The sequence below is a fragment of the Arthrobacter sp. TMN-50 genome (assembly GCF_054511125.1).
The window spans coordinates 56,899-114,379 of sequence record NZ_JBTNDG010000008.1 but is presented as its reverse complement, the minus strand read 5'-3'; the positions used below and the strand labels follow the sequence as shown (position 1 = coordinate 114,379).

Here is a 57,481-nt window from a genome sequence, read left to right as displayed (position 1 = left end):
ATTAGGGCGTTGTCACGTTCACACCGGATGGTCCGGATTGTTCCGGCGAACCGGGGCTGTCCTCCCATTTGGCGCATCTGTAGGTCGCAGCTGTTTACGGCGTCAGCATGTTCGTCGACGAGGTCGGCGGTCGTGAAATTCATGGCTTGTTCCTTCACACGATCAGGTTGGTGCAGCTAAAGGTCGGATGCCGTCTCTAGCGCACCGTGGCTTTTACGGCCAGGACTGAACACGTCGATTGTAGGAGGATGCGCTGGGCAGTGCTTCCCATGATCATTTTTCCAACCGGAGTCCGCTTCCTCAGTCCGATAACGATGAGATGTGCCTGGTGTTCCTCGGCAGCGGTGAGGACTTCCTCGGCAGCGTCGTGCCCGCGCAGTGGTTGCACCAGCTCGTAGGCAATCCCTGCCTGTTGAAGACGGTTGTCCAGGGTGGTGGCCTGCTCAGGTTGAACAAAATGGTTATCAACGAGAGCTTCTCCGCGGGAAGAATTGACCACCACGAGTCGATCCTGGTGGCGAAGAGTTTCTTCGATGGCGCGAGTCAATGCCGCTTCGCCTTCGGCGGTGGGGATGTACCCGACTACTATGCTCATGAGATTTCACGGTCCTTATTCCTGGGATTCTTGGCGGTTTCCGTACCTGTGTGGATCCCTGCATCGTGGGACGGGGCCGCCTTGTTGGCATCTATCTCACGCGCGGCGTCTGATTCAGAGGTCGGTTGGATAAGCGCGGGCCGCTGAGGGCTTGATCGCTTCCACAGTCTGGCTGCCAGAGGCCATGCCAAGACGAGCAAAATGATGATGTAGGTGCCGATTGCAATGGGTTCGCTCCACAGGCCGGAGATCTCGCCTGCGCTTAGTTGCAATGATTTCCGCAGCTCCTCCTCTATTCGAGGACCGAGAATCAGACCGAGAACCAGAGGCAGTACGGGGAGGCCATATCGGCGCATTGCGAATCCCAGCAGGCCCAGGACGAGGAGAATGACGAGGTCAAAGGTTTGAAGGTTCACGGCGTAGGCGCCGAGTGTCGCGAAGAACAGGATGCCCGAGTACAGGTAGGGACGTGGGATCTGCAGAAGTTTAGCCCAGAGTGGTGCCAATGGCAGGTTGATGACCAGTAGCAGTGTATTGCCGATGAAGAGGCTCGCGATGAGCGCCCAGACCAGTTCTGGTTCCCTTTCGAACAGGAGAGGGCCGGGTTGGATGCCGTATTGGACGAAAGCGGCGAGCATGACTGCGGCGGTGGCGTTGGTGGGCAATCCGAGGGCCAGCATCGGAGTGAGCGTTCCTGCCGCAGATGCGTTGTTGGCAGCTTCGGGGCCCGCAACACCTTCGATTGCGCCGTGGCCAAACTCCTCCGGGTGTTTGGATAGCTTCTTCTCTGTTACGTAGGACAGGAAGGTCGGAATTTCCGCGCCGCCAGCGGGTAACGCTCCGAATGGGAAGCCGTAGGCAGTGCCGCGAAGCCACGGTTTCCAGGACCGCTTGAAATCCTCCTTGCCCATCCAGGGGCGTCCCACGGGGATGGTTTGCATGGGGTTCCTGCGCAGGTGGGCGGCGATCCAGAGAGCTTCACCAATTGCGAAGATAGCAACGGCGACAACGACGATGTCGAGGCCGTCGGTGAGCAGGGGTTGCCCGAATATCAGGCGCTGTTGGCCGGAAACGGGGTCTATACCGACCAGACCGATTGCCAGACCGAGACCGAGCGATGCGAAACCACGCAGCCTCGAGGATCCAAGTACCGCCGTGACGGCCAGTAGGGCCAGTAGCATGATGGCCAGGTAGCTGGGCGAGCCGAGGGACACCGCGAATCTCACGACGAGCGGAGCGAAGAAGACCAGGAGCGCGGTGCCAATGGTTCCAGCAACGAATGATCCGATTGCGGCGGTGGCCAGGGCCTGAGCGGCGCGGCCAGCTTTAGCCATCTTGTGGCCTTCGATCGCCGTAATGACGGTTGATGATTCACCTGGTGTGTTGAGCAGAATCGAGGTGGTTGATCCTCCGTACATTCCGCCGTAATAGATTCCGGCGAACATGATGAAAGCACTGGTAGGTTCCAGCGCGTAGGTCACTGGGAGCAGCAGTGCGACCGCCATTGCGGGTCCGATGCCCGGCAGAACCCCCACTGCCGTCCCCAGAAGAACTCCGATAAAGGCGTAGAGAAGATTCATGGGGGTTGCTGCTGTGGCGAAACCCTCCATGAGCATGTTCAGGGAGTCCATTTTAGAGCACTCCTTCCAGGAGTCCTGCGGGTAGCCGGATGCCAAGCCCGATGTAGAAGCCATAGAAGGTCCCTAGGGCCAGCAGGAGACTGATGATGCCGTCTCTGATGTAATGGCGGCTTCCAAGGGACCAAACGCTGCCCCAGAAGAGGATGGTTCCTGAGATGACCCACCCTGTCCGGTCAATGAGCATAATGTTCAGGATGAAAAAGCCCAGCAGGGAGAGGATGGTCCGCCAGTCGCTGGGATGAGTAAGATCGACGTCTTCGCCGCCCTCGGCCTCACCTCGCCCGCCCTGTAGGACGTTCACGGTCAGGAGAGCCGCACACAAGATCAGCAAGCCCCCCACGATGTAGGGCAGTGTTCGCGGCCCGACCGGGTCGGCCTGCGAGTAGGGAATGTTGATTCCCGCAGCATCAACCAGGACGATGATGCCGACCGCTCCGAGCAGGGCAACCATGCCCAGCTCGGAGCGGCCAGCAAATCGTGTGCGTACTGAACTCACGCCAAACCGAGTTCTGTCAGGACGTCGGAGACGCGCTTGTCCTGTTCGGTGAGGAAGGTTTGGAATTCCTCACCGGTCAGGAACGCATCCGACCAGCCGTTGGATGCGAGGGCTTCCTGCCACTCAGGAGTGCCGTGCATCTCTTCGAGGGCTGCAATCAGGCGATCACGGTCAGCGTCGGAAACCTCAGGCGGAGCGACGATTCCGCGCCAGTTGGTGAAAACCAGGTCAATGTCTGATTCCTGCAGCGTCGGTGCGTCGACACCTTCGAGGCGTTCCTCCCCGCTGGTTGCAAGGACACGTACTTCACCGGACTCGATCTGATCGAGGTACTCGCCAGCACCGGAAGCCGCGAATCCGAGCTTGTCACCAAGGATTGCCGGGAGGAGATCGCCACCACCGTCGTAGGACACGAAGTTCACAGTCTTGGGGTCAATACCTACCGCCTCCGCGAGCTGCATCGGAAGGAGGTGATCCGGGCCGCCTGGTGATGACCCGCCCCCGACGCTGACTTGCGAGGGGTCTTTCTTCCAAGCCGCTACCAAATCATCGATGCTCTGGTAAGGCGAATCCTTAGAGACCATGATCGCGCCAGGCTCTTCAATCAAGCGGGCCAGGGGAGTGGTGTCGGTGAGTTTAGCTTCCGATTCATTGGTGTAGCTGGCGCCCACGACACCGAGCCCCATCAGCATGGCCAGATCGCCGTTGCCCTTCTCGTTCACTGTTCGAGCCAGACCTACGGTACCTCCGGCACCCGCAAGGTTGAACACCTCGATGCTGGAGGCGAGGTCGGTGTCCTCCATTACCTTGGCCGCTACCCGCGCGGTGGTGTCGTACCCGCCACCTGGCGTATTGGGAACCAGGATGCGCAAGTCGGTAATCGGCCCCTCGGCTGCAGCGGTCCCGGAAGCGTCAGCAGTGCTTTCACCGCCGGTCACTCCGCAGCCCGAGGCGGCCAGCACAATTCCTGCGGCCACTGCTGTGAGACGGACTGTCTTTGATCCACGCATGATATTCCTCTTCATCGAGTTGGTGTACAGGACTTCAACCTACGAGATCATGTGACCTACGTCTCTCTTGTGTTCTCAAAGAACATTGTGTTCATTGAGTTCACGCTCAGCAGGTCCGGGGAACTGATCTGCCGTAGAGTTCAGGCAGCTTGGCCTATGGCAGAAATACCAACTCAACTGGCAGTTTTTCATGAAAGGGCGCTAATGCAGTGGGCACACCAAGGGAAGCTATCCAAACCTAAAAGAATGTCCCTTGCCAGCCAGTTTCTCGCTCTTCAACTAGTGATTGTTTTCGCTGTCCTTATTGGGGTATTGGCCATCTCCTTGGCGCAATCCGCGGAAACTTTCCAACGGGTGGAGGGCAGGCGAGCCCTTGCGGCAGCTGAAACGCTTGCTGCGCTGCCAGCCGTCAGATCCCTGGTGGCGGACGCCGGGCCTCGCATTGGAGCAGCCTTGCCGGCCGCTGCCGAATCGGTGCGCTCGATCTCGGCGTCGAAATACGCGATCCTGGCCAAACCCGATGGCTTTGTGTTGACCTCTCAGGACCCCGCGCAACTGGGTGCGATCATGAACTTCGGGAAAAGCGATGTCCGCAGCGGCAGGTCCTGGACAGGGCTAGTGGAATCAGGCAATGAGGTAGCTTTGGCAGCCCATGTGCCAATCCTCGGGGATGCTGGTGACATGGTTGGTATTGCGATTGTAGGTCGACAGTACCCGTCCTTTGTGGAACGTCTTGGGCAAGCCACCCCTAATCTCATCATCTACCTGGGTGTCGCCAGTATTGTTGGCGTGACTGGCTCGCTCCTCCTCGCCCGGCGCGTAAAGCGCCAAACTTTGGGGCTGGAGCCCGACCAGATTTCAGGACTGGTCGAGCACCGCGAAGCCATTCTCTATGGCGTGAAGGAAGGAGTCATAGCACTTGATCCAAACCATCGGGTCACCTTGGCGAACGATAGCGCGAAGAGACTCCTTTATCTGCCAGACAACTGCATCGGCCAGGACCTTGACCAGCTCTCAGTCCATCCCGACCTGCACGACGTTCTTACTCGGGACCATTCCTCACCGGATCAACTGGTTCTGGTGGAAGGCCGATTGGTAGCCTGCAACAGGATGCCGATCGAATCCCATGGGCGGGTTATCGGGTCGGTCATTACGTTGCGGGATCGGACAGAACTTTCAACGCTGGAGGCCGAATTAGGTGCCACGCGGACCACCACGGATACACTCAGAGCCCAGACACACGAGTTCGCAAACCAGCTGCATACCATCTCTGGACTTATTCAGCTGGGCGAATATGACGAGGTCACTCGATTTGTGGATGGCGTTAGCCAGAGCCGCACACGTCTTTACGACGACGTCACCACGGTCATTAAGGATCCAGCTCTCGCCGCCCTTTTTATTGCCAAAGCAAGTCTCGCTTCCGAGCGCGGGGTGACCCTCAGGCTCGCCGAAGACTCTTACCTTCCGCGGATGGAAGATGAACTTTCGCGCGATGTGAATACGGTGGTTGGAAATCTTGTAGACAATGCCATGGACGCTGCCGGCGGATTCGACAACCCGACAGTCGAAGTACTTCTAGTCGACGAAACGGACTACATCGCTGTCACTGTGCAGGATTCCGGGCCCGGAGTTCCTACTGAATTCACTGACTCGATTTTCAAACAAGGTTTCACCACGAAAACGTCTGTCGCGGATACCGAAAGGGGCTTCGGACTGGCTTTGACCCGCCTGATCTGCCGTAAGCGTGGCGGAGATATCGAGGTTTACAACGACGAAGGGGCAGTCTTCACGGCAACCCTCAACAAAGTAAAACTTCACTCATGATTCGAGTGCTCATTATCGATGATGATTTCATGGTGGCTAAGGTCCATGCCGGGTTCGTTCGGCAATGCCCAGGGTTCGAAGTGATAGGTATCGCTCACACAGGGGCTAACGCCCTGTTGAAGGTCCGGCTTGAAAAGCCAGACCTGGTCCTTCTCGACATCCATCTTCCCGACATCAATGGTTTGGACCTCCTCCACCAATTGCGGTCAGTATCACCGGAATTGGATGTCATTGTCATCAGCGCGGCCCGAGAGGTGGAAACGGTCCGGCGTGCGCTGCGTGGCGGAATCGTGCACTACCTTATCAAGCCCTTCTCAAACCCAGAGCTCCGGGAACGGCTGGAACACTACCAGCAGGCCTACCAGCAACTCGCCTCGGCCAAGAGAGAGGCGGAACAAGCGGACGTCAATAAGGTGTTCGGCATCAGTCGCCCCGACCGGCCGCTTCCGAAGGGATGCAGCGTCGAAACCCTGCATCTAGTGGAGACGCTGTTGCAGGGGGCCAGCGCCGACCTTTCCGCTGCGGAAGCCGCCCATGCCCTCGGCACGTCCCGGGTTAGCGCCCGACGCTACCTCGAATATCTCAGCGAGGAGGGCCGCGTCATCGTTCAACTACGGTATGGGGGTGTCGGCCGTCCAGAACGCCGATACCGCTGGAAACCGCAGGGCTGAAAGCATTAACTTTGCTACTTCGGTTCCCTCCGAGGGCGTCGCCGCGATAACGCTCGTCCGCTGGGCCGCCGACACGTGGCTACCTAGTACTGAGTGTTTGCGGGCCGGGCTTGTGTGGATTCTTGTCGAATGAGATTTCGTGGAGCCAGATTTGGGCTTCTACGTGGCTTTCAAAGTACTCAACGGGGTACCGCGGCTTATGCACGGCACGAAAATGCTCAATTAGTACCTGCTCGACGGGCGAGGTTCCAAAGGCTGCTAGGGCGGACACCTTGAACGATGTTGCGAGCAGAGCGAAAGCAGCCCTGGAGAGGGTCACCATGCCGTTGAGATCCGTGATCAACAAAGCAGGGACTCCGGGATACAGCGCTTGCTGGTGCTCGATCAACACCAGGACATCCTCCGCCTTTAGTTCCAGAGATTTGTCCCATCGGACCCATTGCACGCCATCATCTGTGCGATCAAGCTGGAACCTGGCTTCTGTTCGGGATGGCTTCACCGCTGGTGCCTCGCTTACGTGTTCTGGGCCCATCCATGCGGCTATTGAGCGCCCGGCCGTTTGGGGGAACGGCCGGGCACCTAATTGTAATCACAGACAGACCAGTCTGTCTGCTATATGTTGGACAAACCACTAATTGAAGTTGAGGGAGGCCATGGAAACTGCGACCACAACGCCGATGAGAGATGCTCGCGAGCGTATCCTTGCGGCGTCCTACGACCTTTTCCATGAACGGGGTGTCCGAGCAGTCGGCGTAAACGAGATCATCGGAGCGGCCGGTGTCGCGAAAGCCACGTTCTACAATCACTTCCCTTCGAAGAACGACCTGGTTCTTGCGTTTTTCGAACGGCGGAAACGTCTTTTCACTTTCGGCTACCTCGCGGTCGAGGCCCAACGCCGCGGTACGACACCGCAAGAGCAGCTTTTGGCAGTCTTCGATATTTTCGATGAGTGGTTCCATGCCCCCGACTTTGCCGGCTGTCCCTATATTCGCGCTCTGGTTGAAGCCGGCGCAGGACACCCGATTGGCGCGGCCAGCCTCGCCTATCTCAACGAAGCGCAGTTCGAAGTGGAAAAGGCGGCGATCGAGATGGGCTTGGACGAGCCTCACGACTTCGCTCAGTGTTGGATGATCCTGCTACAGGGCTCCGTGGTCGCAAGCTTGGGTACTGATCGGAATGCAGCTCAACGCCTCAAGAAACTCGGGAAACTTCTCTTTACTCTTCACACGACAAAGTGACCGCCCAGAGTTCAACGACGTCCGCGAACCAAAGGACGGAGGCGTTGGTGCCGTCTGGGACGAAGAAGGTTGCGGGGGTCGTCAGTCCACCTGGGCCGTCAAGCTGGCTGCCTCGATGGCTGTCGACGCTGCAGCCTCGTCGTTGTCTGAGCTGTCACCACTGATGCCGACGGCACCGAGGATGGTGCCGTCGTCGTCGCGGATCAGGACACCACCGGGCACAGGGATGAGTCGGCCGCCCAGAGTGGCAGTCGCTGCGGCGATAAAGTAAGCCTGTTGCTCCGCGCGCTCCATGATGGCTCGCGAACCCATTCCGAGGGCTAGAGCCCCGTAAGCCTTTCCTTGCGCTATCTCAAAGCGATTATTCGAGGCGCCATCCTGGCGCGCACCGGCGATGACGTGGCCGCCCGCGTCGAGCACTACCACGGTTAGCGGCTTGAAGCTCTGCTGCTCACCTGCCGCGAGGGCATCGGTGATGATGGATTGGGCGATTGCCAAAGTCAGGCTCATGATGGGTTCCTCGTCAGATTGTCAGTATGTGTTTGCTTGTGCCTGGCACGGTGCCGGTGCAGGACAGGCTCGGTGTACCCGGAAGGTTGCGCGGAGCCCGCCAAAACGAGTTCACGGGCTGCGAGGAACGCCTCCGTGTCGAACGCCGGGGACATAGGCGTGTAATCGGGGTCCGAGGCGTTTTGCTCGTCAACGACCGCAGCCATTCGCCGCAGCGACGCTTCCACCTCTTCCTTGGTCACGACGCCGTGCAGGAGCCAATTCGAGACGTGCTGCGAACTAATGCGGCAGGTGGCGCGGTCTTCCATCAGTGCTGTGCCGTGGATGTCGGGGACCTTGGAGCACCCAACGCCGTCGTTCACCCAGCGTACGACGTACCCGAGGGTGCTCTGAATGTTGTTGTCCAGCTCGTTGCGCCGGTCATCAGCGGACCAATCGATGGGGTTACCGATAGGAATGGTAAGCAGTTGGCGCAGGGTTGAGCGGCGCTTTCCGGCCAGTTCCACCTGCCGGGCATCCACATCGATCTGGTGGTAGTGCATCACGTGGAGGGTCGCGGCGGTTGGAGAGGGGACCCAGGCGCAGTCAGCACCGGCAAGCGGGTGCGCAACCTTTTGCGTAATCATGTCGCTCATATTGTCCGGGGCCGCCCACATGCCCTTACCGATCTGAGCCCGACCGCTGAACCCGCACTCCAAACCGATATCAACATTTGCGTCCTCGTAGGCCGCGATCCAGCTGGAATTACGCATGTCGGCTTTGCGGACCATCGGGCCAGCAATCATCGACGTATGGATTTCGTCGCCGGTGCGATCAAGAAAACCGGTGTTGATGAACGCCACGCGGTCCCGCGCTTCCCAGATGCACGCCTTCAAATTGGTCGACGTGCGGCGCTCTTCGTCCATGATGCCGATCTTCAAGGTGAGCGGGTCAAGGCCCAGCACGGGCTCTACAGCCGCCAACAGTGCGCAGGCCACTGCGACCTCACCCGGACCGTGCATCTTCGGCTTAACGATGTACACCGATCCGGCCCGCGAGTTGCGACCGGAGTGTGGGCCCCGCAGATCGTGTACGGAGCCAAGTCCAGTGAATAGGGCGTCGAGGATCTCCTCGGGCACCGGCGCTCCGGAAGGGTCGAGGACAGCATCACTGGTCATCAGGTGGCCTACCTGGCGGATGAGAAGCAGCGAGCGCCCGGGCAGAGTCAACTCCGAGCCGTCGGGTGCTGTGTAGGCGCGGTCAGAGTTGAGCCGCCGGGTATGAGTACCTCCCTTTTGCACGATCTCGGCAGTCAGGGTGCCCTGCATCAGTTGCAGCCAATTGCGGTAGCCCAGGACCTTGTCTCCAGCGTCGACCGCTGCTACGGAGTCTTCGAGGTCCATGATGGTTGTGATCGCTGACTCCAGCACAACGTCCTTCACGCCGGCCGGGTCGCCTGAACCGATGGCGTGGGTGCGGTCGATCAGGATTTCGACGTGAAGCCCGTGGTGTACGAACAATACTGATTCGGGGGCGTCCACGCTCCCCTGGTAGCCCGCGAGCTGCGCCGGATCGGCCAGCCCCCGCGAACCGTCCGAAGTCTCGGCGACGAGGGCACCGTCTTCAATCCGGTAGGCGATGACATCTGAGTGAGATCCTCCAGCCAGGCTGAGGTAGTCGTCCAGAAATTGCCGTCCGCGTGCGACCACGGCGGCGCCACGGGCTGGATTGTAACCACCGGTATGTTCGCGCCCTTCGGCGCTGTCAACGGCGTCCGTGCCGTACAGCGCGTCGTAAAGCGAACCCCATCGAGCGTTTGCGGCGTTGGCGGCGAACCGCGCATTCAGGAGCGGGACTACCAACTGAGGTCCGGAGACGGTTGCGATCTCTGGGTCTACGTGGTCGGTTGTGATGGCGAAGTCTTCGGGCTCGTCTACCAGGTAGCCGATCGACCGGAGGAAAGCTTCGTAGGCTTCCCCGTCGATGGGATCCGCATTTCGTGAGCGGTGGTACTCGTCGATTTTCTGCTGCATCCGGTCCCGGGTGCTCAGGAGCTCCCGTACCTGGGGCGAGAACTCTGTGATGAGCGCGGCGGTGCCAGCCCAAAAAGCTCCCTCTTCTATCCCTGTTCCAGGCAGAGCTTCGTCCCGAACAAAGTCATAAAGCTCTTCGGCGACGTTGAGTCCGTTGGTCTCCAAATAATTCGGCATCGTGCCCGCCCTCTAGAATTCTCGTAAGGTGGAAAAAATTTACCAATATCACAACCTAACCAGCGCTGCTGCGCATGTCAATGTGAAATGTCCCGCAGGCCGACAGCACCGCTTGGGATGGCGTGGAGACGCTGCTACTGGTTGAACCTGGGAAGCGCGGACTCTACAACCCGGCTCTGAACGCTAGGAGGCCTGCTGGGGCGCTATAACGGTCGGCTCCCCTTATTTCCGGGGGTTCCGCCTAGCGCTGCGAATGGAGGCCAGACCTGTGTATCCGTGTGCTGTCATAGCGGGCAGCCATTTGCATAGAGCCCAGTAGGCAACGCCCACCGGGAGGGAGCCAAGCACCGCAACAAGGGGGCCGTGGGGGAGCAGAAGTGGGTAAATGAGCCAGTGTGTGAGGTAAATGTACAGCGAGGCGGCGGCCAACCACCCGGTCACCCGGCTTAGGAAAGCAGGTACGGGTAGCGCTGGAACCCAGATGAGCAGAAGAATGCCCACGGCGACGGTGGCGTCACGAACGGGATTATCGAAGTAGCCCGGCACGCTAATGAGCGTGATTATGGTGATGGTCCATCGCTGTGGGCAGGTCCGGGCAATGGCCAGCGCCCAGCCTAGGGCGAAGAGCCAGAACACGGGTCCCGGTTTCGGTAGGCCAGGGTCTAAAACGTCGTAGCGGCTTACCAGCCCCAAGAGTACGAGACCGAATGCAAAGCCAAAAGGGGCTAGACGCTCGAGCCGGTCAGCCCAGGGGACAACCATCAGGACGGTTACGGCTGACAGAACGTAAACAAGCATCTCCACAAACCAGAAGTGCCATTGAGTGGTGACCTCCTGCGGTCCGACGATGGCGTTCAGTAGAAATATATTGGCAATGCTGTAGTCGTCGGTAAGTTGGTGTGCCACGGCAATAAAAGCCACTGACGGCACCACGATTCGCGCTACGCTCCGGAGATGGCGGCGCATCCTTGGTACCCGTTCTCCGGCGAGCTGGAAGCGTGCGAAATTGTAGCCAGCCACGGCGAAGAGCAGGTGGGCTGTCTGAAGGTCAAAGAGACCGACATGCCAGGCAACGATGCATACGATAGCGGCGGCGCGCAGCACGATCGACGTCTCAAGGAAGGCCACCAGCCCCCATCGTCTGGGTTTTCTGAATTGTTCAAGTTGACGAACGGGGATGAGATGCCAATTGGAAGGAACGGTTCCGAGAATGCGCTCCAACTGCACGGAAAGTGCTACGTAGGACAGCGAGTCCCCGTCGAGGGAGACAAAAGTGTCGTCATCGCCGACGTCGTTCCGCTCCAAAGCATCGGCGAAGATGCGACGGATATCATCCGGTTCCGCGGTGCTGGAGACGGTTGGAGCGGATACGAACGGTGGAGACGCAGTAATCCGGCCGACGGCCGGGTAATCGATCTTCCCGGAAGCGAGCCGTGGCAGGTCCTCGACTGCATGCACGTCAACCGCAGCGCGGGGAAGGCCCGTCCTGCCGGCGAGTACCTTGCTCAGCACTCCGGCGTCATGCTCACCCTGGGCGGCTACCACAAGGCCACTGTCGGTCCCTGCGGCCGCCGCCGTGACCCCGAGATCAGCGAGGATCCGCTCGACATGCCCTAGATCCACCCGCAAACCGACAATTTTCACGAACCTGCTACGCCGCCCGACGACCTCGTATAGCCCGTTCGAATGCTGGCAGGCGAGATCGCCGGTACGCAACTCGTGGATTTCGCGTCCTAACGACAGATCGGCGGGTTGTTCTGCATAGCCGAGCATGACATTGGGGCCGGTGTAGACAAGTTCTCCATTCGCTTGGCCGTCCACCGGCTCGATACGAAATGCGCCGCCTGGGATCGCAACCCCGATAGTCCCCGGATTCGCTTCGGCCAGATCCGGGGGAAGGTACGCCATGCGGGCCGTAGCCTCCGTTGCGCCGTACATAACGAAGAGCTTCCAGTTGCGGCCCTGGGCGGTGGACGCCCAGTAGTTCACCTTTTCTGGCGCCAGTCGGCCACCAGCCTGGGTGACATAGCGTAGGCACGGCAGGTCCACGTCCGCGAAGCCCACACGCTCCAACAGGTCGAAGGTATAGGGGACAGCAGCGAAGGATGTTGCCTGGCTCTCCCTGAAAAGTGTCCAAAAACAGGGGTCGACCACCGACAGATCCGTAAGTACCAGACCTGCTCCGCGCATCAGGTGGCTGTTCACGACCGACAGGCCGTAACTGTAATGCAACGGCAATGTGGTTGCTGCGCGGTCATCGGGCCCGATGCCTAGATACTCGGCGATAGCCGACGCGTTAGCAGCTAAATTCGCATACGAGAGCCGAACCAGCTTTGGGGACCCGGTGGATCCCGAGGTGCTCAGCAGCAGCGCCAGTTCGGGATGTAGCTCGTGTCGGGATCCGGGACGGCGTTCCTCGATATTCGGAGTTCCGTCACCCGGGTGCAGCACTACATCGGGATCGTAGGTAGCCGTCAAGGATTCAAGGGCCGCGGGCTTGTCCGCCGCCGTCAGTAGGAGGGAATGGCCAGCCGATAGTGCGGCCAGGTAGCCGACGAGGGAGTCCAGTGTATTGCGGGCTTCCAGCAATACCAGCCGACGATCCTCGCCCAGTTGCGCGGCGATTGCGTCTACGCGCCCGGCTAGCTCGCGGTAGGTGAGGACGCCGTCGATAGTTATGACGGCGGGACGATCACCGTGGCGGGCCAGATCAATGAAGGTAGGTTGGGGATCGGATTGTCTGGTCTCCGAAGCTACCGTCGCAGAATTGATCAACAAAAGAGTCAACCTAACTTAACTTGTGGGGATCGGTGAAGTTCGCTTTAAGGAGCCGCCCGGCGGTGGGGAGGTAATCGCGCGGTCGCCTAAGAGCAACGTCGGCATAGTACCCGCCGCGACAGAGACTGCTACCGCGGTTCCTACGGGGTGACGCACGGTGTGTGGTTGCCATGAGCGCACAGATCGCCCGGATGCCAGCCGGACATGGTGAAGCACGAACGCGCCGTGATAGTCCACCGCGGAAACCCAGGCAGTAGCATTCGGGTCTGGTCGCAAAGACACCTCGTGAGGTCGGAGTACGACGTCGACGTCCACGTCGCTGTCTGCCCATCCGGGAACGGTAGAGACAATCCCGATCTCACACGTCAACAGTGCCCGGTGAACGCGCGCCGGAAGGAAGTCAGCATCGCCCATGAAGGAAGCAACGAAACGTGTGGCGGGCTGCTCGAACACCTTTTCCGGCACGTCGGCTTGCTCGATGACGCCGTTCCGCATGACGATCACCCGGCTGCCGACCGACAGGGCTTCAGTCTGGTCATGAGTGACGAGGACCCCGGTGGTGCCAGCTTCCTTGAGGGTGGCCACGGTATCCCGGCGCACCTGCGCGCGCAGTGACTCATCCAGGCTGGAGAACGGCTCGTCGAGAAGTACGACGGCGGGCCGCGGCGCCAAAGCACGAGCCAGAGCCACGCGTTGTTGCTCGCCTCCGGAAAGCTCGTGGGGATAGCGGTCGGCAAGGTGAGACAACTGTACGAGGTCCAGCACGTCACGGGCCCTCACCCGCCGTTCGTTCCGGGATAACCGGTCGAGGCCAAACTCCACGTTGCGGGCAACCGTCAGATGGGGGAACAACGCGTGGTCCTGGAACACGAGCCCGACACGTCGCCGCTCGGGGTCCACGAAACGGCTGCCATCCGCCACAACCTCCCCGGCGACGCGGATGACGCCTGTGTCCGGCCGGTCTAGGCCCGCGGCCAGCCGCAACGTAGTTGACTTTCCGCAGCCCGAGGGGCCGATGAGAGTCACCAGTTCGCCAGCCGCGACGGTCAGGTCCAAGGCAATCACGCCCGGGGATCGTCCGTAGTGTTTGGAGACCCTTTCCAGCTGTAGAGCGGCGATGTCCCTCCCGGCGTCGGGGTGAGGCTGGAGACCCGCTGTCCGCGTGGTCATGAGTTCACCCGCCCGCCAGCCTCAGTTCGACGAGCGTGTCGGATGAGGACAAATACGGGGAGTGCTGCCGCCGCAACGATCACCAGTGCGGGCAAGGAGGCTTTTTCCCAGAAGTTTTCACGGGCGAGCTCGTAGACCCACACTGACGCCGTCGTAAACCCGAAGGGTCGCAGTAGTAGGACGATAGGGAGTTCCTTGACGGCGTCAATGGCCACCAGCATCAGGGCCACAGCCACCCCCGGGCGCGCAAGCGGCGCGTGCACGCGGACGAGGATCCGTCGCGGAGCCGCGCCCAAGCTCTGCGCCGCGAACGTGACGGTCGGGGGGATCTTCGCGAAGCTCGCATCAACGGCTTGATAAGCCGGGGCCAGGAAACGGATCACATAGGCGTAGAGGATGCCGAGCACCGATCCGGTGACCAACAGACCTGTGCCACCGGCAACACCAGCGCTCTCAACGGCGGTGTCTACCGCGGCAAAGGAGATGAGCACCCCGATGCCAACCACCGCCCCTGGAACCGCGTAACCGAAGGTTGTCAGCTGTACTGCAGCTGCGACGATCCGTCCTCCGCTCATGCGCGCCCCATGTCCCACCACTAGGGATAGCGCCGCGCAGGCCAAAGCGGTAACAGTCGCCACCAGAAGGGTGTTGACGAGGTATTCCCCGAAACGCGGATCCGCGAGAAATCCCGGATTTCGCAGAATTTCCTGGACAGCCCATGCCGAGAGTTGCAGAACAGGAATGAGGAAGCCCGCCGCGAGAGCCGCGACGCACAGCATGGTTGCCGCCCATCCCCGCGCACCGCGAAGCTGCTCCGGCTGTACGCTTTGTCCTCGCCCGCCCCGCTGATAGTAGCGGGCACGTCCACGCAGTGCCCGCTCGCTCGCCAGTACAGCAACAGCAAACAACAGCACTAGAACGGCAAGCTGCGTAGCCGCATGGAAGTTGAAAGTTCCCTTCCAAATGAGATAAATGCCGACGGAGAGAGTCTGGACGTTGAAATACTGGACGGTGGCGAAGTCTGTCAGCGTCTCCATCATTACCAGGGACAGACCCGCGGCCAGTGAAGGCCGGGCGAGGGGAAGCAATACCCGCCGCAGCGTGCGGCTTCGCCCTGCACCTAGGGTGCGAGCCGCGTCGTAGGTGTCGGCCGATTGCTCGGTGAGAGCCGCGCGCACTAGCAGGTAAACGTATGGGTACAGGGATAGGGACATTACCAGCACGGCTGTCGGTAGGGAGCGCACCTCGGGCACCCATACCCCCGACCCCAGCATCCCACGCAGGGCCGATTGTACCGGTCCAGCAACGTCGAAAACTGAAAGGAAGACGAAGCCAAGAATGTAGGCCGGGACGGCCAGGGGCATCACGAGCAGCCATACCAAGACGTTGCGAAACGGGAACCGGTAGACGGTCACGAGCCACGCCAATCCGCCGCCCAACAGAAGGGTGCCTACAGCCACCCCGATCATCAGAGCCAGAGTGTTCATCGCCATCCCACCGAGACCTCGTGGAATTGATGTGTCACTCAAGCTGCTAAGGCCATCCCACACCACAGCCAACACAGGCGTAGCGACTACTAGGGCCACCAGGATGACGACGGCGGACCAGATTGGACGGATACCACCGACCTTCCGGCGTGGTCCGCGCTTTGGGGACCTGGCTCCCGCAAGAACCGCCGCGCCGGTCACTTATATCCGGCCTCGGCGAGCAGATCGACTGCCTCGGCATTCAGGTCACCGTAGGCCCCCGCGTTTAGCGGCATCCGCTTGAATTCACCGAACGCCGCGATACCGGGCTCTGGTGACACATCGGGATTGACCGGATACTCATGGTTGCCATCCACGAAGGGGTTTTGTCCGTCAGTGGCGAGCCACTCGATAAGCCGCTGCGCGTCCCCAGGGTTGTCGGAGCCGTCAACCACGCCGGCTCCGGAAATGTTTATGTGTGTTCCTGCGCCGTCTGGGCTGGCCCAGAATAGGTCAACCTGAAGGTCAGGATTTTCCGCTAGCGTCCGGGCCAGGTAATAGTGATTGTTGATTCCCACATCACAGGTTCCGGCGTCGATTGCTTCCAGCAGCAGGATGTCGTTACTCATGATTTCGACGTTATTGGCGACCCAGCCCTCAACAATCTGCAAGGTTTTTTCCCGGCCGTGCAGGTCAATCAGGCTTGCCACGAGGGACTGTGTATAGGCGGAGGTGGCATCGCGCATGCACAGCCGTCCCTCCCACTTGGGGTCAGCCAATCCTGCGTATGTCCCGGTGCTGTCGAAGTCGGAGGGATCCACAGTATTGGGGTTGTAGGTGATTGTTCGGGCGCGCATGGCTAATCCGTACCACTGGCCCTGGGGGTCGCGGAGGTCCTCCGGCACCGCACCGTCCAGAACTTTTGATTGTAGGGGTGCCAGCTCGCCCAGCCGGGCCGCGTTCCAGAGGTTACCCGCATCCACAGTCATGAAGACATCCGCCGCTGTGTCCTCACCCTCGGCTTTGAGGCGTTCCAGGAGTTCCGCGTCATCGCCGCTAATGAACTCCACAGTGATGCCCGTCTCGTCGGTGAACTGCCCGAACGCGCCCTCAAGATCATAATGACGGGCGGAATAGATTTGGAGATCGGCGGGCGGGCCGCCGATGACGCCGCAACCGGTCAGCCCGGTCATCAGGAATGCAAGGCCTGCACCAGCGACAATAAGAGGACGGGGGAGCATTTGAGGACTCTTCTCAGCACGGGACCGTTCGGGCCACCAGAAAGTAATTTGGTAAGTAAAGCCTAACCTAATTCGACCGAGGGTCGAGCAATGGGTCTAGCGAAGGGATGAGGTTGCTCACTGACCATGCGGAATCGTGACTGAACCGCGAAGGGCCGTCGGATTCCGCGACCGTTTTCAGTCCGTCCGGGACAAGGGCGGGGGAGGAACCAGGGCGAAGTTGCCGACGTGGGCCTTGTTCAGGAATTCCCGTTGGGCAGCCGCGATCTGGTCGAGCGGGAAAACCTTCGCTAGGAGAGGGCGGATCTCTCCGCGCTCGATGTAGGAGATTACGTTAGGGAATACCTCCTCATCCCACGCGGTGCACCCGATCAGGGTAAGGTCCTTCAGATAGAACGTGCGCATATCCAGTTCGACGACCGGCCCGCCAATGGCACCCGACGATACGTACGTACCTCCCCTCCTGAGCAGGCCGAGCATCGCAGGGAAGCCGGTACCGGCGACATTGTCGATTACTAGGTCTACGCTCTCCGCGCCCAGCACGTCCAGCGGACGGTCCCGCCCGATGACCTGGTCGGCGCCGAGTGCCCGGACGAGTTCCTGCTTGGCCTCGCTGGCCATTCCGATAACGTGGGCGCCGCGCCGCTTGGCGAGCTGCACCACGGCCGACCCGACACCACCGGAGGCGCCGGTTACCAGTATGCGCGCGCCCGGGGTGATACCGGCACGGCGGACCATGTTCTCCGCAGTTCCGTAGGCGCATGGGACGGTTGCGAGTTCAGCGTCGCTCCAGTCGCAGTCAACGGTGAAAACCTCGTGCGCTGGGACCGCAACGAACTGCGCAAATGCTCCGTCGCGGTCCGATCCCAACCAGGTAGTTTCCCTCGCGGCGAAACCGTGCGTGCGCATGCACGCTCGGATCAATACCCGAGCCCCGATCACAGACTCATCGCCGCCGCGACCGACGGCGACAATACGCCCGCAGCAGTCAGCGCCCTGAATCAAGGGGAACGGGGTGACCGTATTCCAGCCCCCGTCCGGCCGCGTTGATACCTGACCCGCAACCTCCCCGGACGCATCAGAGGTCCCTTTGGTAACGGACGACGAGTACCAGCCAAGCCTGGTGTTGATATCAGTGTTGTTCATACCGGCGGCCAGAACCCGAACCAGCACCTCACCTTCAATTGGCGCAGGAACCGGAACCCGCGAAACCACGAGCCGGTCGTCGCCGCCGACACCGGTGGTAACAACCGCGGTCATCGTCTCCGTGGCGGCAGCTGTTGTAGAGGGGAGAGAAGCGACTGACATTTCCCCATTTTGCGTCACGCTTAGCGCTATTGCCAGCGGGCGTCCCGGAAGTTGGACCTGAAGCCCCACCCCCAGGCGGGACGGGCCAGCTGCCCCACAGTTGCCCCGCCGAGGGGCCAGAGGAACGAGAGCGGAACCACCGCAATCCGTCGACAACGTCATCGGGTTCCTTTCGGATCCGACGTATCTGTCGGTCACCAGGAAGGAAAGAGGGACCGCCCGTGAGGACTTACTTCGCAACGTGAACGTTCGTTGCTCCGTCGCGGGTCGTAATATTTAACCAGATACGGACTTCAGTTTCCAGAATTCGCTGTAAAGGACTATAGAACTTGTCACTCGACTCATTGCCCGTCCTGGACTTCTCCCGGTTAGCCGCAGGTCCGGAGGTCGCGTCTCAATTCCGGGAGGATCTCCGCGATGTCATGCACGACGTCGGATTCCTCTACTTGGCTGGTCATGGAATCCCGCAGGACCTCATCGATGCGATGGTTGACATTTCCCGTCGATTCTTCGAACTGCCGGAGCAACAAAAACTAGAGCTGGAAAACGTTCATAGCCCGCAGTTCCGCGGCTATACCCGGATGGGCGCCGAACTAACGGATCGGGCGGTCGACTGGCGTGAGCAGATCGATATCGGCGTCGAGCGTGAGGCTGTGGAGCGCGGGGCAGGCGTTGCTGACTACTGGCGACTGGAAGGGCCCAACCTGTGGCCGGCGGAACTGCCCGAGATGCAGCGGGTTGTTGGCGAATGGACGCAGCACCTGAGTGCGATCTCCCTTGAGCTCTTACGGGCGCTTGCCGTGTCTCTTGGCGCGCCGCAGGATAGCTTCGATGAGGTCTTTGGCTCCAGGGCTTTCCCAATGCTAAAAATAGTGCGCTACCCCGGGGGAACCGGCGACGAGCCTACACAAGGCGTCGGGTCTCATCGCGACGGTGGGGTGCTAACGCTGTTGCTCGTGGAACCGGGAAAGGGCGGACTGCAAGTCGAATACCAGGGGAAGTGGATCGACGTACCTGATGTGCCTGGGACGTTTGTCGTCAACATCGGCGAGATGCTCGAACTAGCTACTAACGGGTACCTCAAGGCAACACTGCACCGCGTTATCTCACCGACCGCCGGTACCGACAGGATCTCTCTGCCGTTCTTCTACAACCCGGCGCTGGATGCCACCATGCCTGCATTGCGTATGAGCCCGCAGTTTCACGCCGAGGCCCGTGGACTGTCGGTCGACCCAACCAACAGCCCGATCCTTGAGACCTACGGGGACAACGCCCTGCGCTACCGGCTGCGAGCACACCCAAACGTTGCTGAACATCACCACAGCGACCTGATAACGCGCCAACGGCAGCAATAGGGGACACTTCCTCTTCCGCGTGGACCCTCCTTCAAAACTGTCGGTCTGGAGTTTTCTCGCGCGCTATCAACCACTTTTGTACTATCCGTCCCCGCCCTGAAACCGGACGCTGATGATGGCACATCCACGGGCGGATGCTCCTGATAGCTGGTTTCGGAGGTGCTGCTGGGTCGGACATTTTTTGCATTGGCTAGCGCCTATCGACGGGACCAATGGCACTACTACCGAGACTGGCATAGAGCGATGATGGGAACTGGGGAACGATCAGGTTTTCCCAGCCGGACCGCTGTTGAGGGGAATGTCAATGATGTACTGGAACGGGGACATGGGGGAGTGGGGATACGCCCTGATGGGAATGAGTTTCCTGCTGTTCTGGGGCGCTGTGATCACCGGCATTGTTTTGTTGTGGCGTTTCACTGGTAATCCTGGACCGCGTGGCGGTCAGTCCAGTTCTTTGCGGATGGCAGAAGATCTACTGGCCAAGCGGTTCGCTCGAGGTGAGATCGACGAAAGCGAATATCGCAGTCGGGTCGCCGTGCTTGCGGGACGTACTGGATCTACGCCGCCCTCCTCACCTTCCGCTATTGGCTAAGGGCCGGCCTTAGGTTCCTTCGACCCGCACCAGGCTTGGGCAGCTGTAGCACCAGCCAGATACTGGCGTCCCATTTTCGAGTTAAGTCTGGAGTTTTTCAGGCTCGACTTATACCCCTCCGGGGTATAATCTATCGGTACCGACGTGGGAAGTCCGAGTCCATGAATGGGCCGCTTACTCCCTGAAGGTCCCTTGATGCGACGGCAGGCAGTGTGATGCCCCGCTGAATCTCGAATAGCCATTATCCTCGTTTTGGAAATCATCATGTGCGGCACTAAAGCTAAATTTGTTCCGGTGGCTGGCGGCGGCAGGGCTAGTTTCACTGTCTCTGGCTTGACCGGCGGTTCGTGCGTGTCCCGGGTTGGCTCTGCTATTGGAGTAATTGATGAGGTCACCGACGTTCAGATTGACCTCGTTGCGGGCGGGACCTCGAAGGTTACCGTTCTGAGCAACCAGGCCGTGTCCGCTGCTGGAGTTCGCTCCGCGGGTCCGGGACACGATCCAGTTTGACTGTAGGAGAAACTTCATGAAACACCAGACCCGCCCGAACAACGGTACCCACGCGCAGATCATGCCCACGGGGGAACTGACCTCCGCGTTGAACGCCGACCGGCACGAAGAGTACGCTCGCCCATCCCGGCCGCAGGGCGCTGATCATGAGGTGCACTCGCACGGGGAGCACGCGGGGCACTCCACCGCAATGTTCAAGAACAAGTTCTGGTTGAGCCTGATCCTGGCCGTCCCAGTTGTGCTATTCAGCCATATGTTCGCCGGGATCGTCGGCTACACGCCACTGGATTTCCCGGGTGCCATGTTGATCTCACCAATCCTGGGCACCATCATCTTCCTCTACGGTGGCGTCCCGTTCCTCAAAGGTGGGGTGACTGAACTAAAGACCCGGCAACCCGGGATGATGTTGCTGATTGCCATGGCCATCAGCGTCGCATTTATTGCGTCCTGGGTCACCACCCTCGGGATCGGAGATTTCAGTTTGGACTTCTGGTGGGAACTGGCTCTGCTGGTTGTCATTATGCTGCTGGGGCACTGGATGTAGATGCGGGCCCTCGGATCTGCCGCGGGTGCCCTTGATGCGCTAGCCGCCCTGCTGCCGGATGAGGCCGACAAAGTCACCGATGCCGGAGTCGAAACCGTCCATGTGAGTTCCCTGACCATCGGCGACGTCGTCCTGGTCCGATCGGGTTCCCGAGTGCCAGCGGATGGTGAGATCGTTGACGGGATAGCCGAGTTCGACGAGGCCATGATCACCGGCGAATCCCGCACCGTTTCGCGTACTGTCGGAGATACAGTGGTCGCAGGAACGGTGGCAACCGATAACGCGGTGCGCGTGCGAGTGACGGCCGTTGGAGCGGACACTACCTTGGCCGGAATACAGCGCCTGGTCGCTGAGGCACAGGCCTCGTCGTCGAAGGCCCAGGCCCTGGCCGACCGGGCGGCGGCACTGCTGTTCTACTTCGCCCTGTTTGCAGGCATCATCACTTTTGTCGCATGGACCTTGCTGGGCAACCCCGATAGTGCGGTGGTCCGCACCGTCACGGTCCTGGTCATTGCTTGCCCCCACGCCCTAGGGCTCGCAATCCCGCTCGTGATCGCAATCTCGACCGAACGCGCGGCAAAGTCGGGGGTGCTGATCAAGAACAGGATGGCGCTGGAGCGCATGCGCACCATCGACATCGTGTTGTTCGATAAGACCGGAACCCTGACCGAAGGGCGACACGCCGTCACGGCCACCGTTACCTCTGGTGAAGTCAAAGATGATGAGATGCTGGCCCTGGCGGCGGCGGCCGAGTCTGACAGCGAGCACCCGGTGGCTCGGGCCATCGTTCGGGCGGCCCAGCACAACCAGGAATCGGTGGCATTCGGTTACCGTGGCAGCGGGTTTTCCTCGACGACTGGTCTTGGTGTGCGGGCGACGGTCAACGGGTCCGAGATCGCCGTTGGGGGGCCAAACATGCTCAGGCAAGTTGGCCTAGAGTCCCCTCCGGACATGATCGTTACCGTTCAGGAATGGGTCGGCCGCGGAGCTTCTGTGCTGCATGTGGTTCGCAACGGCGCGGTCATTGGGGCAGTGCGGCTTGAGGATCGGGTGAGGGATGAGTCTCGGCCCGCCGTGAAGGCGTTGCAGGACCGGGGTGTTAAGGTCGCGATGATAACCGGTGACGCCCGCCAGGTCGCGGACGCCGTCGGGCTGGAGCTTGGCATCGATGAGGTCTTCGCGGACGTCTTACCTCAAGATAAGGATTCCAAAGTCGCCGAATTACAGTCCCGCGGTCTGAAAGTGGCGATGGTCGGCGACGGCGTGAACGATGCTCCCGCCCTGGCCCGCGCCGAGGTGGGGATTGCCATCGGTGCCGGTACCGATGTCGCCGTGGAGTCCGCCGGCGTAGTTTTGGCGGGCAATGATCCACGATCGGTTTTGGCGATGATCGACCTGTCCAGGGCGAGTTATCGGAAGATGATTCAGAATCTGGTTTGGGCAACGGGATACAACCTGTTTGCTGTGCCGCTGGCCGCCGGGGTGCTAGCTTTCGCTGGCTTTGTGCTGTCGCCTGCGGCAGGGGCGATATTGATGAGTGTCTCGACCATTGTGGTCGCGTTGAACGCGCAATTGCTGCGCAGGATCGACCTGAGACCGGAACGCCTCACCAGCACCTAGCAGTGTGAGAGGACGACCGGGTACCGTCCGCGATTGGATGAAGAGGCAGGCCGTTCACTAGGCTGGAGAAAATAGGGGAATGAAAGGGAGCGGCGGTGTCAGGCACCATCGGGCTGAAAGTAGTGTTCGACCTGTCGCGAACAGTTCTGACCTTTCTGGGATTTGTTGCAATCATCGTCGGAATCCTCGCGGTGCATGTGTGGATGGGAGGTCACGGCCCGTCAACGCACGGTGTTACAGCCCGGGACGCCCCAGCTCATGGCGTCGCGCTCTCGGCCAGCCCCGCGACATCGACCTCCGGATCCGCGACAGCTATGAGCGGTTCGCACCAAGTCCAGGCCCTTGCGGGCCACGCCGCGGCCGCAGAAAGGAACACGGGCAACGGTGAATCGGCACCACTTTGCCTGGGGTCTTGCGGGAATGATGGAGCCGCACTAGGGATGTGCCTCCTGGCGGTAATCATGGTCGTCGTGCTGGTGTCCCTGGTACGTTCCGGACGGCTCGTACCCGGGTCGGTGCTGCTGCGCGGTCCACCACTTATCCGACTGCAACCCCTCTCGATCCCTGTTCCTTCGCTGACTCAACTCTGTATCAGCCGGACCTAAAACACCGGCACTCGACCTTGTGGTGTGCTGAGCGATAAGGCTCCCACCCAACGGCATCGTTATGCCCATCGAGGGCATTTCTACAGACTTTCATCAGATGAATTCCAAAGGATCAGATCACTATGAAGCGTTACCTTTCCCTTTCTGTACTGAGCGTTGCTACTATCGTCACCCTCGCTGGCTGCGGCAGCGACACCAATCCCGCGACTTCGGTGGACGAACCATCGGCTTCCACCCCGGAAACAACCTCAGCCGAATCCACTGCCGAGGTATCGCCCGAGCACAACGACGCCGACGCGATGTTCGCTCAGTCGATGATTCCCCACCACCAACAGGCGGTCGAAATGAGCGACGTGATGCTAGCCAAGGACAATGTCAGTCCCGACGTCGTCAATCTGGCCACCCGGATCAAAGAGGCACAGGACCCCGAGATTGAAACCATGACCAGCTGGTTGGAAGCGTGGGACCGGCCGGTCATGCCCGAAGGTGGGATGGCGGGCCACGGCATGGGATCCACCGGTGGTGTGGACGGAATGATGGGCCAAGACCAGATGGCCGACCTTGAAGCCGCGGAAGGTGACGATGCGGCCGAGATGTTCCTCGAATCGATGACTGAACATCACATCGGCGCGGTGGACATGGCCCATGAAGAAATCGACAACGGAGAGAACCCCGAAGCAATTGCGCTCGCCGAGACGATAGCGGAAACCCAGCAAGCGGAAATTCAGGAAATGGAAGAACTGCTCGCCGGATTCTAGCCCTGCGGGTGTTCCACCGGATGAGGAGGGCAAAAATTGGCCCTCCTCATCCTTAGCCAGCCATCAAAATCGGCCCAACCATTGATCTGATGGGTTTTACCGCGGCGGGAAACGGAGACTTCTACGCATCCGGGCATCCGGGGCCTGGATCAGAACTTCCCGACCCGGTCGGGCTCATTCGATCGACCGACCAGGGGCAAAGCTGGCAGCCGCTATCCCAGCAGGGCGAGTCCGACTTCCATGCCCTCGCCGCCACCGACTCCGGGATAGTGGGATTCGACGGTCAGCTCCGGATCAGCGACGACGGAACCTCCTGGGACTTCGTCGATGGACAGATTCCTGCGTTCAACCTCGCTGCAACACCCCGTGACGGTACTGTTCTCGCGACAACCGAGGGAGGCCTGCAACGTTCCACGGACAACGGCGAGACGTGGGCTGCCGTACCTGGAGCGCCCCTCCTCATGTTGACCGCCCTTTCTGAAGGTATTGCTGCGGGAATTACACCTGAGGGCCAGATCCATACCAGCCGGGACGCAGGTTTGACCTGGACGAAACAAGGTATAGTTTCCGGTCAGGCAGCGGCGATCACAACCCACATGCTTGACGACGGCTTAATGCGGATCTGGGTCGCGACCGAAGACAGAGTCCAGGTTTCCAACGACAACGGGCGGACCTTCACGAACATTCGATCCAACCACCAGTAACCGCCCGGACCGGAGGGACGACGGTTCAGAGAATCGGTATCGTTACTTCGTTCGAAGGACGTGGAACCTGATCGCCCCCTGGGCAATCCCTGGGAACCGTTACCCTAATGTGACTTAAATACCAGGGTGGGGTATTCTTTTTCGAGTGATCCTGGCACCCCGCCGAGATCACACTCCCGAGCAGAATGCCGAGCCCTGCCGCTGCTCCGGGAACCGTTCGCACAATCCAGATGGCAGGGACGGGGGAACCACGTTTCCACCGGGCCACCGCACACGGTGACCCTCGGGGTTAAGTCGATCCGACTATCCAGTGCATGACCTACGTCGTTCGCGATGGCAGGAATAGTGCACCGGTGGCGGCCGGCCGGGTGACTCCCATCCGAACCCGACAGCTCACCCCGCAGGCATGGGAGAGGCAAACCACCATGTCACGTACGTCCATCCCGGCACGTCACCGCGCCGCCACCAACCACTCCATCGCCCTCGAGGGCCTGGCCCAGTCAGCGAAGTCCAACGCCGTCGCACTGGGCAAACCAGCAATCATCGCAGCCGCGACCGGCAGCCTTGTCTTCTCGGTCGGAGCTACCGCCCACGCCGGAACATACACCCAGGACGCCGGAAACACAGCTCAAGCAACAACCATCTCAGCGCCCGCTGCTGCCGCGGGAGCTCACACGGTCGTCGCCGGCGATACGCTTGGGGCGATTGCCTCACGGAACGGCATCAGCCTTGACAATCTGCTGACGCAGAATGGCCTGTCCTACGCCTCCATCATCTACCCGGGGCAGCAGATCCAGCTCGCAGGCGGCGCGGCCCCTGCCGCCGATCCCGCTACCGTTCCGGCACCATCCGCACCTGCACCGTCCGCGCTTCAAGCGTTCGCCCCAGTGGCTCCCGCCGCGGCACCGACGGCTGCGGCACCGGCGGCTGCGCCGGCAATGATGGCTCTGGCTTCCGGTTCCATCACCCCGATTGCATCAGACAGTCCTTCCACTCCAGCGAGTGGCGTTGGCGCTGCACTGGTCGCTTCGGCTTACGGCCAGCTTGGGTCCATTCAGGATTGCACCATCCTCGTCGAGCAGGCACTACGCTCCATCGGCCTGAACGTTGGCGACCTTGGACCGCTGCAGTTTGACCAGTATGGAACCCGGGTATCAAGCCCCGCGCCCGGTGACCTCGTCGTCCGCCCCGGCCACATTGCGATCTATGTGGGGAACGGGAACGTCATCAGCAGCGGCATGAACGGGGCCAACCTCACCATTGAGCACCCGCTGTCCGACCTCGCCGGATCTTACTTCGTCCGAGTCAACGGCTAACACCGAGGCCGTACGGATATCCTCCGTAAGCCGAACAAGAGTGGCAGGTGCCCTGAACGGAGGGCATCTGCCACTTTTGTGTTTTACTAACTCATGCCTGACCTGATCTGAATAGTCGTTGGGTATCAGCGTTCGAGAAGCTCAGCGGGAGTCGATGAGGATTTCGGCCGCTCGGCGGGCTTGCCCTGCGGGTTCGATGGTGCCGCTAATCGCGGCGGTGGTTTGTGCGCCTTCCGCCAGGATGGCCAGCTGAGCGGCAAGTTCCTCGGTTCCACCGGCGTCGGCGACCAAGCGGGATAGGTACTCCTGAAAGGAGCGTTTATGTAATCGGGCTATCTCGGCAACTGCAGGCGAAACGGCGCCAAGCTCCCCGAAGGCATTAATAAACCCGCAGCCCCGAAATGAGTCGGTGGCAAACCAGTCGGCGAGATAATCGTAGACGGCCAGCAGGCGTTCCCGTGGGGACGTGGCGCGGTCTACAGCAGACGTGACGCCATCGGTCCACAGCTGGTGCCGGTACCGGAGCACCGCAAGCACAATCGCCTCTTTAGATGAAAACAGCAGATATAGCCGCTTCAGGGATACGCCAGAGGCCTCTCGCAAATCATCCATTCCTACAGCCTGGATGCCGCGCCCGTAGTACAGCGAGTCAGCGGCCTCGATCACCCTGTCGCGCACCTTTCCTTCGTCCATTGTCCCAGTGTACTTGCGGCGGAACCGCCGTTCCCGTAGTGTCGGTAGTATCCTGAGAACGCTCGTTCTCATCCTATTGGAAGGATTCGCTTGATGCCGTACATCACCGCCGGATACGAAAACTCGGCCCCAGTTCAGCTGTACTTCGAGGATCACGGAGACGGCCAGCCGATCGTTCTGATTCACGGGTATCCCCTTGACGGGTCGTCATGGGAGAAGCAAAGCTCGGCCCTTCTTGATGCTGGCTACCGGGTCATCACCTACGACCGAAGAGGTTTTGGTAAGTCCTCCAAACCCACCACTGGCCATGACTATGACACCTACGCCGCTGACCTGCAGGCAGTCCTGGAATCGCTCGATCTGCGTGATGCTGTCCTGGTCGGATTCTCCATGGGAACCGGCGAAGTGGGACGGTACCTTGGCACCTACGGTTCAGACCGCGTTACGAAGGCAGTATTCCTCGGTTCGCTTCAGCCCTTCCTACTGAAGACCGAAGATAATCCTGCTGGGGTTTCTCAGGAGGTGTTCGATGGGTTGCTTGCGGCAGTCAAGTCGGATCGGTACGCATTCTTTACCAACTTTTTTGATGACTTCTTTAACACCAAAGACAACCTCGGCGCCCGGCTTAGCGAGGAAGCACTCGCAGCAAACAAGAACCTTGCCTACGCGGCTTCTTCTCACGCCTCTGTATGGGCACAACCCACCTGGCTCACCGACTTCCGTGCAGACGTCGCCAAGATCACTGTGCCCTCGCTGATCGTGCACGGTACAGCTGACAATATTTTGCCGATCGACTCGACAGGACGGGAGTTCCACAAAGCCTTGCCTGAGGCGGACTATGTGGAGATCGAGGGAGCCCCTCATGGCATGCTTTGGACCCATGCCTCAGAGGTGAATGATGTGCTCCTTCGCTTCCTTGACAAGGAACTGACAGGAAACGGGGGCGAAAAATGACCGAACAGTACATCCTCGAGCGCGCCCAGCAATTGCAGTCGTTGCACACCGCACCGGAGATCCTGCGGGTTGTCAACGTTTGGGACGCCATCAGCGCCACGACTGTCGCAGCACTGCCTGGGACCAAAGCGATCGCCACGGCTGGTCACTCAATTGCCGCCTCCTACGGTTATGCCGATGGCGCCATGCCTTTGGACACGGCACTGGCCGGGGTGAAAACGATCGTAGACGCCGTTGCCCTTCCCGTTACAGCCGATCTTGATGACGGATACGAAAACCCGGCCGAGACGATACGCCGAGCGATCGGGCTCGGCGTCGTTGGCGCCAACGTCGAAGACCGACTGCGACCCTTCGATGAATCCGTCGCCCGCGTGCAAGCCATCATCGCCGCAGCCAACGACGAGGGCATCGCGTTTCAGTTGAACGCGCGCACGGACGCGATTGCACGTGCCGGTGACCGCCCAATGAAAGACAGCATCGACGACGCAATCCGCCGAGGTCGAGCTTTCCTGGACGTCGGGGCAGCCCTGGTATTCGTTCCCGGAGCGCTGACCCGTGACGTCATCGAGCCCCTCGTCGACGGATTTGGAAAGGGACGGCTATCAGTGATCGGAGCCCCCGGCGCCCTGACAGCAACCGAGCTGCAGGAACTCGGTGTCGCCCGCGTCTCCTACGGACCCTTCACTCAACGGGTTGCATTGCGAGCACTTCGGGACCTCGCCACCGATTTGTACGGGGCCGGCGTAATTCCGGTCGACACCCCGGCCCTGAACTAAGCGCCGAACAGTGGCGGCTGAAGGTTTGAGCGCTTGTTTAGAGCTTCAGCCGCCACTCTGCCACCTTCTGACGTCCACCTTCTTGTGTCAGAGGCAAAAAGATCTCACCTGGCTTCCCCGTTGGGACCCTCGCTTACGGACCGGGTCCGGCGAGGTCTCAAGATTTTCCAAAGGTTTCCGTATCATCCTGTCTTCAGAGCAACGTGGGGCGGACGCAATGTGGTGGTTCGCGACACCTAGTTAGAGGGGACCAGCAATGTCTGAAATTTCGCTGGTGGCGGCCACTGACATCCACCAGACCGAGAAGTTTCCGAAGCTCCTGGTCCTCGTTGCGAAATACCGGGATCTAGGGGTCGACTCCGCAGCCCAGCTCCATCACGTTGCCTCGCAGATAGCCCCGCACCTGCGCCTCAACAGTGATGCGGTTTCCGGTTCAGTAGTTCTTTCAACTTGCAACCGCTTCGAAATCTACTGTGAGGCCGCACCGAACGCGGACGTGGAAACGGCATACTCTGACACCCTCACCGCTGTCAGCTATTGTTCCGGTCTACCGCTAGTTAGGTTGATCCCACTATTTGAGTGCCTCTGGGGTTCGTCGGTGGCGGAGCACCTATTCAGCGTCGGAACCGGGCTGCAGTCGATTGTTGCGGGCGAGCGTGAAATTGCTGGGCAGGTTCGCCGAGCGCTTTGCAACGCGCAGCAGGCGGGTACTGTGAGCGGGCTCCTAGTGCGCCTCTTCGAGACAGCATCCAAAACAGCAAAGGAGGTCGGCGCACGCACCACGCTAAGTCGCTCCAGCAGGTCCATTGCCGCCGTAGCACTTGATCTGGCTGCCAAAGGCCCTTTGCTTCCGCCCCTGACCGGCGCGTCCGTTGTCCTGTTCGGCACGGGTGCCTACGCCAGTTGCGTCCTGAATATACTTCGGAGCAGAGGTTGTTCGGACATCTCAGTGTTCTCCCGATCGGGCAGGGCAGAGGCGTTCGTTGCAGCGAGGGGAGCAACGGCGCTCACCGCGGGGGACCTGGCTTCAGCCGTCGCCACATCGGACCTCCTCATTGGATGCAGCGGCATTGGAACTCGCTTCGACTCATCCGAACTAGAATGTGGCGAGCGTCCAGTGAGCCATCCTCTGACCGTTGTCGATCTTGTCCCCAGCCATGACTTTGAGCTGTCGGTGGCGGAATTGCCGTGCGTTGAACTCATAAACCTGGAGTCAGTCCGCCGGGACGCCCCGAAGGCGGATGCGGAGGTGTTGTCAAGCGCACGGCATCTTGTTCAACAGGCAGCACAGCATTTCGAGGAGCGGGAGCGAAGCAGGGTTGCGGACCTTGCCATCGTCGCCCTCCGCCAGCACGTCCACAAGATTCTGGACACGGAAATGCAACGCGTGATGCAGCAATATAGTTCTGCCGCGACGGCGGAGGAAGTAAACGCCGCGCTGCGGCGGATTGCCCGGCAGTTCCTGCACGTGCCGACTGTTCGCGCGGCACAACTGGCCGTGGTTGGCCGGCAGGACGAATATAGGAAAGCGCTGGAAGTTCTCTTCGGAATCAGCGTCACGCATTCAAACCCCGAAAAAGATGACGGCGACAATCGACCTGAGTTAGCCCCACTCGTCCCGGGGGAATGCGGGTTAGAGGGCGGCCCCTGCCCGAAGGCCGACCGTAGCCCGTTCAACGTGTGCCCGCGGCTTTGCATGATTGGAACGCGAGAGCGGGCAAATGAGCCACCGTATTGACTCTCCCGCAGCCCCACGTCCTATCGCAGCCCACATCATCGCCAACATTCGTCGGGTGAAATCTCGAGCGTGCTCGCTGTGCCAAAGATTCCGGCGCTGGTGACGAAGTTGTGCCGCTATTTCCAACGAGGAACCTGCTTCACCAAGTGCAGATCGGATCGGTCAGTCGAGCAGCCACCGAACAGCGGTGGCGGAAGGTTCGAGGTACTCAGTGGGGTAGTGCGGTTCGTGTACCTCAGTGAAGAAGGTAGTGATAGCGCGGTCTACCGCGGTGGAGCCGACGATAGCCAATGCTGAAACGTCAAGTTCGGTTGCGAAGGCGTGCAGCGCTGGTCTGCTGAGGGAAATCATGTTGTTGAGGCGGACGAGCATCGGCCGGCACACCGACGAAGATAACCGTGCGAGGTGTTCAATGAGATTTCGGGCATCCTGTTCCGTCACGGTATGTCCCTCATCCCACTCGACGTGTATGTAGCCGTCGTCGCGCAGGAGCATCGAAAACGGTCGCACGCCCGCATGCTCACCCGTCATCACAGGTCCTGTCTACTTGTAGCCACCTTGGCAATAGTGAAATGTTATGTTCAATCCGTTCCAGAATGGCACCGGCGACGGCGGTGATTGCCGCAACCAGTTCTTCTGGTGCATTCTTTTGCAGCGCAGAATCGGCCGATCAGCGAGCCTGGAGCACCCGAGCCATCATCCTCGACGGCTCCGGACACCGTCAGTCACCGCGCGACCGTGGGCGACCTGGGTGCCGGTCCCTTCGTCGTACACGCCGTAGTTTCGCGAAGCTTCGATCGCCGCGTCCTGGGTAACGTGGCTCCTGCCCAATGTCCAGTAGGAATGTTCGCTCGGCTAAACGTGGACGAGGACCCGGTCAATTCGGTCTGTCGACGAGGAGAAAGGAAACTGTGGTCCCCGCCACGGCACGCCAACTTAAAATGTCGGCGGAGAATGGCATAATTTCGGATAATGCGGCGGTACCCTCCGCCGACGTTAACCATGGGGGAAACATGGACAACAGTCTCGCTTCAACGACGCCCGGGGACTCCGACGAGCGGGTGTCACATCAGGACCCAACGTCAGCGGTCACAAAGGATAAGGATGACCAAATTCCGGACATGCCGCCGTATGCTTTGAACTTCCACCCGGACCTCTGGCCCTGAGCCGATTGGCCCGCGCGCAGCCGCTCTACCGACCCGCGGAACTTTGGGTGATTTCGATCAACGATTCAAGTGTTCTCATGCGGGAACGGCTTGCGGGAAGCTCGGCGCAGGACTCCAAGACATTCAGGACCGTGGCCCACGGCGGTCGACGCCGGACAGGGGTTCGTTTGGTTCAGGAGCGGTAAGGGGCTTGTCTGCCGGGTTGTCGGATTTCTGATAGACGTCGGGGATTCCGTCGCCGTCGTCGTCGACCTTTTCCTCCGCCTCGATAGTGCGGTAGTGCTTGTTGCGGGCCAAGAGGATCAGCGACGCGATCAGGGCGGCGAGAACGGAAGCCGACAGAATTCCCACCTTGGCATGGTCATTGGTTGACCCATCGGGTGTGAAGCTCAGGTCCGCAATCAACAGCGAGACGGTGAAACCGATCCCGGCCAGCAACGCGACGCCGATCAGGTCCACCCATCGCAGGGCGGGGTCGAGGTTCACCTTGGTGAGTTTGGTGAGGAGCCAGGTGGTTCCGACAATGCCGATCGGCTTACCCAGCACCAGACCTACGATGATTCCGAGCGCCACCGGGTCCGTCACTGCCGAGACGAACCCGCTCCAGCCGCCGACCGTGACGCCGGCAGAGAAGAAAGCAAAGACCGGGACCGCGAACCCGGCGGAGAGGGGACGGATCCGGTGTTCGAAAAGCTCGGCCAAACCCGGGCCGGCGTCCGGTCCAGCGATGGACTTCCGGTGCAGGACTGGTACTGCAAATCCGAGGAGAACTCCGGCGACTGTAGCGTGAATGCCTCCGGCATGGACGAGAGCCCACACGACAAAGCCAATGGGCAGCAGGATGACCCAGGCGGCGGCAGGCTTCAAGTGGAAGAATTCGCGATACTTCTGCGCCAGCACCGTGTACAGCGCGAGCGGGATGAGGGCCAGCAGCAGAGGGGTGACCTGGATGTCATCAGAGTAGAAAAGGGCAATGATAGAGATAGCGATCAAATCATCGACGACGGCGAGCGTCAGCAGGAAGATTCTGAGCGCGCTCGGCAGGTGCGAGCCAACGATCGCGAGGACGGCGACGGCGAACGCGATATCGGTGGCGGTGGGAATGGCCCAGCCACGCAGCGTGTCAGGGCTGAGAAGGTTGATGCCTACGTAGACCAGGGCAGGAACGACAACACCGCCGACCGCCGCTGCGACCGGGACTATCGCTTTGGCTGGGCTGCGCAGATCACCGGCAACGAATTCACGTTTCAGTTCGAGCCCGACGAGGAAGAAAAACACGGCGAGCAGGCCGTCAGCCGCCCAGGCGCCCAGGCTCAGTTCAAGATGCCACGGTTCGTACCCGAAGGTGAAGTCCCGGAGTGCGAAGTAGCTATCAGATGCGGGGGAGTTGGCCCAGATAATCGCTGCGGTGGCGGTGATCACCAGCAGAATACCGCCTACTGTTTCCTTGCGGAGAATCTCACCGACTCTCAGCGACTCGGCATAGGTGCCGCGGCCGAGTAGCCCTCGAGCGGGTTCGTGTCCGGATGTTGGGTCTGCCATGACTGCGGCTCCTGAATTGGGTTCGACAATAGAAACTGCCGACCAGACTTCCCGGCTCACCTTCAAGCCAGTCTACCGGGTCAGACCAGTAAAACTGCCCCAGGCGGTGGGAAAGGTCCGGTGGCGCGTGCCTATTTGCGCCGCAGGATGTTCTTCCGCGCGGCAATCCGGCGGGCCAGATCCGAGGCAGCCAGGACGGCTACGGCGACCGAGATGGCGACCATCGCGAGCATGATGTAAAGACCCATGAGGGTGGCCATGGGGGATTGTGCTTCGCGCAGCATCGCCAATCCACCCAGCAGACCAACCGACCAGAACGCGGCTACACCGGCCAGGACCAGGACGGCCGGCAGCCAGTCCCGATTGGCACGGAGCCACCGCAACGTGCATGTGACGATCCGGTTGATTTTGTCCATGCCTCATACTGCGCTCTGAGTTGGCGGGAGGGCAGGTGGGACACGTGTCGGCTCGGTCACGTTTCGGTGTACTGGTCGAGACGGAACGGCGAATACTCATCGCGCATGAGCGCGCCGTAGGCGAGGACACGGTAGGACCAGCGGTTCAACCCCAGAATAAACGCGAAGAGTGGACGCGGATATGTGCCAGTAAAGAGGAGGGCCACCACGGCGGCCGGCACCAGCAGCCCCAAAAGGGAAAGGCCGCCAGTGGTGTCATACTCTTCGCTTCAAACCTGCCACTCCCAAGTGGCAGAACCGGTTATCACCGAAACGATAAGCAGGTGCGGGATGAGGAGCAGCCAGGACCTAACGAGCACCAGGCCTCGGGACAGGTGGGCCGGGTACTCTACGGTGACGTCGGCCGGGTAGTTGGTCCGAGCCAAGGTGAAGGGCAGGAATTGATCGGTGCCAGCCGCCGCATACGCGTAGAACGCCACCCGCCAGTTCCAGCGCATGACTCCGACGGCGAAATTGAAGAGCGGCCGAGGGTAACGGCCGGTGATGAGGATGGCGAACCACGCGACAATGCTGATGACCGCGAAAGCAACCCAGAGGAAGAAGAGCAGGAAGAAGTGGAGGATCGCGAGAAACCACTTCACCAGCCACATCCGCCGGGACACCCCGGGATCAAACCGGCCCACGAGCTGCACCGGGTAGGGAGCTGGGGCGGAGCCAACCGTTTCCATGTTCGGGGGTCCGGCCGGTTGGTCCGGCGGAGAAACGATGGGGGGCTGATCCCGAAGCTCCCTGGTCCTGCCCAACCCGATGGCACCGGCAATGAGGAGGGGCAGACCGGTGACGAGGATGACCAGACCGATGATGAGGATCGCCGCTCCTGGGGGACGGATCAGCTCAGATCGAAAGCCCGCCTGCAAATCGGCGGAAAAGCCGGGCGTGGCATCGGCATTCATCCCCACAACAGTCCAGTTGCCCGCGGCGACGTTCCAGGTTAGCTCCTGCTCCCCGGACTCCGAGACCGAGGCGGCCCAGAACTGCTGCGAACCGAGTGTTTCGGGAGTCGCTGACGCGGAGACATCGCGGTAGACCGGCCGGAACGGGTCGAAGCCAACGTCCTTCAACACGGTGTGGTTAACTCCGGCGAGATACTCGCCCACGTCATCCTGAGGGGCGATGCCGATGAAGATTTCCTCGCGACTGTCCATGAAGTAGGACACGAACGATGGACTGGATCTGGTTTCCCGTGATAGCTGTAGTTGCAGCAGGATTTGGCTTTGGCGGTGGGTGGGCAGCGCTGTCTGTTGACCGCAGGCGCCGTAAGCCCGGGGTTGCCCCAACCCTGTCATGCGGAAGTTATTGAGCCTCCCCGGGCGCGGGAAGCCGACTGGTCCGTGTACTGGCAGAAGGACAACATCTGGGTGCTGACCAACACCGGGTCCGCCAAGGCGACAACAGTTGACGTCCAGTTTGAACAGTTCGCGGTGGAGACGTCGAACCTGCGGAGCACCATGGCGACGTCGGGCGAGGCCTCCTTCAGCGGATACCTGAGGGGCAAGAAACCGGTGGTGCTCATTTCCTGGACCACCGAAGACAACGAACAACGCGGCCCGGCCCGGCGCGCAATCCCACTGCAGGGCAACCGCCGCTGGCAGGACTGGTGAGTTAGTCCAGCACCCTCCGGGTCAGTCGAATTTGTTGATCCTTTTCCGAAAATCCGTCTCAGCTGCACGTTGAATCGACCGCTCGGACTCATATAGGACACCGTAGGCGAAGGTATTGTCGCCTGCGCGGTGGGCGGCTCGGGACGCCTTGAGAAGGTACTGCTGGAAGAGCACGCTGTCACGATGGGTCCCCAGGATCTCCTGGATCTTTTCGGATGACTTCAGCGACTTACCCACCCGTGCGCCAAAACTGAACCCTGAGGCACCATCGACTGACCTGATTGCGTAACGCAGTCGCTTGGATTTCTTCCGTACATCATGGAACTGCTCTAGCTGCGCATCTAGATCAGTCTCCCGGTTCGCTCTCCGAGCGGCTTCCAACACGCGGGCCAGCTGGCGGATGACTGCTTGTTCAAGCTGCGACGCAGCCTTGGCGCCCTTCTTCTTTCCGACCCGCACTGGGAGATGCGACGTGAACTCATCGAGCGCGTCGAGGGTGGCGAAGTAGTCGGCGGAGTTCAGTGCCCGGCGGACGCGGGCCAGCGCTTTCTGATGCTGTGCGGCCGACATCTTCTCCAACCGTCTGATGACATGCCGAGGAATCGAGCCCTCTGGCTGGCGCGCGATGCCCTTCCTGATCAGATCCTGGATTACCTCGGCGTCCCGGGCCGCACCAAGGGTTCTACCCATCAGTTTGAGGCGTTCTTCCAGGTGATCGGCCTGCTCCGTGTCCAGGAGAGGGCGGTAGGTCCTAAGCATGCTGCGGAGGGTCCGGGATCTGACTCGCAGCTGGTGCAGGGAACCCTCTTCGCTGCGGCGTACCCGCGGGTCCCAGCCCAGCAGGTCCGCGGCGGCCTGGCGGAACGAGGTGGTGAGGACATTCCTGACGGAACCAGGTTTGCCCTCGGCGGGAGAGTTTTCGGGGATGCCGCCCATAGCAATGGCGAGTTTCGGCTCTCCGAGACCGGGGGAGGCCCCGGCGTTCAGCAGGCAGTGCTCGACGGCGTCCACCACTCGGGCCTGCTCGTCGCCCGGGTAGTCATCGGCGCCGACCACCTCGGCCTCCCACTCCCGCCAGGACCGTTCGACGCCGGAGGTAAGGTCCTGGGAGTCAACCAGATCATCACAGATCTCGATCAGCGGGCTACCGGCAGTCCCGACCAGGGTCGTGATGGTTCGCGTGGTCGTGAGGCGCGCCACCGGTCTGAGAGACCGGCCCCTGACATGGACCTGCACCAGGTCGAGCACCTCGGCTGGCACTGCCTCCTCGGTACCCGACGGTTGAACCTGGATCTCAAGCCGGTTCGGGGCCTCGGGAAACTTGACCTGCCACCCTCCGTCCTTGCCACCGCGTCGGCGCCGCAGGGTGATTCCGTGGCGCAACAGGGCGCGGCTCTCCAGATCGTAGTAAACCGCTTCGAGTACCACGGTGCCGCCGTCGTCCACCCGGGTCACGCCGGCAATGCCGGTGAGGTCGGGGATCAACTCCTCGGGCCCGACGTCATACTTGCGTTCGATCTCCAACGCTTCGGTGCGTGTCATACCCCCATTATTGCGCCCGCTTTGGCGCGCGTCACGACATGGCGGCATGGGTACTGCCGGAGTGGTGCCGGGACGTGGACAGCAGGTCGTTGAAACGGTGCGGGGAGAGGTGGGGGTAGCTGGTGCCGGTTGGAACTTATTCGAACCGGGAGGGGTCACCCATGCCGTACCGCACCACCTCGGCGGAGCCGCTGGAGTAGTCGATGACGGTGGTGGGTTCTGCCCCGCACTCCCCGGATTCGATGACCGCGTCCACCTGATGGTCGAGCTCTTCCTTGATTTCCCAGCCCTGCGTCAGGGGTGCCTCCTGATCGGGGAGCAGGAGCGTGCTGGATAGCAGGGGTTCGCCAAGTTCGTCGAGGAGGGCCTGGACCATCCGGTGGTCCGGGATGCGCACACCTACGGTCTTTTTCTTCGGGTGCAGGAGCCGGCGCGGCACCTCCCTGGTGGCAGGCAGGATGAATGTGTAGCTGCCCGGCGTCACTGCCTTGATGCTGCGGAACACGTCATTGTCGATGTGCACAAACTGTCCCAGCTGTGAGAAGTCCTTGCACACCAAGGTGAAATGGTGCTTGCTGTCGAGCTTTCTGATGGACCGGATCCGGTCGAGGGCGTCCTTGTTGCCCAGCTGAGCGCCCAGCGCGTAGCAGGAATCAGTGGGGTAGGCGATCAGCCCGCCGGACCTTAAGACGTCGACAATCTGCGCTATCGCACGCGGTTGCGGATCCTCCGGGTGCACATCAAAAAATTTGGCCATGCGAAGAGCATACGTCGGCGCGGACCGGTCAGGTGATCCCCAATTGGAACCAGCCAGCCCAGCCGGTCGACGCGTTCCACCAGGTGCTGTAGACGACGCTGTCGGATCCGACGACGAACACGTCCAGGTGCTCGGTCACCCGGGACACGGCTGCCACCTGGCTGCCGGGCCTGGCGATGCCACCCGAAATGTTGAACCAGCCGGCCCACCCTGAGGTGTCGTGCCACCAGGTGCTGTAGATCCGGTTGTCAGTGCCGACAGTGAACAGGTCGAGGTGGTTGGAGTAACGGGCGACGGCGGTCACCGGCGACCCAGCGGACGCGACACCACCGGACACCTGGAACCAGCCGCCCCAACCGGTGCGGGCGCTCCACCAGGTGGAAACGATTTTGCCGTCCGGTGCGGTGGTAAACAGGTCCAGGTGATCGGGGTGGCGGGCCACCACGTTCACTGTGGCATCGGGCCGGGCCAGCTGCCCGCCTACCTGGAACCAGCGGGACCAGCCGCTGCGCTCATCCCACCAGCAGCTCCAGACCCGGTTGTCGGTGCCCACGGTAAACAGGTCGAGATGGAACGGGTACCTGGCAATGGCCGTGACGGTGGCCCCGTTGGCCGCCACCCCGCCGGAAACCTGGAACCAGGTGGACCAGCCGGTCCGCACGTCCCACCAGATCGACATGATCCTGCCATCCGAGGCGGTGGTGAACACGTCAAGGTGATCGGCGTACCGGGCGAGGACGTTTACCGTCGACCCGGCACGGGCCACCAGATTGCCCAACTGGAACCAGTTGGACCAGCCGCCGGAGGAACTCCACCATGCGCTGTACACGCGGTTGTCGGTGCCCACGGTAAACAGGTCAAGATGGCCTGCGTAGCGTGCGACAGCTGTCACTGGCGACCCAACGCCGCCCGGCGACGCGAACCCGCCCATCAGATGGAACCATCCGGCCCACCCGCTGCTCTGGTCCCACCAGTTGGACATGGTGCGTCCGTCGGAGCCCACAGCGAACACGTCAAGGTGTTCCGGGTACCGGTCGATCACGGTGATCGGGGTTTTCGCCCGCGCCGTCAACGCTCCCAGCGGCCCAATCCGGTTCCAGATCACCTGCCGGCAGATGCGGCAGAACGGTACTCCGAGGTCCCGCATCTTGCAGGCAAACTCCGGTCTGAAAGCGCCGCAGTGGTAGTAGTGCGCGCCCTCGAAGGTGCCGACGGTCCCTGCGCCCACCGGGCTGGGCCGTGCATCGACGGTGCTGCAGTCAGGGTTGGTCATGGTGGGGATTGCTGTGGCGGCGTTAACGGCCCACCGCCATTTTAGGGTTGCCCGGTTCCGGTTGATCGTGACGTTGGGTTCGCCGGGCTCCGGGCCGGGATGATGGTCGTGGCCCGTCTCGTTACCGCCGGCATAGTAGGGATACTCGTCGGCCAGGCCGAACGCTGTGTGACCCATCTCGTGGATACCGATTTCGGTGGCGCTGCTGGCGAGGGAGTAGGTGCCGATGGAACCGCCGCTTCCCCCGTAGACGGTCGAATTGACGATTACCAGCACCGTGGTGAACTCCGGCACTTGTGCCGCTGCGACGCTCAGCGCCGTTCCAGCGTTGCAGAGCAGCAGTCGCCTGATGCCGTTGCCGCCGAAGGTCGCGTCGAAGTAGGTCCGCGCGGTGGCGCCGGTGCCGCCCGGTCCCACCGGATCGTCGGCTCCGGAGTCGGTGGAGGACACGTTGACCCGGAAGATGTTGATGGCCGGAGCCAGTTCGTTGAACGGTGGAGTGCCGAGGAACGCGTTGGCGAGGGCGGTGCAGGCTGCGTCGAAGGCGGCCTGTTCGGCGGCCCGGAACCCGTCGCCCAGGAGCACCACGTTGAAGGCACGGTTGCGGGGTGCTGAGCCTCGGATTTGGGTGGTCCCGATGATTGCTCCGTCGGCGGTGGTCATTCGGTTTCACCCCGTCCTTCAATGGCGAAGCTGGTGAGTTCCGTGACGCGGGAGGCTCCGAGCCGTGGCCCGTCGCCGCCGTCGCCGGGTGGTTCGGCACCCCGCGAGCCGGTGTCCTCCGGGTCCGGCTCCGCAATGTCGATCAGCGCGATGCTGCGCGCAGCATCCGGGGCCGGGACGACGACGGTGAACGCGCCAGAGGGGCGGTCGACCTGCACCCGGGTGATCGGTTCCCCGTGGGTCTCGGGAAACACCTCGGCGCTGTGAAGATCACCCGTGCGGATGGGCACGCGGGTCAGGGGCGCGTCCTGAGCGTCCCGCACCTCGGCGTATCGGCCAGCGCGGATGTCGGGGTGCGCATCGAAACCGGTGACGGCCACGTCGACTGGCTGCTGCAGGATCAGCCGGACGTCGTCGCCGTCGTACTCGAATATCAACCGGATGGCACCGGGGGCGGATTCTGGGGTGTCAGTCATGGGAGGTCTTCTTTCGGCGGGAGGTCGTCTCCCTATCGTCCCGCCGCCGACGTTACTGGGGTGTTACCGCCGTCACGGTGTCCCGAACCCTGGTGGCTGTAACACCCCAGTAACGCGGGCGGCGGTACGTTGTGCCTTTATCCCCGAGAGACCCAGAGGTAGAGTGCCACCATGATTGATTCTGAGCCCTCAGGCAGCCGGTCCCGCGGGCAGGAGCCGGAGACCACTGGCCGTTACATAGTTGTCTTCGCCGACGCAGAGCAGGATGCGTCGGGTCTGCTGCGGTCGACCGGCGGTATGGCCAATATTGCCGACTCCCGTGATTTCGGTACCCGGGCGGCCACGCCGGCCGAGACGGAAGGGGCCGACGGCACGGTCTATTCCCGGCTGGGGGTTGCCGTGGTTTCCGCTGATCCGCAGCAGACCCGGTCGTTGCGGACATCTTCCGACGAGGGCGCCATTATTTCGGTGTCACCCGAACTGATTCACCACGTATTGAGCGAGGATCCGGGGGGAGCCCCGGCGTCATTCCAGGACACTCCTCAGCTCACCTGGGGCTTGCAGGCGGTGAGTGCCGACACGTCACCCTACAGTGGTGAGGGCATCCGGGTGGCGGTCCTGGACACCGGGTTCGACGCCAGCCACCCGGACTTTTCCGGCCGGCAGATCACCGTTGAGTCGTTTGTCCAGGGCGAAACCGCCCAGGACGGCCACGGTCACGGAACTCACTGCATCGGGACCTCGTGCGGGCCTAGGTCGCCGTCGGACGGACCGGCGTACGGCGTCGCCCATGAGGCGGAGATCTACGCAGGGAAGGTTCTGGGCGACTCGGGGTCGGGCAGCGACGGCGGCATCATCGCCGGGATCGACTGGGCGATGGCTAACGGGTGTGCGGTGATTTCGATGTCGCTGGGTGCCGATATCGCACAGGTGCATCCGCCCTACACAGCTGTGGGCCGCCGGGCACTCGATCAGGGTCACCTGATCGTTGCGGCCGCGGGGAATAATGCTGACCGGCGGCAGGGCGACCTCGGTTTTGTGGGTGCGCCAGCCAACAGCCCGTTCATCATGGCCGTGGGCGCGCTGGATCAGCAACTGGAGATGGCGTTCTTCTCCGCCCGGACCCTCCCGGTCCGGGGCGGGCAGGTGGATGTCGCCGGCCCGGGGTTCCAGGTGTATTCCTCCTGGCTGATGCCCGATCGCTACAACACCATCAGTGGAACGTCGATGGCAACTCCGCACGCGGCAGGGATAGCCGCGCTGTGGGCGCAGGCCTCCGGATTCCGGGGGCGGGAGCTCTGGTCGCTGATGGTTCAGGAAAGTCAGCGGCTACTGCAGGCGTCGGTGGACGTCGGTTCCGGCCTGGTGATGGCGCCGCAGGAATAGGGAGACATGAAATTCACCGTTACGGTCGATGAGGTGCACCGTCCCGCGATCCAGGAGGTAGCGGAACGCCTAAGGTCCTGCGGTCTGGAGGTAGACCGGGTGCTCGACAACGTGGGGATAATCTCCGGATCAGCGTCCGAGGACTGCCGGCCGGACCTGGAGGCCGTGGAGGGAGTGTCGTCCGTGGACGGGGAGGCGCGCTACCTGCTGCCGCCGCCCGACAGCGACGTCCAGTAGCCAGCACCTCGCCTGACCCCTTCTGGTCGTCGAGTCCGCCCGCTTGCTGTGCCCTCCTGTTCGTTGCGCCCTACTGACCGTTGGTTTCAGGCGTGCTGGTGGCCTTGCCTCCGACGTCGTCGAGCACGTTTTGTGCCTGGCGATCCACCAGCCCGGTGAACAGTTGCTGCGCCGCGCCGAAGGTGATCGCCCAGGCCACGATCTGCGCCGGGTTATCGAGGTCGCTCAACCCGGGAACAAAACCTCCCCGCATGAGCTGCAGTCCCAGCACAGCGGTCAGGGCGCCGGCAGGCAGTTTGAGGATCGCCAGGGCGAGGGGGAGCCCGTACGGGGTGGAGGTGCCGCGGACGTGCCGGAGAGACGCCGCACCGGAGACCGCCGCAGCGATCAGCCCAAACGATTCGATGAAGAGAACGTCCCAGGGCCGGGGCCGACTGCCGGTGGGGCAGGCGGTGCCCTCCGAGGGTTCGAAGCACAGGCGCAGCTCCTCCGGCCGAATCCACCCGGCCACCGCGAGCGCTGTCGCCAGTACGGTCAATACCAGCGCGCCCATGATCAGCACATTGCGGAAGCTTCGCACCCGGGAGAACTCCTCGCGGGACTCAAGGCAGGACGCCCTGAAGGCGGCCACCAGGGTCATCCGGCCCGACTCCTCCAGCGGGGCAGCGGACGCGGCGGCAATCACCGCCTCCACCGCGGTCCGGTGCGGGTCGCCCCGGGACAGGTGGTGCCGCGCATGCGCCTGGATGCCTGGCAGTTGCGAGTGCACGTAACCCAGCGGAGCTCTCAACAGCAATGCCACCTGTGCGGCATCCAGTTGACTGAGAACCCGCTCCACCACAGCGCCGTTGAACGAGGTCTGGATGGCCGGTGACTTCCTTTCAGCCACAATAATGGCCTCGTCGAGGTGCCGAATGATGGCGTCGTCCAGCGCAGCCTTGGCACTTCCCTGGCCTGCCTGGGCGTCCGACGGGGGATCGGAGAGGCGGATCCATTCTGCGAGGGTGCGCAGCTGGGCAGCAAGGGTGATGGCCTGTTCCCGCCAGGTGCGGTTGGTCGGTGGGGGGAGCGTTGAGGGGAGCGGTAGCTGGGGCGAGGCGGCGGGCACTGACATGGCTTAACCTATTCGAACGACGGTCGCAGGCCGACGCCGAAACCCGGGCTGGCCTCCAACAGGAGGGGCTCCTGGGTTTGCAGCAGGGGGCGGATGAGTTCCGTGATCCGCGTGGACGGCCTGGCGTCGCACTCGCGCTTCAACGTGGCGAGGTAGGTGCGATAGCTCCTGATGGCCAGGCCGTGGTTTCCGGACGCCACATGGATGCGCAGCAGGGTCCGTTGCACGCTCTCGAGCAACGGGTCAAGCGCGATGGCAGCGGTTGCAGCGTCAAGGGCAGCCGCGAGCTGCCCTTCCGCAAGATACGTATCGGCGAGGGTTTCGAGGGTGGAGAGCCGTTGCCGGAAGAGCCAGTCCTGGTCGACCCTGAGCCAGTCTTCGTCCCAGCCGGGCAACAGCTCGGCGGCGCGCAGTTCGGTGGCCAGCCCGGGCGGGACCGCGACTCCGCTGTTGGCAAGGTCCACGCGACCGAGGAGCTGGTCGACATCGATGTTGATGCCCGGGCCGAGGGCCAACGGGTCGCTGACGGGGTGGAGGAGGCCGGGCAGCTGGTGTGCGATGTTCCACAGGCAGGCGCGCAGGCTGCCGGAGGCTTGCGCGTCGGTGCGGTCCGGCCAGAGCAGCCCAGCGATGTAGCTTCGTCGTCGGCCGCCGCGGAGCGCGAGCGCCGCAATCAGCCGTTGCTGACGGAACGCAACAGTGACTGGCTGGTGATCCCGTTCAAGACACCAGTACCCCAACATCTTCAAGTTCCACTGGACCGGAATGCTCGACGACATGCCCTGCCCCCACTTCCTGCTTGAAAGGGGAGAGGCGCCCCCTATCCGCTGAAACGGTTGACCGCTGTCAAGTGTTAGGATCCTCAGACTTCAGGGAGTTGTCAATGCTGCCGGCAACAGCTCACGTGTCGACGATTAGCCCGGCCGCCTGTGGTGAGGTGTGCCGCCCCGGGGGGGGGGGGGTGTGTTGGCGTGCTGGCAGGTGGGGTGGCCGCGAACGGCTTCTAGCGGATGTCGCGGATGATGTTGGTGATCCGGGCAGTGGAGAGGCGCCGGCCGTCGTCGTCGGTCATCACCACTTCGTGGGTGGTCAGGGTACGTCCCAGGTGGATGGCCGTGGCGGTGCCGGTGACCAGGCCCGACGACGCCGACCGGTGGTGGGTAGCGCTGATCTCGATCCCCATCGCCTGCCGGTTTCGGCCGGCGTGCAGGCCGGCAGCGAAAGACCCCAGCGTCTCGGCGAGGACAAGGTGCGCGCCGCCGTGCAGAATTCCCGCTACCTGCTCGTTTCCTTCGACCGGCATCGTGGCCACGAGACGGTCAGCGGTCATCTCGGTGAAAACGATGCCCATCTTTGAGGCGAGACGTCCGATGCCGTGGCCGCTGAGCCAGTCGTGCATCTCTTCAGGCACGCCGGCTGCTGTCAGCTCGTCGGCGAAGGGGTTGGCGATCGGTTCCGGTCCGGACGACTCCGGAGTGTAATTATGGGTCATGGGAACTAGGCTGGCACTTGTGAGTCAAACAACCAAACCCGACGTTCCAGTAGCCGCCACGACTCTGACGGACGCCCCGCCGGCGGCCAAGGCACCGGCCGACGGTCCCCGTAAACGCCTCCTGGTCATTGACGGCCACTCGATGGCCTACCGGGCGTTTTATGCGTTGCCTGCCGAAAATTTCTCGACCGATACCGGGCAGCACACCAACGCCGTCTACGGGTTCACGGCCATGCTGATCAACCTGATCAGGGATCAGCAGCCTACCCACGTGGCGGTGGCACTGGATTTGAACACGCCAACCTTCAGGACCGAGGAATACACCGAGTACAAGGCGGGGCGCGCCAAGACTCCGACGGAATTTCACGGTCAGGTGGACCTGATCATCAAGGTGATGCAGGCCATGCACATTCCCACCCTATCGATGGAGGGGTACGAGGCGGACGACATCATCGCCACCCTCTCGGTCCGCGCCGCCGCCGAAGGCTGGGATGTTCAGGTGGTCAGCGGTGACCGCGACGCTTTCCAACTGGTCAACGACCGGGTGACAGTGCTGTACCCCAAGCAGGGGGTCACCAACATTCCCCAGCTGGACGCGCAGGCTGTGGAGGAAAAATACCTGGTCCCGCCGGACAGGTACTCCGACCTGGCGGCGCTGGTCGGGGAGACCGCCGACAACCTGCCGGGAGTCCCCGGGGTGGGCCCCAAAACGGCCGCCAAATGGATCAAACAGTATGGCGGGCTGGATGGCATCCTTGAGAACCTCGACGCCATCAAAGGGAAGGTGGGGGACTCGCTCCGGGAGAACATCGAGCTGGTCAAGCGGAACCGCCGCCTCAACCACCTGCTTCTCGACCTTGAGCTGCCGGTCGAACTGGACACGATGGTGTCCCGGACCCCCGACCGTCCAGCCGTTGAGGAGCTGTTCGACTCCCTTCAGTTCAACGTCCTCCGCAAACGCCTCTTCGACCTGTTCGGAGAGGAAGACGCCGCCGGGGCACACGATGAGATGACCCCGCCGGATCACGTCACGCTGGGCGATTCCGCGGGCCTCACCACGTGGCTCAACGCCACAAACCAGGCCATCGCGGCCGTCCAGTTAATGACCCAGGCGACAACGGGGAACGACGACGTCGTCGGACTGGCGATCGTGACCTCGACCGACGCCGCGTACCTGGATCTGGAGACCCTGGATGCCCAGGCCGAGCAGGTGCTCGCCGGCTGGCTCGCCGATCTCAGCGCGCCCAAGGTGGTTCACGACTTCAAAGCCGCGTACAAGCTGCTCGCCGCGCGCGGGTTGAAGCTCGCCGGAGTGGTGGACGATACCGCGATTTCTGGCTACCTGATCCAGCCCGACCGTCGGGCGTACGACCTCGGTGACCTAAGCCAGTCCCACCTGAGAATGTCCATCGCGCCCCCGGCCGAATCGACCGGGGGGCAGCTCGCGCTCCAGCTGGAGGAGGAAGACGTCGCATCGCCCGCTGTCGCCCGTGCCTTCGCAGCGCTGCAGCTCAGCGAATACTTCGCCAGCCAGCTGGTGGAGCGCGGTGCGAACCAGCTGCTTGGCGGTCTTGAACTACCCCTGGCCGAGGTGTTAGCCGAGATGGAGCTCACCGGAGTGTCCGTAGCGATGGACCGCCTCGACCAGCTGTTCGACGACTTCTCGGCGACCATGAGCACCACCAGCGCCGAGGCGTTCAGGATCATTGGCAAAGAAATTAATCTGGGCTCGCCCAAACAGCTTCAGGCGGTCCTGTTCGACGAACTGGAACTGCCGAAGACCAAGAAGATCAAGACCGGGTACTCGACCGATGCCGATGCGCTGACCGACCTGATCGTGAAGACCGGGCACCCGTTCCTCGAGCAACTCCTGGCGCACCGGGACGCCTCCAAGCTTCGGCAGACGGTCGAGGGGCTGCGGAAGTCGGTGGCCGACGACGGCCGGATCCACACCACGTACGTGCAGACCATCGCAGCCACAGGACGGTTGTCCTCCACCAACCCGAACCTGCAGAACATCCCGGTTCGCTCGGATGAGGGCCGGCGGATCCGTGAGGTGTTCGTCGTCGGCCACGGGTTCGAATGCCTGATGACCGCCGACTACTCACAGATCGAAATGCGCATCATGGCTCACCTGTCCGGCGATGAGGGTCTGATCCAGGCGTTCCGCGACGGGGAAGACCTGCACCGGTTTGTCGGCGCGCACATCTTCAACGTCGAACCCGCCGACGTCACCAGCGCGATGCGGTCCAAGGTCAAGGCCATGTCCTACGGCCTGGTCTACGGACTGAGCTCGTTCGGACTGTCCAAGCAGCTGGCCATCTCGGTCGACGAGGCCCGTACCCTGATGGGCGACTACTTTGACCGGTTCGGGGCTGTCCGCGACTATCTGCGCGGTGTCGTGGAACAGGCCCGGGTCGACGGCTTCACGTCCACCATTGAGGGCCGCCGCCGGTACCTCCCCGACCTCTCCAGCGACAACCGGCAGCTCCGGGAAATGGCGGAGAGGGCGGCGTTGAACGCCCCCATCCAGGGGTCCGCGGCGGACATTATCAAAAAGGCGATGCTCGGCGTCGACGCCGAACTACGCCGGCAGGGCCTCTCCTCACGCATGCTGCTCCAGGTGCACGATGAGTTGGTCCTCGAAATCGCACCCGGTGAGCGGGACACGGTGGAACTGCTGGTGCGCGAACAAATGGGATCAGCGGCTGACCTGACGGTGCCGCTGGACGTGTCGGTCGGGGTAGGTGCCAGCTGGCACGAGGCTGCCCATTAACGGTGCTGGTGCCGGACGGTCCGCCGCACTAGGCTGGTGGACCGTGACTGAAACCCAAGACACCGCCGTCCCGGCCCCACTGCGCATTGACACGTTCACGGTGACCGCTGACACGGATTCCTCGGCCGAGAGCACCTTGGCCCACTGGTTCGAAGCGGTCCGTTTCGGGTTCCATGAGACGCGGACCGAGCCGGAAGACCTGGCCACCTACGCCGAGGCGTTTAGCTCCGACGGGCGGACCCTGTGGGGTGCCTACGACGACGCAGCCAGCGCACACGCCTGGAACGCCAGCATTCCCGTGGCCACCTATGCCACCATGGTCAACTCCCTCAACGTCGGCAACGGGCAATTGGTTGACACGCACCAGATCACCGCTGTCACCGTGCGCCCCACCCACCGCCGTCGTGGGCTGCTGCGCACCATGATGACCACCGATCTCCAGGCAGCCGCGGCCAAGGGCCTCGCGATCGCGGCGTTGACCGCATCGGAAGCGACCATTTACGGCAGGTTCGGCTTCGGCGCTGCAACGTTTACCCGCTCCATCGAGGTCGACGTCAAGGAACGGTTCGCGCTGCGCACGCCAGCCTATGGAGTTACCGAGGTGGTGGCACCAGCCTCCGCGGCAGCCCTTTCCGAACAGGTCTTCGCCCGGTTCCATCACGCCACCACCGGGTCAGTGGGCCGCCAGTTCGCCTACCCCCAGCGGGCCTCCGGACGGTGGGGCGAGGAACGGCCCACCGAGGACAAGGCCGTCCGCGCCGCAGTGCACTACGACAACGACGGCCGGCCCGACGGGTTCGTCTCCTACAAGTTCGCTGGCTGGGGAACCACTCCCTACACCATGAAGATTGTCGACCTGGTGGCTGCCTCCGATGCCGCCTACCTTGAGCTGTGGCGCTACCTCGGCTCAATCGACCTGGTGCAGCGGATCACCTTTGATCTCGCGCCCGTCGATGACCCCCTGCCCTGGGCACTGCAGGATCGCCGGTGCTACAAGCTCGTCGGCGATGAGGACGTCCTCTGGCTGCGAATCCTCGACCCCATCGCCGCGCTCGAAGCCCGGGGCTACCAGGGTTCCGGGACGGTCACTTTTGAAATTGTTGACCCGCTGGGGTACGCAGCAGGGCGGTTCAGGCTTGCGGCCGAAAACGGGGCGGGGACGGTCACCCGCCTCGACGACGACGTCGACACCCAGTTGCGCGTTGACGTCACGGCACTCGGCTCGATGTACCTGGGCGGCGTGCCGGCCCGGACACTGGCCGCTGCCGGGCACGTCACGGCAGGGGGCGCCGGGGACCCGGGCGGTCTCGCCGTCGTCGACCGCGTCTTCCAGACCCCAACAAGTCCGTACTGCATCACCCACTTCTAGCTCCCGCTCTTGACGTCCATACCTCCGCTTTGACCTGTGTTGGCGCAGACGGCTAGACTGGACGGGCGTGTAATGCGCACTGCGAAACGGGTTATCCAGCAGCATCAGGTGCCCCGTTCTCTCTCCAAAAGTCCACTTCCGGACGGGTGCCACTTGGGTCAGCAGAGTTTCCTGTTGTCTTGGCGTCGCCCGCCGGATCAACTAATCATCCACAACGGAGTCCCAACTACATGACCATCACCACCACCGAGAAGCCAGGTGCACCGCAGGTCGCGATCAACGACATCGGCACCGCGGAGGACTTCCTCGCAGCCATTGACGCTACCATCAAGTACTTCAACGACGGAGACCTCGTTGAAGGAACGGTAGTAAAGGTTGACCGCGACGAGGTTCTGCTCGACATCGGTTACAAGACCGAGGGTGTTATCCCTTCCCGTGAGCTGTCCATCAAGCACGACGTTGATCCCGGAGACGTTGTCTCCGTTGGCGATCTCGTCGAAGCCCTGGTGCTCACCAAAGAGGACAAAGAAGGCCGACTGATCCTGTCCAAGAAGCGCGCTCAGTACGAGCGGGCCTGGGGCGATATCGAGAAGGTCAAGGAAGAAGACGGCGTCGTCACCGGTACGGTTATCGAAGTTGTCAAGGGTGGACTCATCCTCGACATCGGCCTCCGCGGCTTCCTGCCTGCGTCCTTGGTTGAGATGCGTCGTGTACGCGATCTTGCTCCCTACATCGGTCAGAAGATCGAAGCGAAAATCATCGAGCTGGACAAGAACCGCAACAACGTGGTCCTGTCCCGCCGTGCCTGGCTTGAGCAGACCCAGTCCGAGGTGCGTTCCACGTTCCTCAACAAGCTGGAAAAGGGCCAGGTTCGTCCCGGCGTTGTCTCCTCGATCGTCAACTTCGGTGCTTTCGTGGACCTGGGCGGCGTCGACGGACTCGTCCACGTCTCCGAGCTGTCCTGGAAGCACATCGACCACCCATCCGAGGTTGTCGAAGTCGGCCAGGAAGTCACCGTTGAGGTTCTCGAGGTTGACCTGGACCGCGAGCGGGTTTCACTGTCGCTCAAGGCCACCCAGGAAGACCCTTGGCAGACCTTCGCCCGCACCCACGCCCTCGGGCAGGTTGTACCGGGTAAGGTCACCAAGCTGGTTCCGTTCGGTGCGTTCGTTCGCGTCGAAGACGGCATCGAAGGCCTGGTTCACATCTCCGAGCTGGCAGTGCGCCACGTGGAGCTGGCAGAGCAGGTTGTCTCCGTTGGAGACGAACTGTTCGTCAAGGTTATCGATATCGACCTCGAACGCCGCCGGATCTCCCTCTCCCTCAAGCAGGCTAACGAGGGTGTCGATGCGGACAGCACCGAGTTCGATCCAGCCCTGTACGGTATGGCTGCCGAGTACGACGAAGAAGGCAACTACAAGTACCCCGAGGGCTTCGATCCTGAGTCCAACGAATGGCTTGAGGGTTACGACTCTCAGCGCGCTACCTGGGAAGCTCAGTACGCTGAAGCCCAGTCGCGGTGGGAAGCTCACAAGAAGCAGGTTGTGCAGCACGCATCCGACGATGCAGCTGCAGCAAATGAGCCTGTCGAGTCCAGCTCGACGAGCTACTCCTCTGAGCCAGCTGCTGCTGAAAGCACCAACAGCGGCAGCAGCAACAGCAACGTCGGCACGGGCACGCTCGCGTCGGACGAGGCACTTGCTGCACTGCGCGAAAAGCTGACCGGCAACTAGGTCACGCCCAGCACCTGAAAAGGCCCCCACCGGCAAGGTGGGGGCCTTTTTGTGCCCGAACATGGTGCGGGGCACCCGGCCCAGCCGTGTGTCCCACCAATCGCTGGCTATCGCTGGGAATGTCCAGACAGTCCCAGCGATCGCTCGTAGCCAGTGGGAAGGTGTGGGTCAGAAGTGGACGCTCAGCGCAACCGGGGGACACCCGGAGTAGCCCTGGCCTCTGCGTAGGACGGCTCCCGGAGCGCGCGAGTCCAGTTATAGGTTTTTGATCCGGGCAGGGGGCGCCGGACCGGGTCGAAGCGCAGATCCGCCGGGCCGTCGGTCTGACCCACATCGGCGGGGTCAAGCCGGTCCAAGTTCAACACCAGGGTGCCGAATCGGGTCCACGACCCCAAAGGCCTGCTGAAGCACAGGGCAAGCTCGAGAGGACGCTTCGCCAAGCCGATCCGAAGAGCTGCCGGTGTGGCGCTCAGATCGCCGCTCGGGTCGAGAGGAAATGCGGCCAGCAAGACAGCCGACTTCTCACCCCGGTAAGGCATCATGGACGTGAACCTGGCAGCCATCACATTCCGCTGGGGGAGCAGCATGAACCGGCCGGGCACTGCGGTTCCGGTCGACGCCAGCAATACGTCGAAATGGTCGGACCCGTCAGGCACCCGAAGGGCCAACCCCAAAACGTCTGGGCTCCACCGCGGGAGCCCGATCGAGCGGGAGAGCCGCGCCCGGATTTCTACCTGCCCCGTGCCATCGAGCCAGGAAACGCCGCTGGGTACAGGCGGCCCGGTCCGGGTGAGTGTCCCGGTGAGCCAGACCCCGTCAGGATGGATGGGGCGCCGTGGCCTGATTATTTTCGCTACAGCAAACAGGCCGGCGAATCCCTTACCGAGTGTTGCGATGGCGCGCATGGGTTAGCTCTTTCCTGTTCGGTTTTTCGCGGCTGTGCGAGGTGAAGTGCTGGATCGGTTGGAAGGCGAGGGCCGACATGAATAGGGATTGCGCCCCGCTCGGTGGACCTTCCCAAAAGTATATTCCGTAAAGTAAGTTGACTGACCGGTTTCTGAACCCCGGGCGAGGAGGCTCAGCGTCCGGTGGATACCGTGACCGTGAATTTCGGGTTCCGGGCGACCTGCCGGGTCGGTCCAACCATGGTGGTCAGCGGGGTCCGGTACTGCAGGTGGCTATTCCAGACGGTCCAGAGCTCACCGCCGGGGGCGAGCACCCGCCCGGCGTCGGCGAACAGTTTCAGGGCGATCCCCGAATGAACCGTGCCCTCCAGATGGAAGGGCGGGTTAAGGACAATCAGATCGGCCGACGACGACGCCATGGACGACAGGGCGTCGTCGCGCACTACCGAGACGCGACCGCCGACACCATTGGCATCGGCAGTGGCCCGGGAGGATGCGAAAGCCGATGCTGACTGGTCCGTCGCAATTACCTCGAGGGATGGACGGGCAAGCGCGAGATAGGCGGCGATAGTTCCGTTGCCGGACCCGAGATCAATTGCCCGACTCGCCTCCCGGGCGGCTGAGAGGGCTGGCAACAGATACCGGGTCCCGGCGTCGAGCTTGGCTCCGCCGAACGTGCCACCGAAGGCCTTGAGGATCAGCGGTGCGGATAGGCCGACGTCGTGCGCCTCCTCGACCGGGAAACCGCTGTGGGGTGTCGCTAAGGGGATGGCCGCCGTCAGAATGCGTGACTTTTGCCGGGCCAGCCCGGCGGCGACGGTGCCGAAGTGCCGGGCCAGGACTCCATTCATTGCCGTGGTCATGTGCTTGACCCTGCCCCCGGCGAACACGGTGACATCCGGGCTGGCGTGGCGGGCGATGGTCCACGCGATCTCGTCGAGCGCAGCCAGCGACCGGGGCAACTGCAGCAGGACGATGCGCGCACCGGCCAACAAATCCCCGCTCAGCGGGTGGTGAGTGAAGCTGTGGGCAAGACCGGCGGCTGCAGCGTTGGCGGTGAGGGCCAGCTCGCCAGAAAGCGGGTCCTGATGGGTGCGGATCGTCCGCGCACCGTGCAGCGCAGCAGCCCCAAGGGTAAGCGCCCCGTAATGGTCGCCGAGGACGACGACGCCCTCCGGGTCCGCGCCGATCGCACCAGCCGCAGTGTCCAGGAGGAGCCGGTCGGTGGCGTCGAATGCGAAAAGGTTCGCGGCCTCGACGTCGGGAGCCCGCCGAAGGTTGTCGAAACAAAAGTCAGTCACAATCCACCCATTTCAGGTCGAGTAGTTGAGCGCCGGATTTCCCGGCGGTAAGTGCGGCGAGCCGCCCGTTGAAGCCCTCGACCGACGTGGTCCCGGCGGCGACCGCCACCCGAATGAGAACCCGGTCTGCCAGATAGTCGGTCCCCAGGATTTCAGTGCCAGCGTTCCGAAGGTCATTTTCGACCCGTCCGGCTTCGGCGTGGCCCACCGGGACGGCCATGCGTTGCACCAGACGCCGTTGAAGAGTCGGCGCCGAGTCCAGCAGCTGGGACACAGCATCCGAGTAGGCACGCACCAGCCCTCCTGCGCCGAGGAGCACCCCGCCGAAGTAGCGGACCACTACCACTGCCACGTCGCTCAGGTCAGTCTTCCCGCGCGCGGTCTCCCGTTTGAGGATGGCGTCAAGCATCGGGGCGCCGGCGGTGCCGGCCGGCTCGCCGTCGTCATTGGCCCGCTGGATCAGCCGGTCCGGGCCGAGCACCACTGCGCCGCAGTGGTGCCGGGCGTCGTGAAACTCACGGCGGAGCTCGGTGAGGAGAGTCCGGGCTTCATCTTCGCTGCTAATCCGCCGTGCGACAGCGACAAAACGGGACCGGCGAACCTCGGTTTCGTGGCGGTGCTCACCCCTGACAGTCGTGTACCCGGTTACGGTTACTCCACTGTCGCTCACCGAGCCAAGTGTAGTGGGCGGGGCTCTCGCCGGTCGAAGATCGGCGGGTTAGGCTGGGGGGCATGCTCAAAATTGGCCTGACCGGCGGGATTGCCGCCGGGAAATCGCTTGTCGCCTCCCGGTTCAGTGAACTTGGAGCTGTGCTGGTCGACGCCGATGTTCTGGCCCGCGAGGTGGTCGGGCCGGGATCCGCCGGGCTGGCTGCCGTGGCCGCCGAGTTCGGCGAGAAGGTGCTCCTTGCGGACGGTAGTCTGAACCGTCCCGCGCTGGCCGCGGCGATTTTTGGGAACCCGTCCCGTCGGATGACCCTGAATTCGCTGATCCATCCGTTGGTCAGGGAACGAGCCCGTCGGCTGACCGCGGAGGCGCCGCCTGCCGCCGTCGTCGTGCAGGACATTCCCCTACTCGTGGAGACGGGCCAGCAGCACCAGTTCCATCTCGTGGTGGTGGTCGATGCGCCGGACCAGGTTCGAATCGAGCGGCTGACATCCCTCCGGGGGATGAGCGAAGGCGATGCCCGGGCCCGGATCGCTGCGCAGGCGACGCGGGCGGAGCGGGTGGCCGCCGCCGACGTCGTCCTCGCCAATGAGGGCACGCCCGGTGACCTGCTCGCTGAGGTGGACCGGCTGTGGAATGGGCGGCTGGTCCCCTTCAATGACAACCTGTTGAGCGGTACGCGGGCCGAGCGCTTCGGTGGCCCGCGCCTGCTGCCGGCGCAGGCCGACTGGCCGGTGCAGGCCGAGCGGATCATCGGCAGACTGCGGCTGGCTGATCGGCTGGTGCTGGCGGTAGACCATGTCGGGTCGACGGCGGTGCCGGGTCTGCCGGCCAAGGACGTCATCGATCTGCAGGTGACAGTCGCGGACATTGACGCCGCCGACGCAATCGCGGGCGCGCTACGTGCCGCCGGCTTCCCCCTGGTCGAGGGCATTGTGCGGGACGAGCCAAAACCGGATGTCCCTGATCCGGCTCGGTGGGCGAAGCGGCTGCATGCCAACGCGGATCCGAAGCGAGCGGTAAACATTCATGTGAGAGTTGAAGGTTCGCCGGGGTGGCGGTTCTCGCTGTCCTTCAGGGACTGGCTGCGAGCCGAACCCCCTGCCGGCGCGCTTTATCTCGCCGAGAAGGAGCGGTGCGCGGCACTGCATGCGAACGATCGGACATCCGCGGGGTACGCCGCCTGCAAAGAGGACTGGTTCACGGGGGTAGCAGACCCACTGCTCAAACGATGGGTTGCTGACACCGGGTGGGCGCCGCGGCCATCTTCCGCCGTCGGCTGAGTCGCCCAATTCAGGACGCCAATTGTCCGGGAGAGGGTCTAACGTACTTGTATGAGCCTTGCGCAGCAAATTAACCGGGTCGTCGCGCCCTTTGAAGTGATCAGCGAGTTCAACCCGGCCGGCGACCAGCCAGCGGCCATTGCGGAACTCAGCGAGCGCATCAAAGGTGGCGAGAAGGACGTGGTCCTGCTGGGTGCCACCGGTACCGGCAAGAGCGCGACGACGGCATGGCTGATCGAACAGGTGCAACGCCCCACCCTGGTGATGGTGCAGAACAAGACCCTCGCCGCTCAGCTCGCCAACGAATTCCGGGAGCTGATGCCCAACAACGCCGTTGAGTACTTTGTCTCCTATTACGACTATTACCAGCCGGAAGCCTACGTTCCACAGACCGATACCTTCATCGAGAAGGACTCATCCGTCAACGAGGAGGTCGAACGGCTCCGGCACTCGGCCACCAACGCGCTACTCACCCGCCGCGACGTGATCGTGGTGGCCACCGTGTCCTGCATTTACGGTCTGGGCACCCCCGAAGAGTATGTTGCCGGGATGGTCACCCTGGAAACCGGTCAGCAGATGAACCGGGATGACCTGCTCCGGAAGTTCGTGTCCATGCAGTACACACGCAACGACATCGATTTTCACCGGGGCACCTTCAGGGTGCGCGGCGACACGGTGGAGATCATCCCGATGTATGAGGAACTGGCACTCCGGATCGAGTTCTTCGGCGACGAGGTCGAGAAGATCTACACCCTCCATCCCCTGACCGGAGAGATTGTCCGCGAAGAGACTGAAATGTACGTGTTCCCGGCGTCGCACTATGTCGCCGGTCCTGAACGGATGGACCGCGCGGTCAAGCAGATTGAAGACGAACTGCAGGTGCGCCTGGCTGAGCTGGAGTCGCAGAACAAGCTCGTCGAAGCTCAGCGGCTGCGGATGAGGACCACCTACGACCTGGAAATGATGCAGCAGATGGGGTTCTGCAACGGCATCGAGAACTATTCACGGCACATCGACGGTCGGGGGCCGGGGTCGGCGTCGCACTGCCTACTCGACTACTTCCCCGACGATTTCCTTCTGGTGGTTGACGAGTCGCACGTGACGATCCCGCAGATCGGTGCCATGTATGAAGGCGACATGTCACGGAAACGGACCCTGGTGGATCACGGCTTCCGGTTGCCATCCGCCATGGACAACCGCCCCCTGAAGTGGGATGAGTTCCTGGAGCGCATTGGCCAGACCGTGTACCTGTCGGCCACGCCCGGCAAGTACGAGCTCGGCAAATCGGACGGCTTTGTCCAGCAAATCATCCGTCCCACCGGTCTGATCGACCCGGAGGTGGTCATCAAGCCGAGCAAAGGTCAGATCGACGATCTACTCGGGGAAATCCGCGCCCGGGTGGAACGCAACGAACGCGTCCTGGTCACTACGCTGACCAAGCGGATGGCCGAGGATCTCACCGGGTATCTCCTCGAACACGGGGTCAAGGTCGAGTACCTGCACTCCGACGTGGATACCCTGCGCCGCGTGGAGCTGCTCCGCGAACTGCGGCTCGGTACCTTCGACGTCCTGGTCGGAATCAACCTGCTCCGGGAGGGCCTTGACCTGCCGGAGGTCTCCCTGGTCAGCATTCTCGACGCCGACAAGGAAGGGTTCCTGCGGAGCGCTACCTCCCTGATCCAGACCATCGGCCGGGCGGCCCGCAACGTGTCCGGTGAGGTGCACATGTACGCGGACCGGATCACCGACTCGATGGCCAAGGCCATCGACGAAACCAACCGGCGTCGCGAAATCCAGGTGGCCTACAACCTCAAGCACGGGGTTGATCCCCAGCCGTTGCGCAAGCGCATCGCCGACATTACCGATTCGATCGCCCAGGAGGATGCCGATACTAGGGCGTTGCTTGAAGAGTCGGGCAAGAAGCGCAAGGGCAAGGGAAGCGCCTTGATCCGCCATGATGGTCTCGCGGCGGTACCCGCGGAGGACCTGACGGATTTGATTACCCAGTTGACCGATCAGATGCACTCGGCGGCCGCTGACCTGCACTTCGAACTCGCGGCACGGCTACGCGACGAGGTCGGTGACCTCAAGAAGGAGTTGCGGCAGATGCAGACCGCTGGGCATGCCTAGCCCGACGTGCGCCATGGAGGTAGTCGGGCGCCAGTGGGCTCCGGCCACGCCGGGTAGGGGTCATTTCCTGATTCGGCGGATCCGCCGGTAAGATAGGCCGGACGTAGGGGAGTATCCCGAAGCGCTACGTACGTCAACACGCAGAACACAGTTGTTCTGCCGGGCGTAGCGACCGGTCGGCCAGTGGCCCCGGTGGAGAGACTTGCGGACTCCGCTGCACCCTCCGAAAGGTCCCTCATGCCTGAACCCACCCTCGAATTGCCATTGGCATTCGAGGTCGGCACATTTATTGTGCTCGGCCTCATCCTGCTCTTCGATCTGCTGCTGGTAGTCAAGCGCCCACATGAGCCCTCCATGAAGGAAGCCGGGTTGTGGGTTTCCTTCTACGTCTCGCTCGCGCTGATCTTCGCCGTCCTGATGTTCGTCTTCACCGGGGCCGACTACGGCGGACAGTTCGTTGCTGGCTGGGTCACCGAATACAGCCTGAGCATTGACAACCTCTTCGTGTTCATCATTATCATGGCCCGGTTCTCGGTACCGCGGAAATATCAGCAGGAAGTCCTGATGGTGGGCATCATCATCGCGCTGATCCTGCGCGGAATCTTCATCCTGCTGGGCGCCGCACTAATCAGCAACTTCAGCTGGATCTTCTACATCTTCGGCGTCTTCCTCCTCTACACGGCCTACCAGCAGGCCAAGGACAGCGGCGAAGACGAGGAACATGGCAGCGAAAACAAGCTCATCGCCAGGCTTCGCACGGTCCTCCCCATGACCGACAAGTACGACGGCGGCAAGATCCGCACCATGGTCGACGGCAAGCGGGTCTTCACCCCGATGCTGATCGTGTTCGTGACGATCGGTCTCACCGACCTGCTCTTCGCCGTTGACTCAATCCCCGCGATCTTCGGCTTGACCGAGAGCGCGTTCATCGTCTTCACTGCCAACATTTTCGCCCTGATGGGCCTGCGCCAGCTGTACTTCCTGCTCGGTGGCTTGATGACCCGCCTGATTTACCTGAAGCACGCTCTATCGGTCATCCTGGCGTTCATCGGCATCAAGCTCATCCTCCACGCGATGCACGAGAACGAACTGCCGTTCATCAACGGTGGCCAGCACATCGAGTGGGCGCCGGTGATTCCCACCTTCGTCTCCCTCGGGGTGATCGTGGCCACCATCATCATTGCCGTCATCGCCAGCCTTCTCAGCCCCAAAGCCAAGCAGGCAGCCATCGACGCACAGCTGGAAGAGGACTCCCGGAAGGCCCGTGCGGCCGACATCGAGAACTGAGGTC

The 57,481-nt window shown here is 62.2% G+C and carries 52 protein-coding genes, 1 pseudogene and 1 riboswitch (2 of these 54 running past the window's edge); of the genes and pseudogenes, 23 read left to right on the top strand and 30 right to left on the bottom strand.

Annotated features, from left to right (window positions below; genetic code table 11):
- The 5 genes in view from rraA to ACX80A_RS11035 are tightly spaced (at most 53 nt apart) and all read right to left on the bottom strand, a layout consistent with a single transcriptional unit that may run on beyond the window.
- Positions 1–143, bottom strand: the start of a protein-coding gene (rraA, locus tag ACX80A_RS11055) for a ribonuclease E activity regulator RraA (protein WP_459259752.1). It extends 340 nt beyond the left edge of the window; 143 of the gene's 483 nt are visible here — the first part of the coding sequence; its start codon is at positions 141–143; its stop codon lies beyond the left edge, outside the window.
- 53 nt (positions 144–196) lie between these two features.
- Entirely contained in the window at positions 197–595 is a 399-nt protein-coding gene (locus tag ACX80A_RS11050) for a universal stress protein (RefSeq protein WP_459259751.1), read from the bottom strand.
- Positions 592–2,226 carry a tripartite tricarboxylate transporter permease gene (locus tag ACX80A_RS11045; RefSeq protein ID WP_459259750.1) on the bottom strand — a complete coding sequence of 545 codons (1,635 nt, stop codon included), beginning with the start codon at positions 2,224–2,226 and terminating at the stop codon, positions 592–594. Before ACX80A_RS11045 ends, ACX80A_RS11050 begins: the two co-directional genes overlap by 4 nt.
- Before the next feature lies 1 nt (position 2,227).
- On the bottom strand, positions 2,228–2,731 hold the full coding sequence (locus tag ACX80A_RS11040; protein WP_459259749.1) for a tripartite tricarboxylate transporter TctB family protein: 504 nt from the start codon (positions 2,729–2,731) through the stop codon (positions 2,228–2,230).
- Entirely contained in the window at positions 2,728–3,741 is a 1,014-nt protein-coding gene (locus ACX80A_RS11035) for a Bug family tripartite tricarboxylate transporter substrate binding protein (protein WP_459259748.1), read from the bottom strand. Before ACX80A_RS11035 ends, ACX80A_RS11040 begins: the two co-directional genes overlap by 4 nt.
- Positions 3,742–3,987: 246 nt before the next feature.
- Here ACX80A_RS11035 and ACX80A_RS11030 point away from each other — a divergent pair, with 246 nt between their 5' ends.
- Both ACX80A_RS11030 and ACX80A_RS11025 read left to right on the top strand, forming a co-directional pair.
- Positions 3,988–5,565 (top strand): sensor histidine kinase, encoded by a 1,578-nt coding sequence (locus ACX80A_RS11030; protein ID WP_459259747.1) that lies wholly within the window; start codon positions 3,988–3,990, stop codon positions 5,563–5,565.
- Complete coding sequence (locus tag ACX80A_RS11025; RefSeq protein ID WP_459259746.1) at positions 5,562–6,236, top strand: response regulator; 675 nt, start codon at positions 5,562–5,564, stop codon at positions 6,234–6,236. Before ACX80A_RS11030 ends, ACX80A_RS11025 begins: the two co-directional genes overlap by 4 nt.
- 79 nt (positions 6,237–6,315) lie before the next feature.
- On the opposite strand, the gene ACX80A_RS11020 is transcribed toward ACX80A_RS11025, so the two are convergent.
- On the bottom strand, positions 6,316–6,735 hold the full coding sequence (locus ACX80A_RS11020) for a DUF7793 family protein (RefSeq protein WP_459259745.1): 420 nt from the start codon (positions 6,733–6,735) through the stop codon (positions 6,316–6,318).
- A 154-nt stretch (positions 6,736–6,889) separates the two neighbouring features.
- On the opposite strand from ACX80A_RS11020, the gene ACX80A_RS11015 reads away from it, so the two are divergent.
- Positions 6,890–7,474 carry a TetR/AcrR family transcriptional regulator gene (locus ACX80A_RS11015; protein ID WP_459259744.1) on the top strand — a complete coding sequence of 195 codons (585 nt, stop codon included), beginning with the start codon at positions 6,890–6,892 and terminating at the stop codon, positions 7,472–7,474.
- A gap of 81 nt (positions 7,475–7,555) precedes the next feature.
- Here ACX80A_RS11015 and ACX80A_RS11010 read toward each other — a convergent pair whose 3' ends face one another.
- From ACX80A_RS11010 to ACX80A_RS10980, 7 genes are all read right to left on the bottom strand, one after another.
- Positions 7,556–7,984: a GlcG/HbpS family heme-binding protein gene (locus ACX80A_RS11010; RefSeq protein ID WP_459259743.1), complete on the bottom strand. Its 429-nt coding sequence runs from the start codon at positions 7,982–7,984 to the stop codon at positions 7,556–7,558.
- Positions 7,981–10,173, bottom strand: coding sequence for a malate synthase G (locus ACX80A_RS11005; protein ID WP_459259742.1), 2,193 nt, complete (start codon positions 10,171–10,173; stop codon positions 7,981–7,983). The genes ACX80A_RS11010 and ACX80A_RS11005 overlap by 4 nt, the downstream gene beginning before the upstream one ends.
- Positions 10,174–10,395: 222 nt before the next feature.
- Positions 10,396–12,948: an AMP-binding protein gene (locus ACX80A_RS11000; protein ID WP_459259741.1), complete on the bottom strand. Its 2,553-nt coding sequence runs from the start codon at positions 12,946–12,948 to the stop codon at positions 10,396–10,398.
- Positions 12,949–12,966: 18 nt separating this feature from the next.
- Complete coding sequence (locus ACX80A_RS10995) at positions 12,967–14,121, bottom strand: ABC transporter ATP-binding protein (protein ID WP_459259740.1); 1,155 nt, start codon at positions 14,119–14,121, stop codon at positions 12,967–12,969.
- A complete protein-coding gene (locus tag ACX80A_RS10990) occupies positions 14,118–15,608 on the bottom strand; it encodes an ABC transporter permease (RefSeq protein ID WP_459259739.1) in 1,491 nt (496 codons plus the stop codon). Before ACX80A_RS10990 ends, ACX80A_RS10995 begins: the two co-directional genes overlap by 4 nt.
- Positions 15,609–15,805: 197 nt before the next feature.
- Complete coding sequence (locus ACX80A_RS10985) at positions 15,806–16,828, bottom strand: extracellular solute-binding protein (protein WP_459259738.1); 1,023 nt, start codon at positions 16,826–16,828, stop codon at positions 15,806–15,808.
- Between the two features lie 177 nt (positions 16,829–17,005).
- Entirely contained in the window at positions 17,006–18,136 is a 1,131-nt protein-coding gene (locus ACX80A_RS10980) for an alcohol dehydrogenase family protein (RefSeq protein ID WP_459259737.1), read from the bottom strand.
- Between the two features lie 329 nt (positions 18,137–18,465).
- Between ACX80A_RS10980 and ACX80A_RS10975 the strand changes: the two genes are divergently transcribed.
- The 8 genes and pseudogenes from ACX80A_RS10975 (at position 18,466) to ACX80A_RS10940 (ending at position 26,140) form a co-directional block, all read left to right on the top strand.
- Positions 18,466–19,491 carry an isopenicillin N synthase family dioxygenase gene (locus ACX80A_RS10975; RefSeq protein ID WP_459259736.1) on the top strand — a complete coding sequence of 342 codons (1,026 nt, stop codon included), beginning with the start codon at positions 18,466–18,468 and terminating at the stop codon, positions 19,489–19,491.
- Positions 19,492–19,795: 304 nt separating this feature from the next.
- A complete protein-coding gene (locus ACX80A_RS10970) occupies positions 19,796–20,083 on the top strand; it encodes an SHOCT domain-containing protein (RefSeq protein WP_459259735.1) in 288 nt (95 codons plus the stop codon).
- Between the two features lie 264 nt (positions 20,084–20,347).
- Positions 20,348–20,593 carry a cation transporter gene (locus ACX80A_RS10965; RefSeq protein WP_459259734.1) on the top strand — a complete coding sequence of 82 codons (246 nt, stop codon included), beginning with the start codon at positions 20,348–20,350 and terminating at the stop codon, positions 20,591–20,593.
- A gap of 190 nt (positions 20,594–20,783) precedes the next feature.
- A pseudogene (locus ACX80A_RS10960) lies at positions 20,784–22,757 on the top strand (heavy metal translocating P-type ATPase).
- A 95-nt stretch (positions 22,758–22,852) separates the two neighbouring features.
- On the top strand, positions 22,853–23,362 hold the full coding sequence (locus tag ACX80A_RS10955; RefSeq protein ID WP_459259733.1) for a hypothetical protein: 510 nt from the start codon (positions 22,853–22,855) through the stop codon (positions 23,360–23,362).
- A gap of 122 nt (positions 23,363–23,484) precedes the next feature.
- On the top strand, positions 23,485–24,120 hold the full coding sequence (locus tag ACX80A_RS10950; RefSeq protein WP_459259732.1) for a DUF305 domain-containing protein: 636 nt from the start codon (positions 23,485–23,487) through the stop codon (positions 24,118–24,120).
- A 62-nt stretch (positions 24,121–24,182) separates the two neighbouring features.
- Entirely contained in the window at positions 24,183–24,824 is a 642-nt protein-coding gene (locus ACX80A_RS10945; RefSeq protein ID WP_459259773.1) for a F510_1955 family glycosylhydrolase, read from the top strand.
- Between the two features lie 208 nt (positions 24,825–25,032).
- A riboswitch (cyclic di-AMP (ydaO/yuaA leader) is annotated at positions 25,033–25,246 on the top strand.
- A 3-nt stretch (positions 25,247–25,249) separates the two neighbouring features.
- Complete coding sequence (locus ACX80A_RS10940) at positions 25,250–26,140, top strand: C40 family peptidase (protein ID WP_459259731.1); 891 nt, start codon at positions 25,250–25,252, stop codon at positions 26,138–26,140.
- Between the two features lie 141 nt (positions 26,141–26,281).
- Here the strand turns inward: ACX80A_RS10940 and ACX80A_RS10935 are convergent, their stop codons facing one another.
- Positions 26,282–26,833 carry a TetR/AcrR family transcriptional regulator gene (locus tag ACX80A_RS10935; protein ID WP_459259730.1) on the bottom strand — a complete coding sequence of 184 codons (552 nt, stop codon included), beginning with the start codon at positions 26,831–26,833 and terminating at the stop codon, positions 26,282–26,284.
- 93 nt (positions 26,834–26,926) lie between these two features.
- Between ACX80A_RS10935 and ACX80A_RS10930 the strand changes: the two genes are divergently transcribed.
- The 3 genes from ACX80A_RS10930 to ACX80A_RS10920 all read left to right on the top strand — a co-directional run bounded on the left by ACX80A_RS10930 (position 26,927) and on the right by ACX80A_RS10920 (position 30,301).
- On the top strand, positions 26,927–27,787 hold the full coding sequence (locus ACX80A_RS10930; RefSeq protein ID WP_459259729.1) for an alpha/beta fold hydrolase: 861 nt from the start codon (positions 26,927–26,929) through the stop codon (positions 27,785–27,787).
- The gene (locus ACX80A_RS10925) at positions 27,784–28,563 is read left to right on the top strand and encodes an isocitrate lyase/PEP mutase family protein (protein WP_459259728.1); all 780 of its coding nucleotides are present in this window, start codon (positions 27,784–27,786) and stop codon (positions 28,561–28,563) included. Before ACX80A_RS10930 ends, ACX80A_RS10925 begins: the two co-directional genes overlap by 4 nt.
- 256 nt (positions 28,564–28,819) lie before the next feature.
- Positions 28,820–30,301 carry a glutamyl-tRNA reductase gene (locus tag ACX80A_RS10920; protein ID WP_459259727.1) on the top strand — a complete coding sequence of 494 codons (1,482 nt, stop codon included), beginning with the start codon at positions 28,820–28,822 and terminating at the stop codon, positions 30,299–30,301.
- A gap of 162 nt (positions 30,302–30,463) precedes the next feature.
- Here ACX80A_RS10920 and ACX80A_RS10915 read toward each other — a convergent pair whose 3' ends face one another.
- The 5 genes from ACX80A_RS10915 to ACX80A_RS10895 all read right to left on the bottom strand — a co-directional run bounded on the left by ACX80A_RS10915 (position 30,464) and on the right by ACX80A_RS10895 (position 34,642).
- Positions 30,464–30,832, bottom strand: a complete 369-nt coding sequence (locus tag ACX80A_RS10915; protein WP_459259726.1) for a DUF7793 family protein — start codon at positions 30,830–30,832, stop codon at positions 30,464–30,466.
- A 758-nt stretch (positions 30,833–31,590) separates the two neighbouring features.
- Positions 31,591–33,009, bottom strand: coding sequence for a Na+/H+ antiporter NhaA (gene nhaA / locus ACX80A_RS10910; RefSeq protein ID WP_459259725.1), 1,419 nt, complete (start codon positions 33,007–33,009; stop codon positions 31,591–31,593).
- Between the two features lie 131 nt (positions 33,010–33,140).
- Complete coding sequence (locus tag ACX80A_RS10905) at positions 33,141–33,425, bottom strand: hypothetical protein (RefSeq protein WP_459259724.1); 285 nt, start codon at positions 33,423–33,425, stop codon at positions 33,141–33,143.
- 56 nt (positions 33,426–33,481) lie between these two features.
- Positions 33,482–33,658, bottom strand: coding sequence for a DUF4389 domain-containing protein (locus ACX80A_RS10900; RefSeq protein ID WP_459259723.1), 177 nt, complete (start codon positions 33,656–33,658; stop codon positions 33,482–33,484).
- A gap of 36 nt (positions 33,659–33,694) precedes the next feature.
- Positions 33,695–34,642 (bottom strand): DUF4389 domain-containing protein, encoded by a 948-nt coding sequence (locus ACX80A_RS10895; RefSeq protein WP_459259722.1) that lies wholly within the window; start codon positions 34,640–34,642, stop codon positions 33,695–33,697.
- Positions 34,643–34,816: 174 nt separating this feature from the next.
- On the opposite strand from ACX80A_RS10895, the gene ACX80A_RS10890 reads away from it, so the two are divergent.
- Complete coding sequence (locus tag ACX80A_RS10890; protein WP_459259721.1) at positions 34,817–35,086, top strand: hypothetical protein; 270 nt, start codon at positions 34,817–34,819, stop codon at positions 35,084–35,086.
- Positions 35,087–35,107: 21 nt separating this feature from the next.
- Here the strand turns inward: ACX80A_RS10890 and ACX80A_RS10885 are convergent, their stop codons facing one another.
- From ACX80A_RS10885 to ACX80A_RS10870, 4 genes are all read right to left on the bottom strand, one after another.
- Complete coding sequence (locus tag ACX80A_RS10885) at positions 35,108–36,628, bottom strand: CYTH and CHAD domain-containing protein (RefSeq protein WP_459259720.1); 1,521 nt, start codon at positions 36,626–36,628, stop codon at positions 35,108–35,110.
- Between the two features lie 136 nt (positions 36,629–36,764).
- Positions 36,765–37,385 (bottom strand): L-threonylcarbamoyladenylate synthase, encoded by a 621-nt coding sequence (locus ACX80A_RS10880; RefSeq protein ID WP_459259719.1) that lies wholly within the window; start codon positions 37,383–37,385, stop codon positions 36,765–36,767.
- Positions 37,386–37,413: 28 nt separating this feature from the next.
- Positions 37,414–39,321 (bottom strand): M64 family metallopeptidase, encoded by a 1,908-nt coding sequence (locus ACX80A_RS10875; RefSeq protein ID WP_459259718.1) that lies wholly within the window; start codon positions 39,319–39,321, stop codon positions 37,414–37,416.
- Positions 39,318–39,797, bottom strand: a complete 480-nt coding sequence (locus ACX80A_RS10870; protein WP_459259717.1) for a hypothetical protein — start codon at positions 39,795–39,797, stop codon at positions 39,318–39,320. The genes ACX80A_RS10875 and ACX80A_RS10870 overlap by 4 nt, the downstream gene beginning before the upstream one ends.
- 171 nt (positions 39,798–39,968) lie before the next feature.
- Here ACX80A_RS10870 and ACX80A_RS10865 point away from each other — a divergent pair, with 171 nt between their 5' ends.
- The gene (locus tag ACX80A_RS10865; RefSeq protein WP_459259716.1) at positions 39,969–41,183 is read left to right on the top strand and encodes a S8 family serine peptidase; all 1,215 of its coding nucleotides are present in this window, start codon (positions 39,969–39,971) and stop codon (positions 41,181–41,183) included.
- A 6-nt stretch (positions 41,184–41,189) separates the two neighbouring features.
- A complete protein-coding gene (locus ACX80A_RS10860) occupies positions 41,190–41,420 on the top strand; it encodes a hypothetical protein (protein ID WP_459259715.1) in 231 nt (76 codons plus the stop codon).
- 70 nt (positions 41,421–41,490) lie between these two features.
- On the opposite strand, the gene ACX80A_RS10855 is transcribed toward ACX80A_RS10860, so the two are convergent.
- From ACX80A_RS10855 to ACX80A_RS10845, 3 genes are all read right to left on the bottom strand, one after another.
- Positions 41,491–42,534 (bottom strand): hypothetical protein, encoded by a 1,044-nt coding sequence (locus ACX80A_RS10855; protein ID WP_459259714.1) that lies wholly within the window; start codon positions 42,532–42,534, stop codon positions 41,491–41,493.
- An 8-nt stretch (positions 42,535–42,542) separates the two neighbouring features.
- The gene (locus ACX80A_RS10850) at positions 42,543–43,313 is read right to left on the bottom strand and encodes an AfsR/SARP family transcriptional regulator (protein ID WP_459259713.1); all 771 of its coding nucleotides are present in this window, start codon (positions 43,311–43,313) and stop codon (positions 42,543–42,545) included.
- 224 nt (positions 43,314–43,537) lie between these two features.
- The gene (locus tag ACX80A_RS10845; RefSeq protein WP_459259712.1) at positions 43,538–44,026 is read right to left on the bottom strand and encodes a PaaI family thioesterase; all 489 of its coding nucleotides are present in this window, start codon (positions 44,024–44,026) and stop codon (positions 43,538–43,540) included.
- 142 nt (positions 44,027–44,168) lie between these two features.
- Here ACX80A_RS10845 and polA point away from each other — a divergent pair, with 142 nt between their 5' ends.
- The 3 genes from polA (at position 44,169) to rpsA (ending at position 49,904) form a co-directional block, all read left to right on the top strand.
- Complete coding sequence (polA, locus tag ACX80A_RS10840; RefSeq protein WP_459259772.1) at positions 44,169–46,802, top strand: DNA polymerase I; 2,634 nt, start codon at positions 44,169–44,171, stop codon at positions 46,800–46,802.
- Between the two features lie 43 nt (positions 46,803–46,845).
- Positions 46,846–48,171, top strand: coding sequence for a GNAT family N-acetyltransferase (locus ACX80A_RS10835; RefSeq protein WP_459259711.1), 1,326 nt, complete (start codon positions 46,846–46,848; stop codon positions 48,169–48,171).
- 230 nt (positions 48,172–48,401) lie between these two features.
- Positions 48,402–49,904: a 30S ribosomal protein S1 gene (gene rpsA / locus ACX80A_RS10830; RefSeq protein ID WP_459259710.1), complete on the top strand. Its 1,503-nt coding sequence runs from the start codon at positions 48,402–48,404 to the stop codon at positions 49,902–49,904.
- 182 nt (positions 49,905–50,086) lie between these two features.
- Here rpsA and ACX80A_RS10825 read toward each other — a convergent pair whose 3' ends face one another.
- The 3 genes from ACX80A_RS10825 to ACX80A_RS10815 form a co-directional block, all read right to left on the bottom strand.
- The gene (locus tag ACX80A_RS10825; protein WP_459259709.1) at positions 50,087–50,809 is read right to left on the bottom strand and encodes a hypothetical protein; all 723 of its coding nucleotides are present in this window, start codon (positions 50,807–50,809) and stop codon (positions 50,087–50,089) included.
- A gap of 173 nt (positions 50,810–50,982) precedes the next feature.
- Positions 50,983–52,110, bottom strand: a complete 1,128-nt coding sequence (locus ACX80A_RS10820; protein WP_459259708.1) for a class I SAM-dependent methyltransferase — start codon at positions 52,108–52,110, stop codon at positions 50,983–50,985.
- Positions 52,103–52,780, bottom strand: a complete 678-nt coding sequence (locus ACX80A_RS10815; protein WP_459259707.1) for an IMPACT family protein — start codon at positions 52,778–52,780, stop codon at positions 52,103–52,105. The genes ACX80A_RS10820 and ACX80A_RS10815 overlap by 8 nt, the downstream gene beginning before the upstream one ends.
- Positions 52,781–52,842: 62 nt before the next feature.
- On the opposite strand from ACX80A_RS10815, the gene coaE reads away from it, so the two are divergent.
- The 3 genes from coaE to ACX80A_RS10800 all read left to right on the top strand — a co-directional run bounded on the left by coaE (position 52,843) and on the right by ACX80A_RS10800 (position 57,477).
- A complete protein-coding gene (gene coaE, locus ACX80A_RS10810) occupies positions 52,843–54,060 on the top strand; it encodes a dephospho-CoA kinase (protein ID WP_459259706.1) in 1,218 nt (405 codons plus the stop codon).
- A 51-nt stretch (positions 54,061–54,111) separates the two neighbouring features.
- Positions 54,112–56,190: an excinuclease ABC subunit UvrB gene (uvrB, locus tag ACX80A_RS10805; protein WP_459259705.1), complete on the top strand. Its 2,079-nt coding sequence runs from the start codon at positions 54,112–54,114 to the stop codon at positions 56,188–56,190.
- 237 nt (positions 56,191–56,427) lie between these two features.
- A complete protein-coding gene (locus ACX80A_RS10800) occupies positions 56,428–57,477 on the top strand; it encodes a TerC family protein (RefSeq protein WP_459259704.1) in 1,050 nt (349 codons plus the stop codon).
- Between the two features lie 2 nt (positions 57,478–57,479).
- Here ACX80A_RS10800 and ACX80A_RS10795 read toward each other — a convergent pair whose 3' ends face one another.
- Positions 57,480–57,481, bottom strand: partial view of an alpha/beta fold hydrolase gene (locus ACX80A_RS10795; RefSeq protein ID WP_459259703.1) — a 2-nt sliver only. Its footprint extends 1,327 nt past the window's final position; just 2 of its 1,329 coding nucleotides fall inside the window; its start codon lies beyond the right edge, outside the window; its stop codon straddles the right edge of the window (only 2 of its three bases are visible, at positions 57,480–57,481).

Excerpts from the sequence above, each read along its gene's own strand:
- ACX80A_RS11030 (WP_459259747.1), top strand. The coding sequence starts at position 3,988 with ATGTCCCTTGCCAGCCAGTTTCTCGCTCTTCAACTAGTGATTGTTTTC.
- ACX80A_RS10950 (WP_459259732.1), top strand. The coding sequence starts at position 23,485 with ATGAAGCGTTACCTTTCCCTTTCTGTACTGAGCGTTGCTACTATCGTC.
- nhaA (WP_459259725.1), bottom strand. The coding sequence starts at position 33,009 with ATGGCAGACCCAACATCCGGACACGAACCCGCTCGAGGGCTACTCGGC.
- ACX80A_RS10850 (WP_459259713.1), bottom strand. The coding sequence starts at position 43,313 with ATGTCGTCGAGCATTCCGGTCCAGTGGAACTTGAAGATGTTGGGGTAC.
- ACX80A_RS10845 (WP_459259712.1), bottom strand. The coding sequence starts at position 44,026 with ATGACCCATAATTACACTCCGGAGTCGTCCGGACCGGAACCGATCGCC.
- ACX80A_RS10980 (WP_459259737.1), bottom strand. The coding sequence starts at position 18,136 with ATGTCAGTCGCTTCTCTCCCCTCTACAACAGCTGCCGCCACGGAGACG.
- ACX80A_RS10925 (WP_459259728.1), top strand. The coding sequence starts at position 27,784 with ATGACCGAACAGTACATCCTCGAGCGCGCCCAGCAATTGCAGTCGTTG.
- ACX80A_RS11010 (WP_459259743.1), bottom strand. The coding sequence starts at position 7,984 with ATGAGCCTGACTTTGGCAATCGCCCAATCCATCATCACCGATGCCCTC.
- ACX80A_RS10905 (WP_459259724.1), bottom strand. The coding sequence starts at position 33,425 with ATGGACAAAATCAACCGGATCGTCACATGCACGTTGCGGTGGCTCCGT.
- rpsA (WP_459259710.1), top strand. The coding sequence starts at position 48,402 with ATGACCATCACCACCACCGAGAAGCCAGGTGCACCGCAGGTCGCGATC.
- ACX80A_RS10995 (WP_459259740.1), bottom strand. The coding sequence starts at position 14,121 with ATGACCACGCGGACAGCGGGTCTCCAGCCTCACCCCGACGCCGGGAGG.
- ACX80A_RS11015 (WP_459259744.1), top strand. The coding sequence starts at position 6,890 with ATGGAAACTGCGACCACAACGCCGATGAGAGATGCTCGCGAGCGTATC.
- ACX80A_RS11005 (WP_459259742.1), bottom strand. The coding sequence starts at position 10,173 with ATGCCGAATTATTTGGAGACCAACGGACTCAACGTCGCCGAAGAGCTT.
- ACX80A_RS10920 (WP_459259727.1), top strand. The coding sequence starts at position 28,820 with ATGTCTGAAATTTCGCTGGTGGCGGCCACTGACATCCACCAGACCGAG.
- ACX80A_RS10970 (WP_459259735.1), top strand. The coding sequence starts at position 19,796 with ATGATGTACTGGAACGGGGACATGGGGGAGTGGGGATACGCCCTGATG.
- ACX80A_RS10885 (WP_459259720.1), bottom strand. The coding sequence starts at position 36,628 with ATGACACGCACCGAAGCGTTGGAGATCGAACGCAAGTATGACGTCGGG.
- ACX80A_RS10965 (WP_459259734.1), top strand. The coding sequence starts at position 20,348 with ATGTGCGGCACTAAAGCTAAATTTGTTCCGGTGGCTGGCGGCGGCAGG.
- coaE (WP_459259706.1), top strand. The coding sequence starts at position 52,843 with ATGCTCAAAATTGGCCTGACCGGCGGGATTGCCGCCGGGAAATCGCTT.
- ACX80A_RS10860 (WP_459259715.1), top strand. The coding sequence starts at position 41,190 with ATGAAATTCACCGTTACGGTCGATGAGGTGCACCGTCCCGCGATCCAG.
- ACX80A_RS10935 (WP_459259730.1), bottom strand. The coding sequence starts at position 26,833 with ATGGACGAAGGAAAGGTGCGCGACAGGGTGATCGAGGCCGCTGACTCG.
- ACX80A_RS10930 (WP_459259729.1), top strand. The coding sequence starts at position 26,927 with ATGCCGTACATCACCGCCGGATACGAAAACTCGGCCCCAGTTCAGCTG.
- ACX80A_RS10855 (WP_459259714.1), bottom strand. The coding sequence starts at position 42,534 with ATGTCAGTGCCCGCCGCCTCGCCCCAGCTACCGCTCCCCTCAACGCTC.
- polA (WP_459259772.1), top strand. The coding sequence starts at position 44,169 with ATGGCCTACCGGGCGTTTTATGCGTTGCCTGCCGAAAATTTCTCGACC.
- ACX80A_RS11045 (WP_459259750.1), bottom strand. The coding sequence starts at position 2,226 with ATGGACTCCCTGAACATGCTCATGGAGGGTTTCGCCACAGCAGCAACC.
- ACX80A_RS10800 (WP_459259704.1), top strand. The coding sequence starts at position 56,428 with ATGCCTGAACCCACCCTCGAATTGCCATTGGCATTCGAGGTCGGCACA.
- ACX80A_RS11035 (WP_459259748.1), bottom strand. The coding sequence starts at position 3,741 with ATGCGTGGATCAAAGACAGTCCGTCTCACAGCAGTGGCCGCAGGAATT.
- ACX80A_RS10940 (WP_459259731.1), top strand. The coding sequence starts at position 25,250 with ATGTCACGTACGTCCATCCCGGCACGTCACCGCGCCGCCACCAACCAC.
- ACX80A_RS11050 (WP_459259751.1), bottom strand. The coding sequence starts at position 595 with ATGAGCATAGTAGTCGGGTACATCCCCACCGCCGAAGGCGAAGCGGCA.
- uvrB (WP_459259705.1), top strand. The coding sequence starts at position 54,112 with ATGAGCCTTGCGCAGCAAATTAACCGGGTCGTCGCGCCCTTTGAAGTG.
- ACX80A_RS10990 (WP_459259739.1), bottom strand. The coding sequence starts at position 15,608 with ATGAACACTCTGGCTCTGATGATCGGGGTGGCTGTAGGCACCCTTCTG.
- ACX80A_RS10825 (WP_459259709.1), bottom strand. The coding sequence starts at position 50,809 with ATGCGCGCCATCGCAACACTCGGTAAGGGATTCGCCGGCCTGTTTGCT.
- ACX80A_RS10875 (WP_459259718.1), bottom strand. The coding sequence starts at position 39,321 with ATGACCACCGCCGACGGAGCAATCATCGGGACCACCCAAATCCGAGGC.
- ACX80A_RS10985 (WP_459259738.1), bottom strand. The coding sequence starts at position 16,828 with ATGCTCCCCCGTCCTCTTATTGTCGCTGGTGCAGGCCTTGCATTCCTG.
- ACX80A_RS10915 (WP_459259726.1), bottom strand. The coding sequence starts at position 30,832 with ATGACGGGTGAGCATGCGGGCGTGCGACCGTTTTCGATGCTCCTGCGC.
- ACX80A_RS10865 (WP_459259716.1), top strand. The coding sequence starts at position 39,969 with ATGATTGATTCTGAGCCCTCAGGCAGCCGGTCCCGCGGGCAGGAGCCG.
- ACX80A_RS11025 (WP_459259746.1), top strand. The coding sequence starts at position 5,562 with ATGATTCGAGTGCTCATTATCGATGATGATTTCATGGTGGCTAAGGTC.
- ACX80A_RS10880 (WP_459259719.1), bottom strand. The coding sequence starts at position 37,385 with ATGGCCAAATTTTTTGATGTGCACCCGGAGGATCCGCAACCGCGTGCG.
- ACX80A_RS10870 (WP_459259717.1), bottom strand. The coding sequence starts at position 39,797 with ATGACTGACACCCCAGAATCCGCCCCCGGTGCCATCCGGTTGATATTC.